At 53.4% G+C, this 57,671-nt stretch carries 55 protein-coding genes and 2 pseudogenes (2 of these 57 cut by a window edge); 25 read left to right on the top strand and 32 right to left on the bottom strand.

Annotated features, from left to right (window positions below):
• From VSQ83_RS25505 to VSQ83_RS26865, 3 genes are all read right to left on the bottom strand, one after another.
• Window positions 1-1,081, bottom strand: the 5' portion of a protein-coding gene (locus VSQ83_RS25505; RefSeq protein ID WP_326427865.1) for a methyl-accepting chemotaxis protein. It extends 509 nt beyond the left edge of the window; 1,081 of the gene's 1,590 nt are visible here — the first part of the coding sequence; it begins with the start codon at window positions 1,079-1,081; its stop codon lies off the left edge, out of view.
• A gap of 584 nt (window positions 1,082-1,665) precedes the next feature.
• Entirely contained in the window at window positions 1,666-2,319 is a 654-nt protein-coding gene (locus tag VSQ83_RS25500; RefSeq protein WP_229752097.1) for an NADPH-dependent FMN reductase, read from the bottom strand.
• A gap of 321 nt (window positions 2,320-2,640) precedes the next feature.
• Window positions 2,641-2,874: a nuclear transport factor 2 family protein gene (locus tag VSQ83_RS26865; protein ID WP_096143102.1), complete on the bottom strand. Its 234-nt coding sequence runs from the start codon at window positions 2,872-2,874 to the stop codon at window positions 2,641-2,643.
• 294 nt (window positions 2,875-3,168) lie between these two features.
• On the opposite strand from VSQ83_RS26865, the gene VSQ83_RS25495 reads away from it, so the two are divergent.
• From VSQ83_RS25495 to VSQ83_RS25460, 8 genes are all read left to right on the top strand, one after another.
• Window positions 3,169-3,774 carry a helix-turn-helix domain-containing protein gene (locus VSQ83_RS25495; protein ID WP_096143101.1) on the top strand — a complete coding sequence of 202 codons (606 nt, stop codon included), beginning with the start codon at window positions 3,169-3,171 and terminating at the stop codon, window positions 3,772-3,774.
• A gap of 327 nt (window positions 3,775-4,101) precedes the next feature.
• Window positions 4,102-4,968, top strand: coding sequence for a formyltetrahydrofolate deformylase (gene purU, locus VSQ83_RS25490; RefSeq protein WP_096143100.1), 867 nt, complete (start codon window positions 4,102-4,104; stop codon window positions 4,966-4,968).
• Window positions 4,965-5,870, top strand: a complete 906-nt coding sequence (gene folD, locus VSQ83_RS25485) for a bifunctional methylenetetrahydrofolate dehydrogenase/methenyltetrahydrofolate cyclohydrolase FolD (protein ID WP_096143099.1) — start codon at window positions 4,965-4,967, stop codon at window positions 5,868-5,870. Before purU ends, folD begins: the two co-directional genes overlap by 4 nt.
• Window positions 5,852-7,093, top strand: coding sequence for an FAD-dependent oxidoreductase (locus VSQ83_RS25480; RefSeq protein ID WP_096143098.1), 1,242 nt, complete (start codon window positions 5,852-5,854; stop codon window positions 7,091-7,093). The genes folD and VSQ83_RS25480 overlap by 19 nt, the downstream gene beginning before the upstream one ends.
• A 24-nt stretch (window positions 7,094-7,117) precedes the next feature.
• Entirely contained in the window at window positions 7,118-7,420 is a 303-nt protein-coding gene (locus VSQ83_RS25475) for a sarcosine oxidase subunit delta (RefSeq protein WP_096143097.1), read from the top strand.
• Window positions 7,417-10,314, top strand: a complete 2,898-nt coding sequence (locus tag VSQ83_RS25470; protein ID WP_096143096.1) for a 2Fe-2S iron-sulfur cluster-binding protein — start codon at window positions 7,417-7,419, stop codon at window positions 10,312-10,314. Before VSQ83_RS25475 ends, VSQ83_RS25470 begins: the two co-directional genes overlap by 4 nt.
• Before the next feature lies 1 nt (window position 10,315).
• Entirely contained in the window at window positions 10,316-10,921 is a 606-nt protein-coding gene (locus VSQ83_RS25465) for a sarcosine oxidase subunit gamma (protein ID WP_096143095.1), read from the top strand.
• A gap of 110 nt (window positions 10,922-11,031) precedes the next feature.
• Window positions 11,032-11,820, top strand: a complete 789-nt coding sequence (locus VSQ83_RS25460) for an IclR family transcriptional regulator (RefSeq protein WP_096143094.1) — start codon at window positions 11,032-11,034, stop codon at window positions 11,818-11,820.
• Here the strand turns inward: VSQ83_RS25460 and VSQ83_RS25455 are convergent.
• On the bottom strand, window positions 11,817-12,593 hold the full coding sequence (locus VSQ83_RS25455; protein ID WP_096143093.1) for an acyl-CoA thioesterase: 777 nt from the start codon (window positions 12,591-12,593) through the stop codon (window positions 11,817-11,819). The two genes, VSQ83_RS25460 and VSQ83_RS25455, sit on opposite strands and share 4 nt — an antisense overlap.
• A gap of 388 nt (window positions 12,594-12,981) precedes the next feature.
• Window positions 12,982-13,486, bottom strand: a pseudogene (locus VSQ83_RS25450) (cyclase family protein); the annotation flags it as partial.
• 53 nt (window positions 13,487-13,539) lie between these two features.
• Between VSQ83_RS25450 and VSQ83_RS26860 the strand changes: the two are divergent.
• Window positions 13,540-13,830 carry a hypothetical protein gene (locus VSQ83_RS26860; RefSeq protein ID WP_412034013.1) on the top strand — a complete coding sequence of 97 codons (291 nt, stop codon included), beginning with the start codon at window positions 13,540-13,542 and terminating at the stop codon, window positions 13,828-13,830.
• A gap of 470 nt (window positions 13,831-14,300) precedes the next feature.
• On the opposite strand, the gene VSQ83_RS25440 is transcribed toward VSQ83_RS26860, so the two are convergent.
• From VSQ83_RS25440 to VSQ83_RS25395, 10 genes are all read right to left on the bottom strand, one after another.
• On the bottom strand, window positions 14,301-14,927 hold the full coding sequence (locus VSQ83_RS25440; protein WP_254989601.1) for a DUF3313 family protein: 627 nt from the start codon (window positions 14,925-14,927) through the stop codon (window positions 14,301-14,303).
• Between the two features lie 326 nt (window positions 14,928-15,253).
• On the bottom strand, window positions 15,254-15,766 hold the full coding sequence (locus VSQ83_RS25435; RefSeq protein WP_096143091.1) for an acyloxyacyl hydrolase: 513 nt from the start codon (window positions 15,764-15,766) through the stop codon (window positions 15,254-15,256).
• A gap of 151 nt (window positions 15,767-15,917) precedes the next feature.
• A complete protein-coding gene (locus VSQ83_RS25430; protein ID WP_096143090.1) occupies window positions 15,918-16,247 on the bottom strand; it encodes a DMT family transporter in 330 nt (109 codons plus the stop codon).
• A complete protein-coding gene (locus VSQ83_RS25425) occupies window positions 16,244-16,591 on the bottom strand; it encodes a DMT family transporter (protein WP_096143089.1) in 348 nt (115 codons plus the stop codon). Before VSQ83_RS25425 ends, VSQ83_RS25430 begins: the two co-directional genes overlap by 4 nt.
• A 26-nt stretch (window positions 16,592-16,617) precedes the next feature.
• Entirely contained in the window at window positions 16,618-17,253 is a 636-nt protein-coding gene (locus VSQ83_RS25420) for a PqiC family protein (RefSeq protein ID WP_096143088.1), read from the bottom strand.
• Window positions 17,250-18,941 carry a PqiB family protein gene (locus VSQ83_RS25415; protein WP_096143124.1) on the bottom strand — a complete coding sequence of 564 codons (1,692 nt, stop codon included), beginning with the start codon at window positions 18,939-18,941 and terminating at the stop codon, window positions 17,250-17,252. The genes VSQ83_RS25420 and VSQ83_RS25415 overlap by 4 nt, the downstream gene beginning before the upstream one ends.
• On the bottom strand, window positions 18,934-19,554 hold the full coding sequence (locus VSQ83_RS25410; RefSeq protein WP_153332630.1) for a paraquat-inducible protein A: 621 nt from the start codon (window positions 19,552-19,554) through the stop codon (window positions 18,934-18,936). Before VSQ83_RS25410 ends, VSQ83_RS25415 begins: the two co-directional genes overlap by 8 nt.
• Complete coding sequence (locus tag VSQ83_RS25405; protein WP_096143087.1) at window positions 19,551-20,156, bottom strand: paraquat-inducible protein A; 606 nt, start codon at window positions 20,154-20,156, stop codon at window positions 19,551-19,553. Before VSQ83_RS25405 ends, VSQ83_RS25410 begins: the two co-directional genes overlap by 4 nt.
• 450 nt (window positions 20,157-20,606) lie before the next feature.
• Complete coding sequence (locus VSQ83_RS25400; protein ID WP_326427928.1) at window positions 20,607-21,728, bottom strand: ATP-binding protein; 1,122 nt, start codon at window positions 21,726-21,728, stop codon at window positions 20,607-20,609.
• Window positions 21,729-21,784: 56 nt separating this feature from the next.
• The gene (locus VSQ83_RS25395; RefSeq protein WP_096143085.1) at window positions 21,785-22,486 is read right to left on the bottom strand and encodes a response regulator; all 702 of its coding nucleotides are present in this window, start codon (window positions 22,484-22,486) and stop codon (window positions 21,785-21,787) included.
• Between the two features lie 84 nt (window positions 22,487-22,570).
• Here VSQ83_RS25395 and VSQ83_RS25390 point away from each other — a divergent pair, with 84 nt between their 5' ends.
• From VSQ83_RS25390 to VSQ83_RS25375, 4 genes are read left to right on the top strand one after another with little or no spacing between them, the layout of a single operon-like run.
• Complete coding sequence (locus VSQ83_RS25390) at window positions 22,571-24,079, top strand: efflux transporter outer membrane subunit (protein WP_200583633.1); 1,509 nt, start codon at window positions 22,571-22,573, stop codon at window positions 24,077-24,079.
• Complete coding sequence (locus VSQ83_RS25385; protein ID WP_096143084.1) at window positions 24,076-24,909, top strand: MipA/OmpV family protein; 834 nt, start codon at window positions 24,076-24,078, stop codon at window positions 24,907-24,909. The genes VSQ83_RS25390 and VSQ83_RS25385 overlap by 4 nt, the downstream gene beginning before the upstream one ends.
• A gap of 49 nt (window positions 24,910-24,958) precedes the next feature.
• A complete protein-coding gene (locus tag VSQ83_RS25380; RefSeq protein ID WP_143129371.1) occupies window positions 24,959-26,068 on the top strand; it encodes an efflux RND transporter periplasmic adaptor subunit in 1,110 nt (369 codons plus the stop codon).
• Complete coding sequence (locus VSQ83_RS25375) at window positions 26,065-29,151, top strand: efflux RND transporter permease subunit (RefSeq protein ID WP_096143082.1); 3,087 nt, start codon at window positions 26,065-26,067, stop codon at window positions 29,149-29,151. Before VSQ83_RS25380 ends, VSQ83_RS25375 begins: the two co-directional genes overlap by 4 nt.
• A 1,009-nt stretch (window positions 29,152-30,160) precedes the next feature.
• Here VSQ83_RS25375 and VSQ83_RS25370 read toward each other — a convergent pair.
• Window positions 30,161-30,349 carry a hypothetical protein gene (locus VSQ83_RS25370; RefSeq protein WP_096143081.1) on the bottom strand — a complete coding sequence of 63 codons (189 nt, stop codon included), beginning with the start codon at window positions 30,347-30,349 and terminating at the stop codon, window positions 30,161-30,163.
• A 1,068-nt stretch (window positions 30,350-31,417) separates the two neighbouring features.
• Here VSQ83_RS25370 and VSQ83_RS25365 point away from each other — a divergent pair.
• The 9 genes and pseudogenes from VSQ83_RS25365 (at window position 31,418) to VSQ83_RS25325 (ending at window position 37,502) form a co-directional block, all read left to right on the top strand.
• Window positions 31,418-31,696: a hypothetical protein gene (locus tag VSQ83_RS25365; protein ID WP_096143080.1), complete on the top strand. Its 279-nt coding sequence runs from the start codon at window positions 31,418-31,420 to the stop codon at window positions 31,694-31,696.
• Between the two features lie 285 nt (window positions 31,697-31,981).
• Window positions 31,982-32,737, top strand: coding sequence for a hypothetical protein (locus VSQ83_RS25360; RefSeq protein WP_169990187.1), 756 nt, complete (start codon window positions 31,982-31,984; stop codon window positions 32,735-32,737).
• A gap of 109 nt (window positions 32,738-32,846) precedes the next feature.
• Window positions 32,847-33,077 (top strand): AlpA family transcriptional regulator, encoded by a 231-nt coding sequence (locus VSQ83_RS25355; RefSeq protein WP_070411909.1) that lies wholly within the window; start codon window positions 32,847-32,849, stop codon window positions 33,075-33,077.
• Between the two features lie 4 nt (window positions 33,078-33,081).
• Entirely contained in the window at window positions 33,082-33,924 is an 843-nt protein-coding gene (locus VSQ83_RS25350; protein ID WP_096143079.1) for a ParA family protein, read from the top strand.
• Between the two features lie 70 nt (window positions 33,925-33,994).
• Window positions 33,995-34,204: a hypothetical protein gene (locus tag VSQ83_RS25345; protein WP_096143078.1), complete on the top strand. Its 210-nt coding sequence runs from the start codon at window positions 33,995-33,997 to the stop codon at window positions 34,202-34,204.
• A 14-nt stretch (window positions 34,205-34,218) separates the two neighbouring features.
• Window positions 34,219-35,055, top strand: a pseudogene (locus tag VSQ83_RS25340) (ParB family protein); the annotation flags it as partial.
• A 190-nt stretch (window positions 35,056-35,245) separates the two neighbouring features.
• Entirely contained in the window at window positions 35,246-36,220 is a 975-nt protein-coding gene (locus VSQ83_RS25335; protein WP_047303452.1) for a copper resistance protein B, read from the top strand.
• 9 nt (window positions 36,221-36,229) lie between these two features.
• A complete protein-coding gene (locus tag VSQ83_RS25330; RefSeq protein WP_080963950.1) occupies window positions 36,230-37,045 on the top strand; it encodes a c-type cytochrome in 816 nt (271 codons plus the stop codon).
• The gene (locus tag VSQ83_RS25325) at window positions 37,035-37,502 is read left to right on the top strand and encodes a DUF411 domain-containing protein (RefSeq protein WP_326427862.1); all 468 of its coding nucleotides are present in this window, start codon (window positions 37,035-37,037) and stop codon (window positions 37,500-37,502) included. The genes VSQ83_RS25330 and VSQ83_RS25325 overlap by 11 nt, the downstream gene beginning before the upstream one ends.
• A 433-nt stretch (window positions 37,503-37,935) precedes the next feature.
• Here VSQ83_RS25325 and VSQ83_RS25320 read toward each other — a convergent pair whose 3' ends face one another.
• From VSQ83_RS25320 to VSQ83_RS25310, 3 genes are all read right to left on the bottom strand, one after another.
• Window positions 37,936-39,261, bottom strand: a complete 1,326-nt coding sequence (locus VSQ83_RS25320; RefSeq protein ID WP_047303454.1) for an OprD family porin — start codon at window positions 39,259-39,261, stop codon at window positions 37,936-37,938.
• Between the two features lie 220 nt (window positions 39,262-39,481).
• On the bottom strand, window positions 39,482-39,814 hold the full coding sequence (locus VSQ83_RS25315) for a DUF2790 domain-containing protein (RefSeq protein WP_326427927.1): 333 nt from the start codon (window positions 39,812-39,814) through the stop codon (window positions 39,482-39,484).
• A 186-nt stretch (window positions 39,815-40,000) separates the two neighbouring features.
• Window positions 40,001-41,632 carry a TnsD family Tn7-like transposition protein gene (locus VSQ83_RS25310; protein WP_230679714.1) on the bottom strand — a complete coding sequence of 544 codons (1,632 nt, stop codon included), beginning with the start codon at window positions 41,630-41,632 and terminating at the stop codon, window positions 40,001-40,003.
• A gap of 203 nt (window positions 41,633-41,835) precedes the next feature.
• Between VSQ83_RS25310 and VSQ83_RS25305 the strand changes: the two genes are divergently transcribed.
• Window positions 41,836-42,816 (top strand): IS5 family transposase, encoded by a 981-nt coding sequence (locus VSQ83_RS25305; RefSeq protein WP_106117533.1) that lies wholly within the window; start codon window positions 41,836-41,838, stop codon window positions 42,814-42,816.
• A gap of 370 nt (window positions 42,817-43,186) precedes the next feature.
• On the opposite strand, the gene VSQ83_RS25300 is transcribed toward VSQ83_RS25305, so the two are convergent.
• The 13 genes from VSQ83_RS25300 to VSQ83_RS25240 all read right to left on the bottom strand — a co-directional run bounded on the left by VSQ83_RS25300 (window position 43,187) and on the right by VSQ83_RS25240 (window position 54,810).
• Window positions 43,187-44,854, bottom strand: coding sequence for a TnsD family Tn7-like transposition protein (locus tag VSQ83_RS25300; RefSeq protein WP_047303456.1), 1,668 nt, complete (start codon window positions 44,852-44,854; stop codon window positions 43,187-43,189).
• Window positions 44,855-44,870: 16 nt separating this feature from the next.
• Window positions 44,871-46,331, bottom strand: coding sequence for an ATP-binding protein (locus tag VSQ83_RS25295; protein ID WP_047303458.1), 1,461 nt, complete (start codon window positions 46,329-46,331; stop codon window positions 44,871-44,873).
• Entirely contained in the window at window positions 46,328-48,496 is a 2,169-nt protein-coding gene (locus VSQ83_RS25290) for a Mu transposase C-terminal domain-containing protein (protein ID WP_326427860.1), read from the bottom strand. The genes VSQ83_RS25295 and VSQ83_RS25290 overlap by 4 nt, the downstream gene beginning before the upstream one ends.
• Window positions 48,493-49,347 (bottom strand): TnsA endonuclease N-terminal domain-containing protein, encoded by an 855-nt coding sequence (locus VSQ83_RS25285; protein WP_326427859.1) that lies wholly within the window; start codon window positions 49,345-49,347, stop codon window positions 48,493-48,495. Before VSQ83_RS25285 ends, VSQ83_RS25290 begins: the two co-directional genes overlap by 4 nt.
• A 364-nt stretch (window positions 49,348-49,711) precedes the next feature.
• On the bottom strand, window positions 49,712-50,155 hold the full coding sequence (locus VSQ83_RS25280) for a hypothetical protein (protein WP_326427858.1): 444 nt from the start codon (window positions 50,153-50,155) through the stop codon (window positions 49,712-49,714).
• 536 nt (window positions 50,156-50,691) lie between these two features.
• Window positions 50,692-50,997 (bottom strand): hypothetical protein, encoded by a 306-nt coding sequence (locus VSQ83_RS25275; RefSeq protein WP_326427857.1) that lies wholly within the window; start codon window positions 50,995-50,997, stop codon window positions 50,692-50,694.
• Window positions 50,998-51,117: 120 nt separating this feature from the next.
• Window positions 51,118-51,384: a hypothetical protein gene (locus VSQ83_RS25270; RefSeq protein WP_326427856.1), complete on the bottom strand. Its 267-nt coding sequence runs from the start codon at window positions 51,382-51,384 to the stop codon at window positions 51,118-51,120.
• 23 nt (window positions 51,385-51,407) lie between these two features.
• Window positions 51,408-51,794 (bottom strand): hypothetical protein, encoded by a 387-nt coding sequence (locus VSQ83_RS25265; RefSeq protein ID WP_326427855.1) that lies wholly within the window; start codon window positions 51,792-51,794, stop codon window positions 51,408-51,410.
• A gap of 13 nt (window positions 51,795-51,807) precedes the next feature.
• Window positions 51,808-52,050: a hypothetical protein gene (locus tag VSQ83_RS25260; RefSeq protein WP_326427853.1), complete on the bottom strand. Its 243-nt coding sequence runs from the start codon at window positions 52,048-52,050 to the stop codon at window positions 51,808-51,810.
• Between the two features lie 34 nt (window positions 52,051-52,084).
• On the bottom strand, window positions 52,085-52,579 hold the full coding sequence (locus VSQ83_RS25255) for a hypothetical protein (protein WP_326427852.1): 495 nt from the start codon (window positions 52,577-52,579) through the stop codon (window positions 52,085-52,087).
• Window positions 52,580-52,590: 11 nt separating this feature from the next.
• Window positions 52,591-52,773, bottom strand: coding sequence for a hypothetical protein (locus VSQ83_RS25250; RefSeq protein WP_326427851.1), 183 nt, complete (start codon window positions 52,771-52,773; stop codon window positions 52,591-52,593).
• 39 nt (window positions 52,774-52,812) lie between these two features.
• Complete coding sequence (locus VSQ83_RS25245) at window positions 52,813-54,003, bottom strand: Fic family protein (protein ID WP_326427850.1); 1,191 nt, start codon at window positions 54,001-54,003, stop codon at window positions 52,813-52,815.
• 129 nt (window positions 54,004-54,132) lie between these two features.
• Window positions 54,133-54,810 carry a site-specific integrase gene (locus tag VSQ83_RS25240; protein ID WP_326427849.1) on the bottom strand — a complete coding sequence of 226 codons (678 nt, stop codon included), beginning with the start codon at window positions 54,808-54,810 and terminating at the stop codon, window positions 54,133-54,135.
• A gap of 195 nt (window positions 54,811-55,005) precedes the next feature.
• On the opposite strand from VSQ83_RS25240, the gene VSQ83_RS25235 reads away from it, so the two are divergent.
• Window positions 55,006-56,199 carry a tyrosine-type recombinase/integrase gene (locus VSQ83_RS25235; protein ID WP_077750514.1) on the top strand — a complete coding sequence of 398 codons (1,194 nt, stop codon included), beginning with the start codon at window positions 55,006-55,008 and terminating at the stop codon, window positions 56,197-56,199.
• Window positions 56,192-57,671 carry the 5' portion of a hypothetical protein gene (locus VSQ83_RS25230; RefSeq protein WP_077750515.1) on the top strand. It continues 212 nt past the right edge of the window, so only the first 1,480 of its 1,692 coding nucleotides appear in the window; its start codon is at window positions 56,192-56,194; the stop codon falls past the right edge of the window. Before VSQ83_RS25235 ends, VSQ83_RS25230 begins: the two co-directional genes overlap by 8 nt.

The raw sequence follows: 57,671 nt of genomic DNA, 5'->3' as shown, positions 1-57,671 counted from the left end.
GCTGCATCGCTTGCACCGATCCCAAAACACTACCGCCCAAGTCACTGATGCTGGAAGACAAATTATCTATATTCTGCCGTGCAGTTTCTGCTTGTTTGGAGGCAGCGGCCGCCACTTCTGAGGCTTGCTGAGAGCGGTGAGCCACTTCCTGAATGCTTTGCGTCATTGCAGAAATGTCGCGGCTGATAGAGTCGGTGTGGCCTTCTTGCGAGCGTGCGTTTTCTTCAGTGTCCTGGGTCAGGTGATACAAGTCTTTGGACATTTGCTCCAACGGACCGGCAGCATCAATGATTTGCCGCATGGTGACCTGCAACTTATCGAGGAAACTGTTGAAAAGCTTGATCATCACTCCTATTTCGTCGTGTGTTTCGACGTTGACGCGGCGAGTGAGGTCGCCGTCTCCGCTGGCAATAGATCGAAGGGATGTGATCACGCCATGAACGTTGCTCATGACTCGGTGAATCACCATTGCCGAACCAATGCTTACCAATAAAGCCAGGATTATGCTCAGACCATACCCCACTCGAGTGGTCGTAACGTTCTCGGTACGAGTTTTCGATAGGTTGGTATGGAAATCCTCATAGGCGTGGCTACGAAATAAATCCCCTGCTTTTTCCGCTTGATCCAAATCGCTTGCCATACGGTCCAGGCTTGGGCGCAGATCCTCAAAAGCTGCACCTTTTAACAATAGCTCGGTGGCCGAAAATGCATTTTCGGTATAGCGTTTTACGGCGGCAATCCATGCGATCAGTTCTTCATTTCGCGGAGGTTGCTCTTGGGTTAAATTTTGCAGTGCTCGCTGCTTAACACCAATCTCCGCCAGAACTTTTTGCGCATCGTTAAAGGTTCCCATTTCTCCAGCGGAGACCGCGTTATTAAGAAGGCCAGGCACGCGGGAAAATTGGAAAATCACCGCATCGGCATTTTCAAGAGTCGGATAGCTTCGTTCTTCCAGGGTCACGAGCCGGACATCATTATTATCAAGCTGGAGGGCCGTATAGGCTACGAACAGCAGCAAGCCAATAAGCGCCGCAGCTGGCGGCAAAGAGAGCTTAAACATTAACGATATATTTTTGAGCATTAATACAGTTCCCCTTCAGGACGCATCGCAGAGCAGAAGAACAATCAACTTATGTGATTGTTATTAACGCAAGATGGAAAATATGCACGCGTGCGCACCTACACCGCGGCAACACATGGGTGCCCCTTTATCGAGCACCAACAAATATTTTAATATCTCGCAAGCGACGCAGCGATGAGGCCCAGTATTCTGAATCAATACGCCACCGGCTACAGGCTATGGTATTTTTTATTGAGGTTATACACTCCATCCATCGTCTTGGCTCAATGGAGTACTCATCAACAAAAATAAACCCTCGACTCTTCGGCCGCTCTCAATCAAAACCAATAACACCCTTGGTAACCGAGACCAACAATATATATTTAAATGCAGGCACCGAAAACTATGCTTTTAAGCATGGCGACGCTATGTGCTTGGACATTCGGTCGCACGTAGTCATCCAAATGATGGCATACGACAAGGATTATCAGCTTTGATTGCCATCGGCAGCCATAGCTTGACATGCTCCTGTCGATAGCCCTGCATACGAATAAACGATACGGTACTCCATCGAACTATTGTGAACTTGGAAAAACGGCCACTACTTATGCTTTCTTATCAAGAAAACTGAAGCTCATTACTTGCTGCGCCACCAGTGCCAGCAAGTTGGCAGCCGAACCATCGGAACAACTCCCATCATCACTGAATCGAGACTCTAAGGTGTTAAAACCAGCGCCAAATGGTGTCGGCCAACCACGCAGAGCGTGAACGATGGTGCGCAGAGAAGCCAGGGTAGCGCCAGTTGCTTGCCAACCATACGCCGTCACAATCAGTCCTACCGGTCGGCCATGTAGATACGGACGTGTATCCTTAGACGTCTCTTCAAGCAGGTCGAGCGCGTTTTTCACCAAACCTGATACGCCGCCGTGGTAAGCAGGGCTAGCAATAATTAGTCCATCAGCACTACGTACAGCCTCGATCAACTCTCTTTCTGCGTCGCTACGTTCCGAAGCTGGGTCATACATGGAAAGGGAGGCAAGGAAAGGACCGTCAAAAAGTATCGTCCGCGCGCCCTGCTCCTCAGCTGCCTTTAATGCCATGCGCAACGCTCGCTCTGTCGACGAGCCTGGTCGGGTTGTACCGCCAATGCCAATTATCAATTGGGGCGACGCTTCACACATATAGCTATCCCCCGTCTTGGCCGCGTTAGCAGGATCCACATACAGGTTTTGTGTTGCCTCTCTAATTATTTTTTGCATTGTCATCATCCGCTTAGTTAAGATGTAGATATTTATTCAGAAATAGAATCACTCAAACCCGCTCCCCGCGTCAGGAGTAGCGTTACAAATGCTAATTTCATATGAGACAGGCCACTACAAGCAACAGCCACAAGCTCATCGACATTTCATAAGAGTCGTGAACACACGCCCGCAATTCCATTAAGCGCACTGACTGCCAATAAGCATATTTAATTCGCCTACAACAATCCCGCTCGTGACCATTGTTGCGCATACTGCTGAGGCACTTTTAAAATAAACTCAACAGCTTAGCGCTTCAGTCACTAGCAGGAAGCATTGCGATCATGTTTTCTGTTTGTAGTAGGTGTCTTTCTTGACGATAAGCCCGTCTTCAAACTCCCATAGATCGCAGCCGACTATATCGATGTTAGCGCCCCCCGGAGCAGTGCCACGAACACGCCACTCACTGAGTGCTTTGTTGCCAATAATCCAGTTTTTTCCTTCAGTCCACTGAATATCGGGAGAGTCTGCGAACCGTTTGGCGAGTGCAGCTCTGATCGTATCGCGACCACGCAAAGTCGTCCCGACATCCTATTCATTCACTCCTGGTGAAAAACTACGCATGAGAGTTCTGTTGCCTGGTGGCTATTTATTCCAAGCAGGAAACTTATTTTCTCAACAGGAATGCAAGCCTCTTGCCAACTCGGCAATGCGCGCAAAAAAAGGCTGATAAAGGGGAATTTCCGCTCTGCATATGTGAAAATCGTTTTCACTAGGGGAATAATCCTGTCGCAGATAGAGCAGCCATAAATCAAATCGCACATTCCTGGTGCGAATTTAATTTTATTGAACGGAAACCGTGCATACCCGATGAATACGCCCGTAGAACAACAACCGAAGTTGAAGCTTGAGCAATATCTGGGTATCCAAATCAAGCGTCAGCGGCAAGCGCAGGAATTGAAGCTGTCCGATGTTGCGCGCATCGCAGGAATCAGCCAGGGCATGTTGAGTAAAATCGAGAATGCTCAGGTCTCCACCAGTCTGGATAACCTGAGCCGCTTGTGCGACGTGCTTGGCATGCCCATGTCCAAGCTGTTCAGCCAGTACGACCAGCAAGGCAGTAGCGCCCTGCTTGTCAAGCATGACGAAGGACTGGAAGTAGTGCGACGCGGCACCGAGAAGGGCCACACCTACCACCTGCTCAACCACACCCGCGGGCCGAAGAAGAGTTTCGAGGCATACATGGTGACCATGGACGACGCCAGCGAAGAATTTCCGACCTTCTCTCACCCGGGCACGGAGTTCCTGCATCTGCTGGAAGGCGAACTGGTGTATCGCCACGGCAATCAGCTGTATCACATGGAAGCGGGCGACAGCCTGACCTTCGACGGCGACATCCCTCATGGGCCGGAAGAACTGGTGCAGGTGCCGATACGGTTGTTGTCGATCATGAATTACGGCGGTTCAGCGGAATAAAACCTTTCATCGCTACACACCCCATCCCCGGGCAGTCCTGCTTACCGACGATCGCGCCTTCATAATCGCTGTCGCTGGCAAGCCGGCTTGCTACAGCTCAGCGCCGCGCTCCCACAGAGCATAGCCAGTCAATAATTCCCACCAGTTAAAAATGTTTCCAGAAACCTCTGGACGGGTCATTTCCTTTCGCCTATAAAACAGTCTTTGAGAATATTTAATTCCTGATAGGAAATTTTATTCATCCACGAATTACCTGTTCACCCCTGAATTTCTCGCGCTGATCGTTAGCCATTTGCTGAACTGCCGCCATCTTCCAGAGGACATGCCATGCAACACGAAAAGAACCATTTCATTCTCAAGATCAGCTGTCCGGCGACCTCCGGCATCGTTGCGGCGGTCACCTCGTACCTGGCGGGCAACAGCTGCTACATCGGTGAAATGGCGCAGTTCGACGACGAATTCAGCGGCAAATTCTTCATGCGCGCGGTGTTCCGTTTCAACGACGGTCACGCCGGCGACATCGCCCAGCTCAAGGCCGGTTTCGAAGACGTGGCCAAGGCGTTCGATATGCAGTGGGAACTGCACGACACCCGCGCGCCCATGCGTGTGCTGCTCATGGTGAGCAAGTTCGATCACTGCCTCACCGACCTGCTCTACCGCTACCACAAGGGCGAGATGGACATGACCATCACCGCCATCGTTTCCAACCACCTCGACCTGCGCCCCATGGCCGAGCGCGAAGGCATTCGTTTCATCTACCTGCCGGTGACCAAGGACACCAAGGCCCAGCAGGAAGCAGCGCTGATGAGAGTGGTCGACGAGACCGACACCAATCTGGTGGTCCTCGCCCGCTACATGCAGATCCTCTCCGATGACCTCTGCAAGCAACTGTCAGGCCGGGCCATCAACATTCACCACTCGTTCCTCCCTGGTTTCAAAGGTGCCAAGCCTTACCACCAGGCTTACGAGCGCGGCGTGAAGCTGATCGGCGCCACCGCCCATTACGTCACCAGCGACTTGGACGAAGGCCCGATCATCGAACAGGAAGTGCAGCGCGTGGATCACGTGTATCTGCCGGATGATCTCGTCGCCACCGGTCGTGACACCGAAACCGTTGCCTTGTCGAAGGCGGTGAAATACCACCTGGAGCACCGGGTTTTCCTCAATAAGGACAGAACGGTGATCTTCCGGTGAGCACTTCCAAAATAATCGATGGCAAAGCCGCAGCCGCCCGCGTACTCGCCCACGTCAAAGCCGACGTGCAAAACCTGAAACTCGAAGGCATCGAGCCTGCGCTGGCAGTGATTCTGGTGGGTCAGGACCCGGCCAGTCAGGTCTACGTGCGCAACAAGATCCTGCGCGCTGAAGAGGCCGGGATCCGCTCGCTGGAGTACCGCCTGAGCACAGACACCTCCCAAGCGCAGCTGCTCAAGCTGATCGCCGAACTGAACGCAGACGACGGCGTCAACGGCATCCTCCTGCAGTTGCCGCTGCCTGCACACATCGAAGAAACCCGTGTCCTGCAGGCCATCGCGCCGGGCAAGGACGTCGACGGTTTTCACAGCGAAAACGTCGGCGGCCTGAGCCAGGGGCGCGATGTGCTGACGCCCTGCACGCCCAGCGGCTGCATGCGGTTGCTCGAAGACGCCTGCGGTGACCTGAGCGGCAAGCACGCAGTGGTCATCGGCCGCTCGAACATCGTCGGCAAACCCATGGCAGCCCTGCTGCTCAAGGCCCATTGCTCGGTGACCGTGGTGCATTCACGCAGTGTCGACGCCAAGGCTCTGTGTCGTCAGGCCGACATCGTCGTCGCCGCCGTCGGCCGTCCACGGATGATCGACGCCAGCTGGCTCAAGCCAGGTGCAGTGGTCATCGACGTCGGCATCAACCGTATTGAAGAAGACGGCCGCAGCCGCCTGGTGGGTGACGTCGATTTCGACAGCGCCCTGCCCCAGGTTTCGGCGATCACCCCGGTGCCGGGTGGCGTCGGGCCGATGACAATCGCCTTCCTGATGAAAAACACCGTGACCGCTGCCGTTCAGCAGTCCCAATTGCACAGCAGCCCCTTGGAGGCCGTATGCCTTTCAATCTCCTGAAATACGGGCTCAGCTCGGAATACCCGGTCGAGGTCGATCTGCCTGCGCCGAAAGAACTCAAATCCTCCTACGACGTGGTGATCATCGGTGGCGGCGGCCATGGCCTGGCCACCGCGTACTACCTGTCGAAATACCACGGCATCACCAACATCGCGGTGCTGGAAAAAGGCTATCTGGGTGGCGGCAACACGGCGCGAAACACCGCCGTGATCCGCTCCAATTACCTGACCAGCGAAGGCGTGCGTTTCTACGCCGAATCGGTGCGCATGTTCGAAGGCCTCTCCAACGAGTTCGACTTCAACATCATGTATTCGCACCGGGGCCAGCTGACCCTGGCCCACACCGACGCCACTGTGCGTTCGTTTCGTCAGCGCGCCGAGGTCAACAAACACTTCGGAGGTCGCACCGAGATGATCGACCGCCAGCAGATTCGCGAACTGGTGCCGTCGCTCAACCTTGATCCGGGGCACATCCCCGTACTTGCCGGCCTGTGGCACATCGACGGCGCCACGGCGCGGCACGATGCCGTGGCCTGGGGTTACGCCAAGCAGGCGGCCAAGCGTGGCGTGGAGATTCATCAGCTCACTGAAGTTCAGGAACTGGTCATCGAAAACGGCACCATCACGGCGGTTAAAACCAATCGCGGCACCATCAAGTGCGGCTGCGCGGTTCAGGCCGTCGCAGGCATGAGCTCGCAGCTGATGAAGAAGGCCGGGATTCGCTCGCCGATCCAGACCTTCCCGCTGCAAGCCATGGTCACCCAGCCGTTCAAGCCGTTCCTCGACCCGCTGGTGAGTTCGTCCGCCCTGCACTGCTACGTGCAACAGACCAGCCGTGGCGAAGTGGTGTTCGGCGGCGGCTCCGATCCCTACCCGCTGTTCAACACCCGCTCGACACTCGATCTGAAAGAAAGCCTGCTGGCCCACGCCATCGAAATGTTCCCGTTCCTGGCCAACGCCAAGCTGATGCGCCAGTGGGCCGGGATCACCGACATGACCCCGGATTACAGCCCGATCATGGGCCTGTCGCCGGTGAAGAATTACTACCTGGACGCTGGCTGGGGCACTTGGGGTTTCAAGGCCACGCCGATCTGCGGCAAGACTATGGCTGAGCTTGTATCCAGCGGCGGCAAGGTGCCGGAACTGATTAGACCGTTCGGTCTGGAGCGGTTTTCGACCTTCCAGCAAGTCAACGAAATGGGCGCGACAGCGGCCAGTCACTGACCGCCATTGAGTAAGGAGAGAGAGATGAAAATCATGACTTGCCCGCTCAACGGGCCGCGCAATATCAGCGAATTCACCTACGGCGGCGAGTTCAAGCAGATGCCCGATCCTCAGACCTGCAGCGACGCCGAGTGGGCCGATTACGTGTTCAACAGCGAAGACGTTCTGGGTGTGGTTCGCGAATGGTGGATTCACAACCCGTCCAGCTATTGGTTCCTGGCCGAGCGTCACACCGGCAGCGACGAAATCCTGCTCACCTTCGATCCCAAAGAGCTGTTCAGCCAGCGCGTCGAGTTCGTCGTCGCTGCCAAGGAGACCGCCCGATGAGCCGCCTTCCCGCCCCCATGGGTCTGTTAATCGACCGCAGTCAGCCGCTGGATTTCAGTTTCGATGGCAAGCCGTATCAGGGCTTTGCCGGCGACAGCATCGCCAGCGCCCTGCTTGCCAACGGCCGCTTTCTGCTGTCTCGCTCGTTCAAATACCACCGACCACGCGGCCCCCTGACCATGGCCGGGCAAGACGCCAACACGTTGGTGCAGTTGCCCAGCGAGCCCAACGTGCTGGCCGACAGTCACTTGTTGGAAAGCGGCGTGCAGGTCACCGGGCAGAACTTCAACGGCTCGCTGGACAACGACAAGGACGCTTACCTCGGCAAGTTCTCCAAGTTCATGCCGGTGGGCTTTTATTACCGCTCGTTCTACAAGCCGAAGGGCGCGTGGAAACTCTGGGAGCCGATCATTCGCAAGAAGGCCGGCCTGGGCGTGCTCGATCTGAAATTCCAGCCCGAGTATTACGACAAAGCCTATTTGTTCGCTGATCTGGCCGTGATCGGCGCAGGCCCTGCCGGTCTTCAGGCCGCACTGACTGCCGCCAACGCTGGCGCCAAAGTGCTGCTGATTGAGCAACAGCCGGTCCTCGGCGGCTCGCTGACTTACGCCCGCTTCGATCTCGAAGGCACTCGCGCCGAGACCGTGCGCCGTGAACTGGTCAGCGCCGTCGAAGGCCACGCCAACATTCGCGTGTTGAAAAAATCCACTTGCAACGCCTGGTTCACTGACAACTACCTGCCGGTGATTCAGGGCAAGCGCATGTACAAAGTGCGCGCCACGCAATGCCTGATCGCCAGTGGTTCGTTCGACCAGCCGGTGATTTTTCGTAACAACGATTTGCCTGGCGTGATGCTGACCAGTGCCGCGCAACGCCTGATGAAGCTCTACGCAGTCAAGCCGGGCAAGCGCGCTGTGGTGCTGACGGGCAACGATGACGGTTATCTGGCCGCGCTGGACCTGCACGATCAGGGCGTAGAAGTGGCTGCGCTGGTGGACATGCGCAGGAACCCCGCCGACCGCGCACTGCTGCTGGCGCTGGAAAAGCGCGGCATCACCTGCCATCTCGGCAGCACGGTTTTTGAGGCGCTGCACGAAAAAAGCATGCATCACGTCAGCGGCGCCGACATCCGCACGATCACCGGGCAAGGTCAGGTCGCCGGCAGCGGGTTGGTTGTCGATTGCGATCTGCTGTGCATGTCCGGCGGCTACATGCCGGTCTATCAGCTGCTGTGTCAGGCCGGTGGTAAGCTGGCCTACGACGACCAACTGGCGGAGTTCAACCTCAGCGGTCTGCCGAAAAACCTCAGCGTTGCGGGCTCGGCCCACGGCTATCACGCGCTGGACAACGTGCTGGCCGACGCCATTCATGCCGCTGCCGATATCGTCATGGCGCTTGATCTGGATCTGGCCGCCAAGCCGCTGGCGATGCGCCCTGAAGCGCAGGTCAACTTCCCGTGGCCGATCTTCCCGCACCCCAAAGGCAAGGATTTCGTCGATTTCGATGAAGACCTGCAAGTGCGCGACATCATCAACGCCACCAAAATCGGCTACCGCGACGTGCAACTGGTCAAGCGCTACTCCACTGTAGGAATGGGCCCATCCCAGGGGCGTCATTCGGCATTGCCGACAGCGCGACTGGTTGCTGCTTCGACCCAGCGCAGCATCAGCGAAACCGGCGTCACCACAGCTCGTCCGCCCTTTGAGGCCGAGAAGCTGGCCCACGTCGCAGGGCGTGCGTTTGACCCCTACCGGCAGACGCCAATGCACAAACGGCATGTGGAGGCTGGCGCGAAAATGATGCCCGCCGGCATCTGGCAGCGTCCGGCTTATTACGGCAAGACCACCGAGCGTGAGGCATGCATGCAGGCCGAAGCGCTGCGCGTGCGCAACAAGGTCGGCATCATCGACGTATCGACCTTGGGCGGTCTGGACGTGCGCGGTCCGGACGCCGCCGAATTGCTCAACCGCATGTATACCTTCGCCTTCCTCAAGCAGCCGATTGGTCGCTCCCGTTATGCGCTGATGACCAACGAGCACGGCGTGGTCATTGACGATGGCGTGTGCGCACGCTTCGGCGAGCACCATTTTTACGTCACCGCCACCACCAGCGGCGTTGATCGCATCTATCAGCAAATGCTCAAGTGGAACGCACAGTGGCGCCTGAATGTGGACATCGCCAACGTCACGGCGGCGATTTCGGCGGTCAACGTGGCAGGACCGGATTCACGCAAAGTGCTGGAAAAGGTCTGCCAGGATCTGGATCTTTCGGCTGAAGGTTTTCCTTATCTGGGTGTGCGTCAGGGCACTGTGGCGGGGATCAAGGCGCGCTTGCTGCGGGTCGGTTTCGTCGGCGAACTGGGCTATGAAATCCACGTTCCCGCTCGTCACGCATTGAAGCTGTGGGACGCATTGATGGAAGCCGGCAAAGCCTTCGATATCCGCCCGTTCGGCGTCGAAACCCAACGCCTGCTGCGTCTGGAGAAGGGCCACGTGATCATCAGTCAGGACACCGACGGCATGACCCATCCGGGCGAGATCGACATGGGTTGGGCGGTGAGCCGTACCAAGCCGTTCTTCGTAGGCCGCCGCTCGGTGGACATCCTCGAAGCCCAGCCGCAGAAACGCAAACTGGTGGGTTTCACGCTGCCCAAGGCCAGTCCGCAACCGCTGGAAGGCCATCTGGTGCTCAGCGGTCGGGACATCAGCGGCAACGTGACGTCCTGCGAGTACTCGCAATCCCTGGACAAGATCATCGGTCTGGCCTACGCCGCGTTCGATCAAAGCCAGCCAGGGCAGCAGATTTCGATTCGTGTCGAGGACGGCGTGATAGTCCAGGCCACCGTGGTGAAACTGCCTTTCTTCGATCCTGAAAACCAGCGCCAGGAGCTCTGACATGTCGAGCCTCAACACAGAAAGCTACATCGAACCCGCTCCACTTCAGCTCGGCGCTCTACAACAATGTGTGCTGGTCGACCTGACCGAAGTGCCGAGGGTTGGCTTTCGCGGTCAGCAGAGCGCCGATTACTTGCAGGCCCGGGGCTTCAGCCTGCCGGATGCGCCGAACCGGGCGATCACTCAGGCCGATGGCAGCTATGTGGCGCGTCTGTCACAGACTGAATACCTGATCCTCGGCAGTCTTCAGGACCGTGGCGAACGCATCGCCGATGAGGAAGCGCGCTGGGAGCTGGATCACAGCGCCAACTATCTGCTGCCCCGGGAGGACAGCCATGCCTGGCTTCACTTGAGCGGCGTGTCCATCGCCGAGGTCATGGCCAAGCTCTGCGGCGTCGACCTGCGTCCTGCCGCGTTCCCGCCAGGCGCCGTTGCGCAGACCTCTGCAGCGCGCATCAACGTGATCGTGATCAACCTTGGATCGATAGGGCAGCCGGCGTTCCAGATCCTCTTCGACCGCGCGTCGCTTGCGTACTTCAAAGGCGCTGTACTGGATGCCATGGCCGAATTCGATGGGCAGGAGCTGAAGATAGAGACACTTCAGTGAGCTCTATCCCTGCAGCAACTCCGTTTGCCGGCAGTGGCGATTTCAATGATGTGACCGCCTGCAAACCATGGAGCCACAGATAGTAGAAAGGTCGTTATCAAGGAGTATCCATGAACATAGCGGAAGTGTCCGCCAAGGAAGCCGACTACAGCGTCCCCGCCCTCGCCCGCGGGCTCAGCGTACTGGGCATGTTCAACGCCCACACACGCAACCTGAGCCTGCAGGATATCGCCGAGCGTCTGGGCGTTAGTAACTCGGCGGTTTACCGCATTCTGTTCACGTTAACCAGCATGGGTTACCTGAACAAGCAGAACACCCAGTACGAACTCGGCGCACGGGTAATAAGCGATGGCTTCAGTTATCTGGCCAGTCGCGACCTAGTCGAAGTAGCGATGCCGCACCTGAACGAACTGCGTGATCGCACCTCTTTGTCCTGCCACCTGAGCATTCGCGAGCAGACCGATAGCCTGTACCTGTATCGGGCGTTTGCCGCGCAAAGGCTTTCCGTAAACATCCCAGTGGGTACGCGCATCGCCTGTCATTGCACGGCCATGGGCCGCATGCTCCTTACCTCATTGAGTGAAATAGAGCTAGGGCAGTTATACCAGCTTGTCCGGCTGGACGATTATCCAGCACCCGCACCGCGTACGTTGCTTGAACTACAAAATTTGATTAGCGAAGACCGAGACAGGGGCTGGGTATTGCACCGATCCGATTACTCAACCGCAATTGCCGCGCCGATCAGAGATCATAACGGACACGTCGTGGCCGCCATCAATCTTTCCGGCCCTGATGCTGTGATGGATTCTGAGGACGTTAAAGAGCAATTTCGAGCATTACTACTGGCAAGCAGTGTGAGCATTAGTAACGAACTAGGTTATTCCAATCCATTGGGCTAGATGAAAATAGCTACTGTTTGGCGCCCCGTTAATACCTGCGCTCCACTCTCATCCCAGACATCTAAGCTTTGAAAAGAGTAACCGTTACCGGCTTTTAGGCTAAATGTACGTATCAAAAACCAATCACCTACAGTTGAAGGGTTTGGTAAATCGAACGCCCAAGAAACAGTGCTAAACAACGCGGGCGTATCAAAACAAGCACTAACACCCGGCGGCACGCAGTCAGCGAGTGCAATCAACGCGACAGTGGCGTCGACGCCTTCGGCGTCAACATGTCTAGCCCAGACAATTAACTCTGGTATCGCTGCACCTGAAAACGGTAACGCACCGCCTGCCGGACGAAATTCAAAATTGTGAGCGCAAGGAGGAGCATTATGGTCCAACACTAAAACTGGGTAGATATGCGGACCGCCTACATCAGGCATTCGCGTAAAATCGTGGATAATCTTACTCACTCGGGGGCGAGCAAACTGCATGACCATATGTAGAATATGTCTATCTTCAGAAACAGTGTCTGCCGCCATTGAGATCAGCGACTTCCCCTCATACAAGTGTTTCGCGCTGAACGTCTGAGATGCAGAGCAAGGACTCAAAAAGGACACATGCGCAGATACCAGTGCGGGCAGCTGCGCTGGAGCCTCTAACATCGCTATGTGCAATGAAAGCGCGGCGGACAAGCCACCATAAACCGTTCGTCCTTGAAGCCAGTCTGATGGGGGAGGAAACGGTTCGGTTGCTTTAAACTGCTGAAAAATCTGGGTTAACGAACTCATTGCATTCCCCGATCAGATATATTGGGAATTTGAAGGATTGACCTTCAAAATTTACAAAGACCATCAAGCCTAAAGCGTTAAGCTTATTAGGACTCTGAGAGATTGCTGTGGCTATGTGACCGGTTGATTACACGAGCAAACAAGAGTGCAGTTGGACGACAGGCGGTATTTACTGCGGTATGTTAGGCTTACCATCGGCGTGCAATCCACGGCGACGGAAGCTGGCCATTATGATGATCGCGATCGGATTTCAGAAAAGTACAAAAACTACCTGGCACACCTCACCGAACATAAAAGTTATCTAATTTTTTTACAATCGGCGCTGACCCAGTTCAGGCCAGCACCATACTATCTATACAATCCCCTTATTACGAGCTCCCTCGCCCCCTCACTTAATCACGACAGGGTTCACCGGAGCCCCGCTTCCGTCTACAACTTTTAAAAGTGCTGCTGTATACAAAAACGTCCATTGCACATCACGCGCATAATCTCCAGCGAATGCATCCAGCGCGATGATCTCGCTGAATGTCACGCCTAGGTTTCGCATAAGTGCATTATGCAGAGGTAATTGGACGCCGCTCACCGGATCGACAGTAACTTCGCTGGCTATTGTATCGGTTACAAGGTTAGGAATTTCCATTTCATGAAACCAATGGACCAGCTCTGGGCTGAAGCTGAGGCCAGGTTCTAAAAAATCTTCATAAAACTCTTCCGCTGAAACTTTATAAAACCTACCAATCCATCCAGTCCGGATAAGAAAAATATCGTGCTTCTGGATCTCAACCCCCTGAGCCTTGGCGGCAGCTATGAGATCAATATGGTTGAATATTTCACCTCGGTCCATATTCCTTGACGCGGAGTCTGCCCATATCGATCAAAATACCACGGCCAACATCAACTGCCGAGCGAGCGGAAATTGTTCGAACAGTTCTCCGTTTGCCGAGCTGTGGTGCGTGAAGCGCTGTCGCAACTCAAATTTGAAGACCTGATTACAATGCAACGGGGCAAAGGTGCCTTTGTCGCCAAGCGTGGAGAGCGGCACGCTTTTAGGCTGAGCGAGGTCTCGTTGGGCGAAGAAAACTCGCTCCTGCACATCTTGGAGTTTTTGATCACCCATCGACGTAGCCGCCACTCGTCTAGCGGCAACACGTCACACCGTCGAGGACCTCAAAGGATTCGCCAAGCCCTGATTGGGATGGAATATGCGATTGTCAATGATCGCCTGGGCGACGAGTAGGACTATGCGTGTCACCAGGCCATCTTTGCAGCGCCCCCCCACTTTAAAGCGCTGAATGAGTATCTGGATCATAGTGTCCGTCGTCTTATACGCGAGGCACGAAGCAACAATGCCACAAACTACCATGAGCTTGTCGAGGACGTACAAAACGAACGCCATGCAATTTTTTGGCGATTCAAGCTCGATACTCAGCGAAGGTAGGCGAGCCGGCAGAGCGGCATCTGCGTAATGCAGGTAAACGAATGAACATGTACATCGAAGAATGGCACTTGAGTCTTCTGTTCACCCCATCCTCTATCGGGCGGCTTGACACCCGAGCGCAAGACGAAGGCCAGCGCTTATAATCGAAGCAGATATACACACTGGAGCGCAACGAACGCCAACTAGGCGGCGCAAGCAGCTGATCAATACCACACCATACAGCCTCTCTCGCGCCCGTTACCTCATACCTCCGATAGAGGGCCGGGCATTTATTGCAAGGGTCTGCCCAACGGAGACAAAAACTGCGTTGCTTCTACGGAAAATCTAGCAGCAAGTGTCAACGCGTGTGAACTTCGACTGTAATTGCCGAAAAACTCTTTTATTCCACCTGAGTCTGCCCACAGCAGCATCGCCTTCTGCTGGCCGGTCACCCCATCCACTGCTTCCAACTCAACAGCTAAAGCGCCGTTGAGTAATGGACCAATAGCGAGGGAGGTGAGCGTGTTCAGCACCGGAGAGGCTTCCGTGATACGCGTAATGCGTACTTTGACATGTAGGATAGGTTCAGTAACCCCCTCCCCGCCTGACAGGTAGAACTGTTTCTGCATTTCACTATTGAGCTTGTCCTGCAACACACCGAGAACTTCTGCGCCTACGTCAGGGGAAATTTCTTCTGATACGGCTGGAGAAATCAGAACCGGCTCAATTATCGCAAACCTATATCGGCCAAAGTCCCCAGGTTGGGGAGGGATCGACATGACATTTTCCCCGCTTGACACCAACCCCTGATAGGACTGCGCCTGATCAGACCTAACTGGGGTATGCGATGCACACCCACTTATGCTGCCAATGACGACCGCTAACACAACACTAAACCGCAACTGACAGGCTGCCATCGAAGGGCGGCTTGGCGGCACAAAAATTGTCCTATTAAAAAACTTCATTCCAGACACCAGCATAATCTTCGCTTCCTTTTGCACGCATGGGAGTGCCCATGCTAGGGCTAACTTTGATTAGTCAATAACGTCAGTGACGGCCTTTCATGATGAAGTCAACTATATTAAACTCAGAAATTTTCTGAGCAGTTGAACATAGAAGAGTCATCCGACAAGAATAGTTAAATCAAGTGGACGATGACGCGGAAGAACATCAGATCAAATTACGCCCTTACTTTCCAATATCAAAAAGAAAACTCAAAAATGATTGCCGCCGATGCCTATCGCTAAAAAGCGTGACTATAAAAAAGTGAAAATGATTCAATTCCGTCATTCGGCTCTTTGATACCTGCGTTTGAGTAATGAATAACCCGGGCACCCACTCGCTGTGTGTCCCCTATCTTCAATCCTGCGCCTAACCGGTCCTCGAAATTGAAAGCGGATCCAAGCTCTCTGTCACCGGCACTGCCGCCGGAAAAAACCGCAACTCCCACGCCCAACTCTATGAAGGGCTTAACATATGAAGCGCCAAACTCGTAGACAAAAACGGGAGCAAAAGAGAGCGAATGTCGCGCGCCGGCTTTTTTGCCAGACTCCCAATAGGTATACCCGTAGTCCCAATACCCCGTCAGCTTACCCGTCGAGCTTTGGAACCACGACTTATCCCAAGCCATCCCCACGCCTGCTCGAGCGGTTAGGCCACCCTGACTGGTCGATCCAATGGCAGAAGAAAACTCAATCGCTTGAGCGCCAAAAGATAAGGGTAAGAGTGCAAGAGCACCCAAGATGATTTTTTTCATATAAATACCTGCTCGTAATCAACATTATGAGTGAGCGTTGCGAAAGGCCCAACTGTTAGAAAATAGGAATGACTCTAACAAGCGGCCTTAGGGGAGCAATCCCGCTCCATGACACTCCCCACGAGATGAACTAACAGCTTTTGCAGATCAATCAGCTGGCGTGCTGCGCTCCGAGTTCGATTAACAACACTCCGCCGACGATGAAGATAATCCCTAACCCCATTAGCTTCGTCAGTGGATCCTTGAAAAGTAGCTTTGCAACAATTGCCGTCAGCGCCACGCCGCTTGCAGACCAGACTCCGTAGGCCACCCCAATACTCACCCCCTCAGCGAGGGTTAAGCTCAGCAACGAAAAGGCAATCAGATAGGATGCCGCGACGGGCAAAATCCAGATTTTGCGGCGAAAACCATCCGAAGCACGCATGGACAGTGTTCCGCAGACTTCAAACAAAATCGCGCCGATCAAATAGACCCAACTCATCGTGTCTGCTCCATTTTCCCATGCGCCGCACCTGCGCCTATTTCGACCAACCATACGCCCGCAATGATGCAAGCGATCCCCAGGCCCATGATCCAACTCAGGGAATCATCGAAAATAACGTGTGCCATTACCGCTGTAAGCGCAACGCCACAAGCCGCCCAAATGCCGTAGGCCACTCCAATAGCCATGCCCTTACGTAGAACCATCGATAGCGATACGAAGGCGCCCACGTACCCGCAGACGACGACAACGAACCATTGAGGGTTATCCATAGCGGCTCGAAGTGAGAGCGTCGCCACGACTTCGAGCCCTATGGCTGCGAAAAGCCAAATCCACTTTTTCATTAGGTTTCCTCTTAAGTGCCTAAGTATTAGTCTGCCCCAGCCAGAGCTGCTAGAGAGGCATTGATTTGACAACCAGCATTCGAGTCCGCCATCCAATGCGTCGCCGTACCCACGATACGACTGCCGAGTTCTTTAACTATTCGTTGGTGAGCCAGCACTAAGGCCTCTATTCCAGTACCGGCGCCCCGACGAATCACCGAGCCGCAGGTCAGGCTTCGATGAGCACCATCAATGCCAGTGCGTCTTAGGCTCCAGGCGGCCTCAACCAATGAGTAACGACCCGGGACCGACTCAAAACGGCGTACGTCAACCTGGAGAGAAACATGGGGCAAGCCAGGCTCGCGCGCAAGCCCTGCCCCGTCGACGCGGCCCATTTGCAGCCTTAACTCATGACTTAACGCCACTCTCACCTCATCTGCCAAGGGCGCGGCCCAGTGCTCCGTTTCAAGTATCCGCATACTGCTCTCACCTTGACGAACAACGATCTGAGGCTGATCAACCTGAACGGGTACATTGACCGTCGTAAGTGAATATTGAAATGGCACGGCGGCGTTGGCGTTGGCGGAATCTGTAGCAGGAAGCAAGGTGTAATAGCGAGTGGGCGCAGAACTGCAAGCGGCCAATACCAGAAACGCCGCGAACCAACAGAAACGTATGTTCACTTGGAAGACTCCGCCGGTTGAGCTGATGAGGCAGACGTACTCGAACGAAAGCTATCGGGTTCGCCTTCCTTTACTCTGCCGCGAATCAGCGCTTCGGGGTGTCGGCTCAAAAGATCACTGAGTACGCGCACTGATCGAGCGGAACGCTGGACTTCATCCATGACTTGGCCAAATTGCTGGCGCTGTGGTGAGTCTTCAGCAAAACTTTCATTGACTACCGACAGTGTCTTTTGAGTCTGCCCCAAAGCATCCCGCATTTGCGGAAGGACTTGCCCGTTAACTTGCTGCAACGTCTTACGCATTTCGACCAAGTTGGCATTGAGGTTATCCGCAATACGTTCGACCGGAATTTTGCTCAATTTTTCCACAATCCGCTGCACCTGATCCTGCAACTTGTCTAAACTCCCGGGGATCGTAGGCATTTCCATAGGTCTGGCCGCAAGGTTAAAAGGTACAGGTTGGGCATGAGGGACGAAATCAAAAGAGACATAAAGCTGCCCCGTCAGCAAGTTTGCCGTTTTGACCTGAGCGCGCAGCCCCTCTTTGACAAAGATCGATATCAGCTGGGCTGATTTTTTACCATCTTCATCATGACCAGCATCATAGGCTGTCAGTATTTGTTCATAGGCCTGGCCCAAGCGCTGGGGATAAATGACCGCACCGACCACGACTGCAAAGTTATTAGTCGAACGGTTGAAGTCCAAATCGGTTGACACCACCTTGCCGATATTTACCCCTAGAAACTCCACCGGGGCATTGATCGCCAAGCCGCGCATTGACTGATCAAAATGCATACGAATGAAAAACGGTTCACCATCAGGCGGTGCCAAAGCTGTCGCCTGATCTTTAAAGAGTGGAAACGCGCCGCGCTCGTCTGCTGCCTTCGCATCATTCCCATAGGGCGGCTCCATAAACGCAATGCCGCCCGACACGATCGAGGCGACTGACTGAGTATTAACCTTCAGCCCATCCGCTCCAAAGCTGACGTCCACACCGCTGGCGTTCCAGAAACGAGTGCCTGTGGTGATAAAGGCATCATTCGGAGCAGTCACGAAAATTTCGATTTCTACGCCCTTACCGTCGGCGGATAACTGATATGAAACGACCTGTCCAACTTCGATGCGACGGTAATAGACAGGCGAACCAACATCCAATGAGCCAAGGTCATCTGCACTCAATGTATAGCGCTTGCCTTTCTGTCCATAGGTAATTGGCGGTGGACTTTCCAAACCCTTAAAAACGATTCTAGTGTCATGGGACTCGCCAGGGTCAGCTCCGATGAAGGCGCCAGACAAAAGCGTATCCACGCCTGAAATACCTTGCGCGCCGATTCGAGGGCGAACCACCCAAAAACGTGAATCCTGAGCCGTAAACGCCTTGGCGGCTTGGTCTAACTGAATAGTTGCCACCGCGTGGTCACGATCGTCGCTCAAGGTAATGTCGGAGACTTGCCCAATTACAACATTTTTGTATTTGACCTGTGTTTTTCCAGCAACCAAGCCTTCAGCACTGAGAAAGGTCACTTTTATTTCAGGCCCCTTTGACAGGATGCTGTGCGCCGCCATCGATAAGCCAATTAATGCCGCCACTATGGGTAGTAACCAAACCAACGAGACCCCCTTACTTCGATCCTTTACACCCGGCGCTTCAGGCTTTCGTTGAGTTTTGACATTAAATTGATCAGACATCTTCAACCTCAGCATCCCAGATAAGACGGGGATCGAAACTCATAGAGGCCATCATGGTGAAGACCACGACAAGGCCGAAAAAAACAATCCCAATTCGTGGCTCGATATTGCTCAGCATTTGAAACTGCACCAGTGCGGCAAGCAAAGCGACGACCAGCACGTCAAGCATCGACCAGTAGCCAATGCGCTCTACGACGCGATAGAGACGAGCGCGCTCCAAGGTGCGCCATCGGCTACGTCGTTGGGTGCTCATGAGTAACACGAACATAATCAGAAACTTCATACAGGGCACTACAACGCTGGCTATAAAAATGAGCGCCGCGATGTCCCATGCCCCGCCCTTCCAAAGTTCGAGCACACCACTCATGATCGTACTCTCGCGGCCATTACCGACAATATCGGTGCGCATCACCGGCAACAAATTGGCGGGCACATAACATAGCAAGCCCGTTATAAGAAGTGACCAGGTTCTAACAAGGCTATTGGGTTTGCGTCTATGCAATGTCGCGCCACAGCGCGAACAAATTAATGCATCACTGGAACTTGCCTTCTTACAGGTGTGACAGAGAACCAGTTGCAACTCTGAAGCAATTGGCGGACGTTGAATCGTCATACGTCCTTTGCCTCATCCCATAGCCGTTGCATACTTTTGCTGGTGACAATGATGCTCACAATACAGAGTAATACTAATGCAACCAGACCCATACCTGGGCGCACATCTAACAGCCCGCTTAGTTTAATGATGGCGACCAAAATACCGAGCAGACATACTTCCAGCATGCTCCAGGGCTTCAACTTCACTAAAAGCCGCATACACCCCTTAAACCCCGGTGCACGCCTACCCTGGTAGGCAAATCCAAGTAACCAGCACAAGAGACCAATTTGCAGCCCTGGGGCTAGTATGATGCATACACCTGCTACGAAGGCAATTGGCGTAATATCTCCTCGTGCAAGCGCCCATACGGATGACCACAATGTTGCTTGATTACCCGCACCCTGAAAACTTATATCGATTACGGGAAAAACATTAGCAAATACGAACAAAAGCGCGCTGGCTATCGAGATTGCAAACAACTGCTCAATCGTCAGCGCTGAACCTTGCTGGAGCACACCATCGCAACGCGTGCAAATGGATGTCTGACCTGGCTTCAGCGGCAAGGATTCGAAGACTGAATCGCAGTGCTCACAGATAATCCAGTCATCACACTGATGCATAAGAGTGTTCCTAAACGTTGTTCCGGCAGTCAGTTCGATTAATACGCAAGCGCAGAAAGCGGACTTAGACATGCTCACTGACTTGAATAAAAAGTGCACACCAACATAAACCACGCCGGCACACCATTAAGCATTCGGAACAAGGCTACACGCTGTTTTTCAATAAACGATTTGGAAAATATCAAGATTTGATCAAGATGCTATTCGGACGTTAATCGGATCCTGATTTCGTCGCTTCGAGTACGCTTTGCCGGCCAAGGACCGAGAATCCTGCTACCCACCTTCAGCGCTGTCAGGACGCACTCGAGAGCCGCGCTTATACTCGTCACAGCCTCAATAATTCACCGAGCAGGAAGGTTAGGCAATCTCAAGCATGCTATTGGCACATTGCTGTTGCTTGATTAATCGCTGATCCAAGCAGTGAGCAAGCGACATGCTCTTCCTCCTGAATCAGCCATAGGGAATTGACATGCGAATGGCTAGCCCACCCCCTTCACGGTTGTATGCGCTGATAGAACCGCCGTGAGCGTCACAAATAGCGGAAGCAATTGACAAGCCCAACCCAGTCCCTCCCAAAGGACGGGCGCGAGAACTTTCCGCTCGCCAGAAACGGTCGAATATACGCGTCAACTGGTCATCCTCCACCCCAGGTCCCCGATCGGCAACAATCAGGTGAAGCGCACTTTCACATTGACTGACCTTTATTTCTAAGCACTGACCCTGTGCGGCGTAGCGGATCAAATTATCGATCAAAATGGAAAGGACTTGGCCAAGCCGATCTCTGTCAGCCAGCAACATTAACTCAGGCCCAACATCGACCTGGGTGATGACATTAGCCACAGCAAGTTGAGGTGATGCCCACTCAAGTCGCTCCGACACCAGCGAACTCACCGAAAATAGACTTTTCTCCATCGCTAGCTGACCCGCGCGGGCTAGAGACAATAGATGCAGGTCACCCACCAGCCGATTCAACTGATCAAGTTGGCCCTTGACAAGCATCAACTGTTGCGGATCACTGGGAAAGACCTCATCCAGCATGCCTTGCACACGCCCTGCCGCTGCATTAAGAGGTGTCCTTAACTCGTGGGCAAGTACGGCACTGGATACCCGGATCTCACGCTCGTATTGCTCGAGCTTGGCAGTCATTCTATTGAAGTCTTTCGCCAGTTTTATAATCTCGGCAGGGGCACCTGGGACGCTCGGCGCACGTACCGAAAAATCGCCCTGCGCTACCCTTCGAGCGGCACGGGCCACATCTGAAAACTGCCGAGACAGAGGGCGAGAGACTAATAACCCGCCTAAAATAACCACGGGAATTGAGATCATGATGAATGAGGCAAGCCACAGCCAATCACGGCTCGCGATACCGGGGAGAAAGTCACGTACATCGTAATAACGTTGGAATAGCTCCCATAAGCGAGCCTCATTGTGATGCGGATCTGCGCGAAGCTCCTCGAGTTCGGGTCGTATCGTCGCGGGGATCTGCTGGGTCGTGCTGTAATCCCAAATTGCAAATCGTAGCCACATTCCAAAGGCGATACTGAAGATGACACCTAGTGCGAGCGCACTCATCCGCAAGCAGACCCAGTACCAGAGTGTCGAGCGATGTTTACGCGAAAACGGTAATTTCACTGCGCCCCCCGGAACCGGTAGCCGACGGCCCGCACGGTAACCAAAACATTGGCGACACCATTGGTCTCCAGCTTGCGACGAAGATTATGGATATGCGCGTCGATGACTCGATCTAAAGCTCCGCTCTCTGGTAAGCACGCCTCCAACAGTTCACCACGGGTAAATGCTTTGAAGGGAGCTCTCAGCAACGTCGCCAATATATTAAATTCCGTAGGCGTAAGGTCCAACACAACACTGCCCTGCTCCGGACCTTCAACATGCGCGGTAAATGTTTGAAGATCCACCAACAGCGCACCATCGCGTAGTTGATCTTTTGATATAAGACGACTGGAGTCTGTTCGGCGCAGCACAGCGACCACTCTGGCGACAACTTCTTTCGGGTTGTAAGGCTTGACTATGTAGTCATCCGCCCCATAGCGAAGTGCACCTAACTTATCAGGCTCATCACCGATTGCGGTCACCATAATGACCGGCGTGTCACCCAAACGGCGAATAGCGGAAAGAACTTCCGTGCCGCTCAACTTGGGCAGCATGACATCCAGCAACACCAGATCCGGTTTCCAGCGTGAGTGCATTTCAACACCCCGAAGACCGTCCTCAGCAATAGCCACTTCAAAACCGTCTCGGCGAAGGTAGGCCTCAAGCGTACTTGCACTCAAGGCGTCATCCTCAACCACCAGTATTCTTTTACCTACCATACGAGCCTCTTAATAAAACCTTGATAATTTCCGCAACGATTCTTGAAAGTCTGCTGCCACCATCTCACTCCAAGATAACAGCGAATGGTTGAGTTGATGGCTACTTTCTTACCAACAGAGAATCAGACCGGTTTCTTCCGACGCAGTGTGATACTGGTATTCGGGGTGCTGCTCCCTGTAGTCATCAGTCTATCTGCTTGTTCACTGGCACCAACGTACCAGCGACCTGAAGCACCGATTCCAGCACGATTTGACAGCTCGACTGTTCCCACTTCGAAGGTTCCGGAAGGACGATCGGAGCCGCTCTCTCCCCAGGAACACCTTTTTCTTACGGCGTTTTCGACAAGCGATGATCTTGTCCCGCTCGTCGAACGTGCTTTGGCTAACAATCGTGACTTTAAAGTCGCAACGCTCCAGGTCGAACAAGCACGCGCGCTAAATCGAATTGATCGTGCACAGCAGTTACCCAGCGTGAACGCCTCAGTCCAACGCTTCCGGCAGAAATTCAATGATCCCAGCCTCGACGCTCGCTACGGACAGAAATTGAGTGCTGCGACCATTGGTACATCGGATTTCGAGCTGGATTTCTTTGGCAGGGTTCGCAGTCTTTCCGACGCATCCAGGCATCGGTATCTGGCCAGTGCTCAAGGACAACGCGCGTTTCGCGGTGCTCTGATTTCAGAAGTTCTACGTGCCTATGTCATTGACCGCGCAGCAGCGGCTCAAGCGCAACAACTGCAAAACGCATATCTCGATACGCTGACCCTGCTCAATCTGGCCAAACGCCAACAAGACGTTGGGACATTATCTGAAGATGAAGTGAACCTGCAACGCAGCGACACCGAACACTCACACACAACCATGCAGCAGGCTCAAACCGACGCGGCTGCCGCACGAAATGCGCTGCAGTTGCTGACTGGCTACGCCGGCGCGTCCCCTGCGGGCAAGGTCGAAGAATTGGCCAACCCGAATGAGTCGCTCGACTGGTTGAATTCTTTGCCCTCTGAGGTACTGCTTGAACGTCCCGACATCCTTCAGGCAGAGGAGCAGCTACGGGCCTCCAATGCTGACATCGGCGCAGCCAGAGCCGCGTTCTTTCCATCAGTTACGTTGAGTACCTCATTGGGTACTGCCAGCGATGGTCTGGGAAACCTATTCGATGCAGGTGGCCGCGTTTGGACCTTCATTCCTCAAATCACGCTGCCCATTTTCAATCATGGCCGTAACAGCGCCAATCTCGATCTGGCACAGCTACGTAAACAGGCGGCTGTGGCCGACTACGAAAGAACCGTGCAATCAGCGTTCCGAGAAGTATCCGATGTGCTCACAGCCCGCAACGCGCTGATTGAACGAGTGCGCAGCGAGCGTGGACTGGGGATCATAGAGGATGAACGTGTTCGGCGAGCGACTGCGCGCTTCGACGCAGGATGGGAGGACCAACCGCGGCTGTTGTCGGCACGCCTGCGGCTCCACCGAACCCGCATCGACGGTATTTTCGCGCAACGGGACTTAGCCCTCAATCGTATCGCCCTTTTCCACGCCTTCTATGGCGTAAGCATGAACGCTCCAGCAACGTTAGGAAAAAAATCATGAAAAAACTTTCTGCATACGCATTACGACGCTCTGTTGCCCAAGTGTTCTACGGTTCGGTGATGTCCTTGCCGCTGGCTCTTCAGGCGCAGGCTGAAACAGCTGCAATCACCGACAGCATCTTTGGGGGCGAAACTCAAGCCAGCGTCGGTGTCGGTGTTGCTGGTGGGCCCCGCTACATGGGCTCAAAGGATTACCGGAGTGTACCGGTTCCGGTTCTCTCGCTAAGCCGTGGCATTTTTTTTGTTGATACCTATCGAGGGCTAGGCTTGCAATGGCAGTCGCCTTCCGGCTTCTACATCAGTCAGTCATTTTTCTACGACGCTGGCAGGGATGATCGCAATAGCGACTTCAGACCTGGGGCTAACCGACTCTCAGGCATGGGCGAGGTCGACAGCACAGCCACCAGTATTCTGTATCTAAGTCAGCAATTGACGCCGTGGCTCTCGGTCAATGGCGAAGCTGAATTTGCGCTGGATGGCGGAGAAAGGGGCACACGCTATCGCGCCGGGCTCGAAGCGACGGTATTGAACCAGTCAAGAGACATCATTGTGCTTGGGCTTGACGTCCGAGCTGCTGATCATCGCTACAACCAGGCCTACTTCGGCGTAACTGGTCAGCAATCTCAGCAATCGAGGTTTACCTCATTTACCCCTGGAGGCGGCCTGAATCAGTACTCTCTGAACGCGAACTGGACTCATAAATTTGACGAAAACTGGTCAACGTATGTGCTGGTAACCGCATCGGAATTGGGCGGAAAAGTTGAGGACAGCCCTCTGATCGAACGCAAAGGCGCACTGAGCGCCGTTACCTCCATCAGTTATACGTTCTGACCCCGCTAGACGGCGGTCGCTTAACTATCAAACATCGGGAATACATGTCGTGATCCATGCCCCTCGCGCGCCTTTTGTACCGTTACTAATGATGTTAAGTCTAATTGCGGGATGCGGCAGTTCAACGCCGCCCCCACAAACCCCACCCCGTTCGGTGAAGGTTGAAACCGTACGTGATAGCCAGGGCAATCGCCTTCCTATCACGGGCAGGATTCGGATTGAACAACGCGCTGATCTGAGCTTTGAAGGTTCAGGCCGTATAGCCTCCATTGCCGTGGATGTCGGCGATACGGTTCGGCGCGGACAAACACTTGCACGGCTTGATCCAGAGCCTGCACAACTCAAACTACAACAGGCGCGTGCGGACGTGAGCGCCGCCAACGCGCAAAAAGCCGAACGAGAGCTGAATTTCCGCCAGCAACAAGCATTGTTTGATGATCGGGTGATCTCACCCGCGACCCTCGCCGCTGCTCGCGCAGCCTACCTGAGTGCCAAAGAGCAGTTGGACAGCGCAAAGGCTACAGAAGCGCTGGCCAGTCGAGCCGTGCGCACCAGCGCCATTGTGTCGCCATTTAATGGACGCATCGTCGCTCGTTCAGTTCAACCTTTCGTAGATGTGACAGCAGGACAAAGCGTGCTTCAGATTGAGGGCGCCGAGAAGGCTGAAGTCGTCGGCATGCTTCCTGCGGCGTTGGTCACTACACTCAAGCCAGGAGATGTCGCATCGGCCTATACAAACGCAAACCCTGCGCACGCCATCTCCATCCGATTGGAAAGCCTGTCCAGCCGCCTGGAGAATGGCGCGCTGGTTCAAGCCATATTCCGTCCAGTCGAACCAAGCAGCGAACTGCGCAGCGGCGAGACGGTGCTAATTACGTTGCCAATAACGCAAGCGCGTGCGCCTTCTGTGCCGGTGACAGCACTTATCCCGCAAACAAATAGCAAACAAGCAAGTGTCTTTGTGTACGACGCAGGCACTGGCAAGGTCAGCCGTCGCGAGATCACCCCCGAAACGGTGGAAAACGGTCGAATACTCGTACATGACGGCATTGCCGTCGGCGAAACCGTCGTGGTCGCAGGCGCTGCATTCCTGGTTGATGGTCAGGCGGTACGTCTGTATCAACCCGCCACACACATTGGCCGAGACAAAGCCTTATGAACCTGACTCGAAGCGCACTCGGCGCGAGCCGGCTGACCTTATTTACCGCACTGCTAATTTTGATAGGCGGGGTATTGACGTTTCTGCGGTTTCCCTCCCAAGAAGAGCCAACGATCACCATTCGTGACGCGCTCGTTGCAATTTATTTTCCGGGTATGCCGGCAGAGCGCATAGAAAATTTGCTCGCCAGACCGACCGAAGAAAAGTTACGTGAACTGGCGGGCATCAAAAAGATCATCACAACCGTGCGCCCCGGAAGCGCGATGATTCAGATCACTGCCTACGACCAGGTCAAAGACCTTAGTGCGCTATGGCAGCGTGTACGCGCTAAGGCGAACGAGGCAGCTGCAGGGTACCCGCAGGGCAGCCTGGGGCCGTTTGTTGATGATGATTTCGGCCGCGTGGCCGTGGCGTCCGTCGCAGTTACCGCGCCCGGCTTCAGCATGAGCGAAATACGCGAGCAACTTAAAAATACTCGTGAGCAGCTCTACGCATTGCCAGGCGTTGAACGTGTCTCTATATACGGCTTGCAAGAAGAACGCATCTACCTGGAATTTGACCGCCAGCGCCTGGCTGGCCTCGGGCTGAGTCCCAATGCTGTACTGGAGCAACTGCGTACTCAAAACGTTGTGACGCCTGGAGGACTGCCCTCTGTTTCCGGATCAGCTTTCACCGTGATGACTACCGGTGAGATGCGAACTCAGGACGACCTGCGTCGCTTTCTGATCTCCGCACCGAGGGGCAATGACACAACAGTTGTGGCGTTGGGTGAATTGGCAGACGTTCGTTTGATGCCAGCCGATCCGCCGGAAACGGCGGCAATTTATGAGGGGCAACCGGCCGTCGTACTTGCCGTTTCGATGGCATCCGGCCAGAACATCGCAGCTTTCGGCCTCCAATTACGCCAACGATTGAACGAAATCGCCAAACAACTACCGGCCGGTTTTTCCCAACACGTCGTGACCTTCCAGGCCGACGTGGTTCAGCGTGAAATGGGCAAGATGAATAGCGTGATGGCCGAGACGGTCATTATCGTGATGGCTGTGGTGATGTTGTTTCTGGGCTGGCGCACCGGGCTTGTGGTGGGGGCAATCGTGCCGCTAACCATTCTCGGGTCATTAATTGTCATGAGCGCGCTGAAGGTCGAACTGCAAACGGTGTCCATCGCAGCGATCATCATCGCCCTGGGACTTCTGGTGGATAATGGCATTGTGATTGCCGAAGACATCGAACGACGTCTTCAGGCCGGAGAGGAACGTCGCTCTGCTTGCATAGAGGCAGGGCGTACGCTAGCGATTCCCCTATTGACTTCATCTTTGGTTATTGTGTTGGCGTTTTCACCTTTTTTCCTAGGGCAGACCAGCACAAATGAGTACTTGAGATCACTTCCGATAGTGCTCGCTGTAACGCTGCTGGGGTCGTGGGTATTGAGCCTGACGGTGACACCCTTGTTATGCCTTTACTTTGCCAAAGCTCACGCCCCAGCAGACAATAATCAGGCAGCCTACGATTCAAAACTGTATCGGGGCTATCGACGCGTTATCCAAGCGCTTATGCTCCATAAACTGATGTTCATTGCCGTGATGCTGGTTATGCTGACTGGAGCCGTTGCGGTACTCGCGTCCCTCCCCTACAGTTTTTTGCCTGAATCAGATCGGCTGCAATTTCAGATGCCATTGACGCTAGAACCGGGTACCGATTCTCGTCAGACACTGCAGACCGTCAAGGACATCAGCAACTGGCTAGCGAATGACCAGGAAAATCCAGAAATTGTCGACAGCATCGGCTACGTCTCAGACGGTGGCCCACGCATCGTACTGGGATTAAATCCACCGCTGCCTGCGACGAACGCCGGCTACTTCACCATCAGTGTGCGCCAAGGCAGCGACATGGATGCGGTGATCGCTCGTGTGCGCAACCATATGCTTGAGGCGTACCCGCAAGTGCGTGCTGAGCCAAAACGATTTTCGCTGGGCACCACCGAGTCTGGAAAAGCGGTCTATCGTATCAGCGGACCGGACGAGACCGTATTACGTGCAGCGGCCGACCATATAGCTAAGGCTTTGCATGGTCTGCCAGGCACGGTCAACGTGCAGGACGATTGGGATGCTCGAATCTCACGTTACGAAGTGGTGGTTGACCAGGTGCGCGCCCGACGCGCTGGCGTGACTAGCGCCGATGTCGCTCAAGCGTTACAGACTCGATACTCAGGCGCACAGGTGTCTCAGATCCATGACGATGACACGACAGTGCCTATCATGCTGCGTGGGTCGATGACTGAGCGTGACCAAGCTGAAGACGTGGGTAGCACATTGATCTACCCGCAAGCGAACGGCTCGCCGGTTCCGCTGGCGGCTGTAGCGCAGGTGACACTCAGTTCGGAGCCCTCTGCGATTCAGCGTCGGAACTTAAACCGGACCATTACCATCTCAGGCCGTAATCCCGAACTGACGGCGGCGACCCTAGTCGCGCAGATTGCACCTAAGGTGGCAGAGTTTAAACTTCCACCTGGGTATCATATGGAAATCGGCGGGGAGATGGAGGAGTCCGCTGAGGCCAATGAGTCGTTAGTGCAATATATGCCAGTTGCCGTATTGTCGATGTTGTTACTGTTCGTCTGGCAATTCAACTCGTTCCGAAAACTGCTGATCATCGTTGCCAGTATCCCATTTGTACTGATTGGCGCCGCGCTGGCATTGGTGGTGACCGGCTATCCGTTTGGATTTATGGCCACATTTGGATTGCTGTCCTTGGCAGGGATCATTGTGAATAACGCGGTGCTGCTGCTTGAGCGAATCGAGGTGGGTGTCGCCGAAGGCCAATCCCGTCACGATGCTGTCCTGACGGCAGCAGTAGAACGGCTAAGGCCTATCTTGATGACCAAACTGACCTGCATTGTCGGACTGATCCCGTTGATGATGTTTGCCGGCCCTTTGTGGACAGGCATGGCGATCACGCTAATTGGTGGTTTGGCACTCGGCACCTTAGTTACATTAGGGTTGATCCCAGTGTTGTATGACCTGCTTTTCGCGGGCGCCATCGGGGAGCGGATCACCAACAAGGAGAAAGAACAGCACGTTTAGACATGGAAGCGTCCGACTGAGGACGCCTTCCCGGCGCTGGGCGATACCGGGCGTCGGTCGCAACCATTTTTCGATGTGACCGATGTCTCGCCGACGGGCCCAGCCTTGAGCGAGAGTACGGATGATTACCATTGGAAGTAATGCTCCGACGAAACGCCGGCGCTATTGCAACCGATCGGACGCTCTTCACGCCACTTCAGCGCAGATTGAACTGCATGAGCGGCGCTAGACGAGCTTTCCCCTCTGTCGTAGCGTTGCGTTCCATTGGGCAAAGACTGTGAAGGGAGAAATCACATGAGCACCACAAGAAAATTCGTGATGGTTTTGTCTGCCGTGGGCATTTAGGGCGGATGCGCCGTAACAACTCTGACACTCTCGCTCGCAAACCCATGAGCACGCTTGAGCAGGATCGGCAATTGGTCACCATGGGGATTTTTCGGCCATCTGTTTTGGAAACTGATGCCGAATTGGAGAAGATTTCGCCTAACAGTCCTAGAGCCCTACAACCGCTGAGACAAAAGCTTGCGGCCACTCAGCTACAGCAGAATAGACTTCAAGCAGAGGAAGCCTTACACCCGCCAGCTACAGCCACTTCGCAACCGGAAGACCAACAACAGCGCATGTGTTCTTTGAATAATAGGGCCGCCGTATATTTAGTGCCTTGCTAAAGCATTCTGCGCACAGTTCCTGCGAACGCGGGTTAGAGTGACTCACGCTGGTACGCCCTGCTAAGGCCCGAAGCCTGACCAAGTAAGTGTAGAGCTTAAACAGCTACAGTGTGTCCTACAACTCCCCACATCGCTCCAGGGCTGGATCAGGCCGATGCCGATCAATTCGCGGAGTCGAGATACTGAGTGTGGATTACCCGCTGCATTCGGATCCGATGCACGTTGACTTGTCTATCTCCGACCTGATGGCGGGCCTCTGCGACAAAAAGGCCTATCCAGCGAGACCTAGGATGTTCACCTTGCTCAGAACGATGAGCTCAAAACCGGGCGCTAATCACAGATTAATCAATATCTATTGCCTTTAGGCGATCTATTACGTTGATCAACTGCTCCACCTCGACCATAAGCTTCACGGCATCATGGGGATGGCCTGAGCGTTTAAGATTGAACGCTAGCTCAGCAAGCCGCTCGGCATACAATTCAAGCTTGCTGAGGATAAGCGAGCGCTCGAACGTGGACGTTTGGGCCATCACAGCACCTTTTTTATTATCATGGCCTCTCAAATTAGGCCGAGCCCATTAATAAACGGTCGAGTTATTGTGAATTTTTCGTTAAGACGTCAATTTTTATAAAAAAAATACTGTTCTCGCCAAAAAACACTCCAACCAATTGATTCATAATGATATATCAAAAATAGACCGAAGCAGCCGTACTAATAACTGTTGCGGCGGCATGGCGAATGGCTGCGCTGGAGCAACAGCTCTCAGGCTCAGAGAGCTGTGGATAGCCTCCACGCTATTCGAATATAGATTTCGCCTAATGAGACTGGGGTACATGCTTAAGGTCCCAGTCCGTGTCAAGCAACTAAGTGCAGACATAACGGCCAGCGATCAGTAGTCCAAGTCTTATCTGCCAAAGGGTCGCATTTGAATATCACTACAGATTGATCGACCACTCATCATCTAAGTCTCTGAATATCCGGCCATTGATAAGAAATTGATAGACTCTTCATACAATCTTGATAAATAGATGACAAGCTAGAGGCACAAGTAGTAAAAAACCGTTTTAGCGGCCACTTGCCTAATAAATAGGAGTAATCCTATTTATTAGGCAAGTGGCCGTCCGCCATAGACATTTTCTCCTTTGGGGCTATGGCGTTTTTCTCCTGCAGTTGTCGCCTTAGGCCTGGGCTGCCAAGCCCTGTCGGCAACTTTAGTGCTGGATCGTAGATTTCATGACCTAGCTAGCACCTATCAGAAGAAGGATCTTCACCTAACCCCCATTGAACGCCAGTACCGTCTACGGGCCACTCACTAGCCATGCTAGGCAGTACATCAAGCGAGCGGGTTCGTTTAAGTCAGTTGTTAGCAGGAAGCGCGTATCTTCTAAAACGAATGTGAGACCTAACGATGCATACCCGTCTACCATCCAAAAAAAAGGCCTTGGGCACGGAGATAAAGCGATGTCAGAAACGCATAGTGGTGATAGTGATACGCAGCTGCAGATCACGGCTGCGCTCTAAGCTACATAGATGGCGAGGTCCGCATTATCGTCAGTTTTCCGTTCCAGGCAGGTAGCAACGGGAAGGAGGTCGATTTATGTATGAGTCCCTACAAGTCATCGCCGCCATCGCGGCCGCCAACCAGTTTTTTGATGACTTGTGCCAGTTGGTGGACGATAGAGAAGAGCTGCCCCTTTTACGACCTCAGGTCGAAGCATATCGCTGGAAGGCCCTCAATCATGCGGGAGCGGTGAACACATATCATCAAATGCGAGGGTTCCTGTGTGGTCTGATGGTCTCCGAAATATTGGACGTTGAACAAGGCCGGCACCTGCATCAGCGCCTCGAAAATAGTTATGACGGTGGATGGAGTTGATGAGGGCTCCAGCCAGCAGGAGAGACAGCTGAGAGGTAAAAATAGTTGCGATATCGTGTCCATCCTTAGTTTTGTTTTGCGATGTCCTAACCGTCCTGTGAGGGGAACGGCTCGGCATTCTTAGAATAGCCACCCCTCACATACCGCCTGAAAAAACGCATCAGGACGACAGAAATTGTGACTTATCAGGGAATATAGGACAGCAACCGCATGGAAGCCTAGATCAAATGTTGGATCTTTAGACGTTACCTAGCGGGTCTGCCCTTTGATAACAGGGCTACCTCTATGTACGATCTCAATAGCTTCCGCTCGATTGAAAAGCTGTTCTATAGTCCCATCGAAGCAGCAATACGCTGGTGCGATCTTATTGCTCATGAGGCTCAGATTCTGGAGTCAACATGGGACAGCCCAGGGCAAATTATCCACGGTTTTCCACAATGGCCATGCTTGCACATCAACACAGAAAAAATTCTGGATGCCATTCGAAACCACGAACTACCTTACGGAGCTCTGGGAACTACGGTTGCACCAGGTACTCCCGTCGATATTAAATTACTGACTGTCAGGCATTCGGATTTAAAGCGGTGGATGTTTCACTACCATCCAGATCAGCGCCCCACCTTCCTTTTCAGCCCAGTTGCCGCCGATCAGGTTGCGATCCATTACAGCACCTACTTGATATTACAAGCAGATCGGGACGCCTTACAGGTGCAGTTAAAGGCAACCGAGAAACACCTCCAAACGCTGATCGATGAGCTCAAAGCAGCTGGGCTGGAGCGCGAGAATCTGCGCGTGCTTGCCGAAAACAAAGAGCAGGTCAGTAACCAAAGCAAAGCGAGCTACCTGAATGTAATTGGAGCGCTGGTAAATACCATACTGGGATCGTCCTCAACAGGAAGAAAGCACTCTATATTCGATAGCCAGGCTTCCATCGTCGACTCCATAACCGCGTATTACGACGGAGTACCAGGGCTGAGCAAGCGATCGTTGGATGAGAAATTTGCGGCCGCAAAACGTAGTCTCGCCCAAGCCAAAAGATGAGGGTTGCACCGCAATCACCGACGTTGCATTGCAATGACCGGCAGTGTTTTTTGGTATTGAATCCAGGTCACTTCCCACCCAACGCCATCTGGCTCTAGGAGTGACCACCATGTCCCATCAATCCTCCCCCACCGTTGCTGCGACGCCAAAACAAATCGAACGTCATATCATGCGGCGCGACGAGGTAGAGCGTAAAACCGGTTTCAAGCGTGCCCACATCTACAACTTGATGAAGGAAGGTAAATTTCCTCAGGCTAGACGCATTGGCATGCGTGCGGTCGGCTGGGACTCGCTGGAGATTGAGCAGTGGGTCGTTGAACGCTTAGATAAACTGGCCTGATGCCATGCGTGTGATTTCGGTGGTCTCCACCAAAGGTGGGGTAGGCAAAACCACAATAGCCGCCAACCTTGGCGGTCTATTGGCAGATGCGGGTCTGCGTGTTCTGCTACTCGATCTGGATAGCCAACCCACCCTCTCCAGCTATTACGCCTTGAGTCAGAAGGCTGATGTGGGTGCGTACGAGTTCATCGCATTCAACTTAACAACCCCTGCGCAGTTCATTTCCAAGACAGTGATTACAGGACTTGACCTGATCCTATCCAACGATGACCAAGGCCGACTTGGCTCACTGTTAATACACGCCCCGGATGGACGGCTGCGGCTGCGCAATCTGTTAAGTATATTGCGCCCCCATTATGACCTGCTGTTGATCGACACGCAGGGTGCACGCAGCGTCCTGCTGGAGGTGGCCCTATTAGCCTCCGATCTCGCCCTTTCCCCTATCACTCCGGAAATGCTCGCGGCCCGCGAACTGCGCCGCGGTACCTTGAAGCTGCTCAGTGAGCTCGAACCGTTTAGTCACCTGGGCATTTCGCCGCCACCCTTGCGGCTATTGCTTAACCAAGTGAACGCCAATCGGGTAGACAGCCGGATGATCATCAATGGCCTGCGTGAAAGCTTCGCTAAGGTGACCAACATCTCAGTTCTAGACACCGTAGTTCCAGACCGAGTGGCTTATCTCAATGCCGCCTCCCTTGGTCTACCAGCCCACCGTATCGAGACTCGCCAGTCACGTGAACGACGCTCGTCCTCAGCATTGGAAACCATGCAAGCGCTGGCTATTGAGTTGTTTCCGGAATGGCGCGAAGCGATTTCTAGGTTGAGTAGATACGCAGAGGTTCGATAAGGCGAATTCCGAAGACGGTATTTTGTTTGTTCAACCTTGAGGCCAACAGCGTTTGGCGAGGAGTCTTTGGATGTTGGATCAGTTTCCCATCATCGTTCAGCCATCCATTCGGCAAGATCATCCACCTAGTGAAGAGTACTGCACTGTGGTCTTTCGCCTGCAGCGTGGGCGCTCGGCCATGGGTTGGTTTCTCGCGAAACTGTCTCGGTATTTCGAAGGTTCGGGAACAGCCGAGATCGTTAAGTTTGAGGTCGGTGACCATTTGCGTAACCGGCGTTAACTGAGGCTGTTCAAATGAAGAAGCTCAGTCAGGAGGAGATCACCGACAAACTGCACCAGGACCATTTTCCTCGGGGTCCAGAACTGGAGCGACTATCCGATCCAGTCATCGACACCCCTATGCTGGTCACGCTGGAGCAGTTGCGGCCCTACGAGCACAACCCACGCTTCATCCGCAATCCGCTTTATGACGATATAAAAGCCTCGATCCGTGAACGCGGGCTGGATCAACCACCGCCGATTACCCGCCGCCCGGGTGAAACCTATTTCATCATCCGCAACGGCGGTAATACGCGATTGGCGATTCTCGGCGAGCTGTGGCAGGAAACCCGCGACGAGCGCTTCTTTCGCATTCATTGCCTGTTCCGGCCCTGGAGCAATGAAGTCACCACCCTACTCGGCCATCTGGCCGAAAGCGATCTGCACGGCCAACTCACTTTCATCGAACGTGCTCTGGCAGTAGCCAAACTCAAAACCATGCTCGAATCAGATGGAGCAACGCTCTCGCAACGCGAGCTGGCGCGACGTCTTGCCGCTGGGGGCTACCCCATTTCACAGTCACACATCAGCCGGATGCTCGACACCCTCGAATACCTACTGCCCGCCATCCCACATACCCTGTATGCCGGATTGGGTAAACCCAAAATTGAACGCGTGATCGCTCTGCGTAGCCAGGCTGAACAAACCTGGAATCGTTATCCGACTGACGCCATTGCGTTCCCCGAGTTTTGGCTCGACACCCTGGGCCAATTTGATGCCGACCCCGAGTCCTTTGATCTTGAGCGAGTCCAAGATGAACTGCTCGAACGCATGAGCCGCTTACTCGGACAGTCCCTAAATCGTAAATCGCTGGTCGGTTGCCTCTTTGCCGTCGGCTTGATGGGTGGACTCTCGTCCGTGGCGCTGGCAGTCGAAGATAGTAGTGTTCATTCACCTGCTACTCCTGCGGAAGCAACGAGCAAGCCTGCAACTGCGACAAACGAATCAAAGCCCGATCACGGATCAATGGATCACAGCAAGATGAGCCATGAGTCGATGGATCATGACCAAAAAACCAAAAAGGCAGATTGAGATCATGACCAGTAAGTTTTTATGCCCAACGTTGATAGCACTGGCAGTCTCTACCAGTCCTGCTTTCTTTGTCGTGGTTCACGCCGCTGAAGAGATGGATCACTCCAAGATGGACCACGGCTCAATGGGAGCTATGGACCATAGCAAGATGGCGGCAATGGATCACAGCAAGATGAATATGGATGACGGGCAAATGGACGGAATGGAAAGTATGGATGGAGGGGCGACTGCGACCAGTCGAACCCCAGTCCCCGTACTTACCGACGCCGACCGTGCAGCCGCCTTTCCAGATGTCGCTGGTCATGGTGTCCACGACAAAAAACTCAACTCCTTCATGCTACTGGATAAATTTGAGTACCAGGATGCTGACAACGGTAGTGCATTGGCCTGGGATGCAAAAGGATGGATCGGCGGTGACGTTGATCGACTGTGGTTGCGCTCGGAAGGCGAACGTACCAATGGCGTGACGGAGAGCGCTGAATTATCCGCGCTCTGGGGGCACTCCATCGGACCATGGTGGGACGTCGTCACCGGTGTACGACAAGATTTCAAACCAGGGTCTCCTCAAACCTGGGCCGCACTTGGCATTCAGGGCATGGCCCTCTATAACTTCGAGGCCGAAGCGACTGCCTACATCGGTGAGAACGGTCAAACCGCTGCTCGATTGGAAGGCGACTATGACATTCTGCTGACCAATCGCCTGATCTTGCAGCCGACGGCCGAAGCCAATTTTTACGGAAAAAATGATCCTCAGCGCGGCATTGGGTCTGGATTGGCAAACACCGAAGTAGGGCTCCGATTGCGTTATGAGATTGTTCGCCAATTTGCCCCTTACATCGGGGTTAGCTGGAGCCGCTCCTACGGCAATACGGCAGACCTGGCCAGCGATGAAGGGGAGGATGCGAACGAGGCGCGATTTGTCGCCGGTATTCGGATGTGGTTTTAAGAGCCTGACATGAAAAGAACATTGAAAACATTGACTGCTGCCGGGGTGGTTGCCGCAATAACAGGTGCCGGCGTGGTTTATTTTGGTGTGATCAATGTTGGGGCGGATGAACCACATTCCGATCCCGTTTTAGCCCTACTTTCCACCGCTCGGGACCGCTCGATCGAAGTGCGCTCACGCGACATTAAAGTCCCCGACCTGAGCGAAGAAGCTCTCATCCGCGCAGGTGCTGGCAACTACAACTCTATGTGCATCGGTTGCCATCTGGCTCCGGGTATTGCAGGAACCGAGTTAAGCAATAGCCTTTACCCTGCACCTCCAAATCTTTCAAAACTGGGCGTTGATGGAAACCCTGCCGCAGCTTTCTGGATCATCAAGCATGGAATCAAATCCACAGGCATGCCCGCTTGGGGTAAAAGCATGGCCGATCCCTACATATGGGGAATGGTCGCTTTTCTCCAGCAATTGCCTTCATTGGATGCAGAGCAATACAAAGCTCTAGCAACCAGCAGCGGTGGTCATCAACACGGTGGCGGCGAGAGCAAAATGCATAACCATGAAGGCCAGCATGAGGGCCAAAAAGGGGCTATCGCGGGGCATCATGATGCGGGTGCAGCCGAAGAGATAGCCGAGGCAGGCGACCATCATGGCGAGAAAAACAGCGCTCATGCCCATGAGGCGGCCGCAGCGCCTTCTCAGGATGAAAGTACCGAACACGCCCATCCTCAAGCTGTGGAGGCTTCACATGACGCCCCTGCAACTCCGGCCACTCAGCCAAAAACTCATACCCACGCTGATGGGAAGGAACATACCCATGCGAAATAACTTTCTTCGTCCCGGTCGGGCACTTCGCCTCGCTGCATTTGCGGCTCTGTTTATCAGTTCAACTGGTCATGCAGCAGAGTCGTTGACGATCGACGTCCATCGTGACGCTAACTGTGGATGCTGCAAGAAGTGGATCAAGCACCTTGAAGCTAACGGCTTCACCGTCGTTGATCATGTAGAAACCAACATGAGCGCGGTCAAGCAGGATCTCGGTGTTGCTCCACGACTCTCGTCCTGCCACACAGCAATGATCAATGGAAAGTTTGTTGAAGGTCACGTGCCCGCCGAGCAAATCATTGCGATAAGCAAACGTGATGACCTGCTTGGGATTGCCGTTCCAGGCATGCCGGCCGGCTCCCCAGGAATGGAAGTGGACGGGAAACATGACGCTTATAAGGTCATCGGCTTGTCCAAAGCAGGCGCAGACCAGGTCATTGCTGAATACCCCGGAAAATAATCTAGCCCCTCAATCCTGTCCCTGCATGGTTAGCGACATAGCCATGCAGCGGGACAATACTGTCCATTTCGCGCTCAGCAACACGCCAAGACAATGAGCTACTGTTGGCCGCCTCTCCTGCTGTTCCCCTCAGCCCCACGCTATAACGCCCTCAACTAAACGATGCGCACGCAGTCGAAGTGAACATCGACGATGACTCTGCACCTTCAGTCTCAGTTATGAATGGAGTTGCCTGTCAACGGATCAAAAGATCCTAGATGGCAGGTTTAGCGGGGCGAACACAGGTACTGACAACAGAACGTCCCGCCCTTATGTCAATCCACATAAAAAAAGGCGCCACTAGGGCGCCTAAGCCGCCTCCCAAACCAAAGGAGAAACAAGGAGACGGGGTGTACCTGGTAGTCGAACAATTGGTGCCGCAGGTTATTGCTCGTTAAAGTAGTTGCAGTGGGTACTCGACAATCAGTCGGACCTCGTCCAAATCAGATTCGAAATCGGTAGCACGTGTGGTTGCTTGGCGAACACGCAGTGACATGTCCTTCAGAGAGCCTGACTGGATGATGTACTTAGCCTCAATGTCTCGCTCCCACCGCTTTTGGTCTTGCAAGGGCGCTCCATCTGCTCCGCGACGCATGTACACGCTGTTCGCGTTGGAATAATCAGCGTCCCACCCCTTCGCGTAGCGAGTCATGAAGCTTAGGCCCGGAATGCCAAAAGCTTGCATATCCAGGTCATAGCGTAGCTGCAAGGATTGCTCTTTCGGTGAGTTGAAGTCGCTGTACTGGATGGAGTTATCCAGAAAAATCGAGTCCGATTGGCGCAGGTAATCAAAGTCGTCATTGCCGTTGCTGCGCTGATAGCCAACGGTCACCGTGTGGACGCCGAATTTGACCCCGGCTTTGCCACTCCAGATATTGTTATCAAAGCTGTCTAGGAGTTTTTTACCCTCGTCGACCGCGCGGTAATAATTAAATCCACCGATCAACGCGACGCTCTCTGAGAGCGGGTAGCTCAAGGAAGTGCCTGCGTAATACTGATTCCAAACATCCTTAAATTGGCTGGCGTAAAGACTCACACCAACATGCTCATTAACGGTGTAATCGCCCCCAAGGTAAGCAATCCACGGAGCATCAACAGCACCGGCATAGAAAGTCGAAAAGCCGTCACGCATGCTGCTCGAATTGGGTTGGCTCATCGCATGCAGCCGGCCCCCCTGAATGGTCAGGTCTTTAATGCTGGTATTGGTGAACGTTGCCCCCCTAAAGCTCTCTGGCAGCAGTCGAGAATCGCCATACGCCACGACAGGTGTGGATGGAAATACGTCTCCTACTTTGACCACCGTATCCATAAAGCGAGCCTTCGCGGCTCCGCCTACTTTTGAGTAAGAGTCTTCAGGTTGGCCTTTGCTGTTGTAGGGCATGACATCCACTGAGCTTCGAGTCCCCGAGCGCCCATCACCCGAATCAAGCTTGAGTCCTACCATTGCAAATGCATCAATGCCGAATCCGACGGTGCCTTGGGTAAAGCCCGAATCAAAACGTCCAATAATCCCATGAGCCCATTCTTCAGCGTAGCCATTGCCTGTAGGACTTGACTGGCCCTTTCGATAGTCACGATTGAAATAGAGATTACGATTGAGAAGGCTAAAGGTGCTTCCCTCAATGAATCCCTCAGGTTTTGGCTCAACAGCCACTGCAACTTGCCCCATGCTCATGCCAAGGGCAATGAGAGAAAGACCATAAAAGCTTTTATTGTTCATTTAACACTCCAGGCTTTAGCTTGGCAGAGTTTCTTTATGAAATATTTTTATCATTATAAAAAGCCACCGGCACATAGGAATTCCCTCTACGTGCCGGCAGACATAATTTCATACAAAAGATAACTCCAGCGTGACCTGAAAATTACTTCTATGTCAGCGACCAGCAAGCATGCTTAAAAAGCGTAAATGAATGATCTGATGTAGACATGACCTTAAGGGGCTAACTTCCATGTGGGCAGTCGGTACCCATAATCTTGTATTCCACGGTATTAAGCTTGCCCGCCGAATCTTCATAGGTCATGCGCGAAGGCGCAACACTACAGTTTTTGTTGGCCTGTGTGACACTGACCACCTTCTGAATATCGAGGTTCATACCATATTCATAATGAACAACTTCAGGGACGGCCTTACCATTTCTTAAGGCATATTGCTCCATCGCCTGTTGGTTTTCTTGCATCATCCGACCATACACGCGGTCACCGCCTCCTTCAGCCATGGCTAATGAAGATAAGGTCAAAATCGAAGCGGCGCAAAACGCTTTCACTGCTGTCATTGCTTTCATGATTTTCTCCTAAGCTCAATTTTCTGAGTTAAAGAGTAACAAGTGAAAGCTTTCAGAAAGCTGCCGCGAAGGTTACTAATGTGAAAGGTGAACCCTACTCCGCGTTTACGCTTTCAAGCCAGATGGCATTTTTGTTATCACCAAAGGATGGCAGACGCTGACGGAACACAGATGACCTCAAAAGCTTATTGGAACCGGTGGCCCCTCCCAATTCCTCGATACGCCGGTAGATCTGAGCAAGGCCTCCGCGTCGACTCCGGTTTTTTCCAGGCTTGTCAGATCCCACTCGAAGAAACTGGAAAATACCAGGAAAACCTTGCTTGCTACCGCTGAAGTCAATCTTACCGTCGAGTAATTCACCGGGAGCTTCATCCGGATGAGTTCAGAGACAGTCCATACCAAAGTTCTTAGACGGAAATGCCATACTGACTCTTGATGAATCTTTATCTGTTGATAAGTAAGGGGGAACCTCTGCTTGCGTAGATCCAGCTCATGAGGTAACGAACCTGGGAGTAGCGATTGCAAATTCCGAATGTTCACTCTCTTCGGATCTTTCGTAACTTTATATAGCTCATCTACGCCCGCTTCGATAAGGGCCGCATACGCGCCGTCTCTTGAGTCGACAGACTTTTCGACCGTAACTGCAACTTTTTTAGGTGCACGGAGTTTTGCCATTAACCATGCGTTATCATGCTCTAGAATCCATTGCGTAGGTTTGTACGCCTTCTTCCAGAGGTACTCGACATCGGCGTCGTTACGTAGCGCTAAAAGCAACTCAATTTTTTGGCGATACCTAGTTTTTTGGCTAGGATGCGATTCTTCGACTTTGGACGCTCGCGGAGAAACAGAGGCACTCAGCAGAATAGACTCATTCTTCAGAGCCTCTTCAAAGTCATCTGCACTGGAAAACAAATGAAGAGCAATGATCAAATGTCGCGCGAGCGGCATATTTAGCTGACCTTTGTCTGATTTTAGCCGGATCCATTGCTCATGCTTACCGGTGTTATAGGCTGGATCAATCTGCGACAAAAGCTCATCGCCGTAAGCGCTTTGGATGCTGTCGAATAGTTTTGCGATACCTGCATTTTTTCCGAAAATATATCCGCGTTTCTTGCATTGGCGGACGTAGCAAGAACTTAATACCGTACTGCCTATCGGAGGAATATTGCGTTGCAAGATATCGTGTGCGAACAGGGCGACTTTCTGTTCCAATTTTGAGCCCTTGCGAGTCGCTGCGCTGTTTAAGAGGCTCCAACCGCATGCGCATGGCTCAGTCAGATTGGGAAGTAGCTTCAATTTTCGGTAGAACGGGCGAGAGCACTCGGGGCAGGCATGGATCAATGCGTCGCCATGACGCCAACAGACGGCAACACCGGGTATTTGGTGAGATCGATGCCAGTAGGCAGAACCCCGATCAATCAAATCCTCCTGAACGCAGGTAGGACAAATCTTAGCCTTGCCATGGGTGGACTCTTCTCTGCGGGGCACCCGTACCACCCCGTCATAACCCAGCGGTCCTACGTTGTTCTCCGGACCCTGCTTAACCCCAAGAAAAGGTCGGTAAGCAGGAAAAGTGGTATTGCTACTGATCAGCTCTGCGAGATTGCTCTCCGATTGCCCCGGCAGTCTGTGGGCGAGCCTCTCGATCTGATTGGGTACGATGCCACCAATGCAAAAGGGTTTCGATGCGAACAAATCGCGGTAGGTTTCTGTCGCGGTTCTGTTGCCTGACAGATAGTGATATCGGGTGAGACGAGAGTGCAGCATTTCATCCGGCATCGACACGGGGAAAAACAATAGATCAGACATCATTTACCGATTAAAGGTAGGGCTCGAAGAGAATATGCATCCGGGGGCAGTATATATGCAACCCGTCAAATTCTGTATCCGGTATCGATTTGCAAATGATACCCAGCCGCTCAACTTTTAATCGTAGTGAATTCATCTAAGGAATCTCCGAACAAGTTTTCAAATGTGCTGAAATACGCCTGACCACCTGATCCGAGCCGCCTATGAGCCAGATGAGCTTTTCCGATTTCGAATACGCCGGCAAGCGCAAGCAGACACGCCGCGAACGCTTCCTCGCCGAGATGGATCAGGTCGTGCCCTGGACGGGTCTGCTGGGCCTGATCGAGCCGTTCTACCCCAAGGCCGGTGGCGGCAGAAAACCCTATCCTCTGGAAACCATGCTGCGTATTCATCTGTTGCAGAATTGGTTTTCCCTGAGCGATCCGACCATGGAAGAAACGCTCTACGAAATCACGCCCATGCGCCAGTTTGCACGTTTGACCTTGAGCGCCCCGATACCTGAAGACACCACGATCATGAATTTCCGGCACTTATTGGAAAAGCATCAGCTTGCACCTGCAATCCTCGCGGTCATCAATGGTTATTTGCAGGGCAAAGGCATGTCTCTGCGTCAGGGCACTATCGTCGATGCCACCATTATTCATGCTCCCAGTTCGACTAAAAACGAAGAGGGAAAGCGCGACCCCGAGATGCATCAGACCAAAAAAGGTAACCAGTATTTCTTCGGAATGAAGGCCCATATTGGCGCTGATGTCGAGTCCGGCTTGGTTCATCACGTCCACGGCACCGCCGCCAACGTCGCCGATGTCACACAGGTCGCCGAGCTTTTGCATGGCGAAGAAAATGCAGTGTATGCAGACGCCGGATACACCGGCGTTGAGAAGCGTGAAGAGCATGAAAATCGTGAAGTGATCTGGCAAATCGCGGCGCGCCGCAGCACCTATTCCAAGTTGAATAAACGCAGCGTGCTCTACAAGGCCAAGCGCAAGATTGAGTACTGCAAAGCCCAGACACGGGCCAAGGTCGAACATCCGTTTCGGGTGATCAAATGCCAATTTGGGTACGTGAAAGTGCGCTTTCGTGGGCTGATGAAAAACACGGCTCAGTTGACCACATTGTTCGCCCTGTCGAACCTGTGGATGGCTCGAAAACAACTGATGGGTATGGGCGAGTTGCGCGCTTAACATGGAAAACCGGGCGAAAAACGCCCTCGATGAACACTGCATCAGGTCGTTTTGAGCAAATAGCGCTGCGTGCCGTGCAAATTACGACTTGCGGCCGCCGCGCAGCAAGTTGATCGGAGCATCCCTAAGCCCTGCCGCGATCGTACTCTTGAATACAAAACACGTATCGATAACCCGCGCAGGTCAGCCCATGGCGATTGCAAAACTATTTCTGTTGATCGCGGGTTAGTACGTTTTACTTGCTGATCGTGGTCATCCAGCGTATGCCGTAGCTATTCTGGAAGGTGCAAATTTTCATTAATAGAAAAATAATGTGTTTACGTTGAATTAAATTCAGAACTTTTTTAGATCAAGGGAATGGGTGGCTGGATTACAGCGTGGGCCGAATGCTCGCGACCCTGTAGAGCGAAGAACGTGATATAGGCTTGCTCTCCGAGAGCAATTTGCGTCTAGCCCATCGCAGACGCCTATCGTGAAAGCCTTCGATTGATTCACATACTTTGTCGAGCATTGCTGCACAGAGAGGAAGCTTGCAGAGCTGCTTTTCGAAGCGAGACAGAACATGAAGCTCCCGGCCAATTCTGGTACGCGAGATGCGGACAGGCTTACCCGCAAGAGCATAAAGCGCTTCAGCACACTGACGGACTTCGCCGGCCAGTCTCGCATCGAGGGCAGCGAACATTTCGGCGCTATTTAGACGGGGCGTACGATGGGGGCTTGGGTTTAAAGTTGACTCCGAAAGCCACTGCCTATCGTGGCGATACAGCCACGCATACCCCCTGCATGCATGTGCTTTGTAAAAGCGATAATCAGCCTCGAAAGCCGTGCGTCTTGCGCATAGCTCAATGCGAAATCGTGCCTCCCTCCAAGCACCTTGCCCGCCGGCTACATTTCGGATGTGACGATAGACATACGCCAATGAAACGCCTAGAACGGCAGCGATCTTTTTGGCATCAGCTCCCTCAAGAGCATGTTTCCACACAGCGGCTGACGAACAGTCCAGGCCTTCACCAGGCATCACCGGAGAAAGGCGCGTGTGAAGTTGAATGTGAGCTATCGGACCACACTCCACCGCCTGTTTCACCGGGCGTTGACCATGCAGCAAGCTCACCATGTCAATGCCCAGAGCACCGGCCAATAAAATGTATTTGAGCGGATGGTGGGAGGTTATTGACGTACGAAGCAGCTTCGTGACCCATGAGGCGGGTGTACCTGCACGAACTTCTCCGAGTATGGAAAATTCCCATTCTCGCGGGAGTGCGGCAAAAAAATCGGCCATGTGCTGCGCCAGCATGTGCAGGTGCAAGCGATGGTTATCAGAGGCAAGGTTAAGCTGCGTTGCCCTTTGTAAAAGCGTGTAGCGCACCGCCTCCGCTGACAAAGCACTGACTTCAGACTCGATGACCTGAAGTGAGCGCAACGCTATTTCGTGAAGCGGCGGCATGCTCAGCGACGGTGTATCGAGACGTACCGTGTGTGCTTGCACATTCTCATCACCCGGCAGATTGAGTTGTCGAGAGCTGCGGCTGGACCAGCGAGGATCAAGGACACTAAGTGACGTGCCGTGATGCGGACATACCAGCACGCCTGGAAGCATGTGGACCCTGTGCCAGTAAGCAACTCCCCGTTGGGCCTGATCTTGGGCGATACATTCTGGGCATAACCGCACTCGGGAGGCGAATCCAATACGGCTCGCGTTGACGCCCAGCTTCAACATCAAACCCTTCCCATCGGCAGTCATCAGCGTCCGAGCGTGTACTACCTGGCTCATAGTCAAAAACGGCGCATAGTAGGGAAATAGCGTGTGCCGCATGAGGACCTCGGCTATCGATAGCTCGGTACCGCTGGGTAGCGCGTCGACAAACTCCCCTAAATGACTTGGGAATGCAACATTTTGCGAAAATGCTGCCGCCGATTTCAGACCGGCAAATGCTGCTTGGCAATTACGAACACCACAAAGACGGGCATAGCGAGATATCACGCTGTGCAGCGTCTCATCGGGGAACGCCGTGGGGAAGAAATGGAGTTTAAGGTGCACTTCGCCACCCCCCGACTCACGCTTTGTGATACATCGGTGAGAACTCAAACAAGTCCTCGTTGAGCCAGCCCGCAGCTCGCAGAGCATCGAGGGGAGCGTCCTGTTCGCTTAGGGCTTTAGCCTCTGAGTTTTCCACACCAGTTGCAATCGGCGATGGGTGATCCTTCGCAAGAATGGTTGGAGATTGGTCTGCCGGCTTCTCACGGGACACAACGCTTCGAAGCAAGGCGAGGCGATCCTCTCGTGCCAAACCGTCGAAGACCATCATTTCGCTCAGCTGATGCTCAATCGGCAGCAAATCGTCGAACTGCCGCATCCGCTTCGGATCTCGGCTACGCAGAGCTGAAAGGGCTGGCTTTAGAATCTGCATTTTTGAGTTGCTTACCTTCACCAGGACCTCGGCAGTCAAACACTCCGAGCCACTCTGGACCGCATAACGCTGACTCAATACCAGCAGCTTGACCAGGAAATCTGTGACGCCTTGAGTGTGCTCATACAGCGTGTCGAAAATCTCGTCAGTCAGCTCAGCAGTCTGCTTGCACCACTGATAGCTCCAGAGATTTTCGACTAACAACCGCCACTCCTCATCCTCTTTTTCGAATCGTTTGAATTCCAGCGTACCGGCACCACAGACTCGGCGGGCAGTCCGCATGGCTTCTGAGAACAAGCTAATCGTAGAGTTCGTGCCACTGAAAACGACCGGGATACCAATGTTGTTAACCAAGTGAAGAAAGAAATTCAGCATGCTCTCCTTACCACCGGTTTTCGCCAAGTGGAGGTTTTGCAGCTCGTCGATTAACAAGGCGCCGATGAAAAACGTGCTGGCCACCTGCTCCATCTGTTGCAGCGCATCATTGATGTTTCGATGCCTGTAGCGCTTGTGATAGTCCTTGTCTCCTAGAGCGTCACCAACCGCATAAAAAAACTGCTGGCAAAATCCAGCCAGCGATCCATCCCGAGGGCAGTCAAGCTTCAGCCAAGTGATTTGGGTATGAACAAACTGCTTTCCCTCATAGCGCTCATGACGGATTGTCTGTGGATAAAGGCTCAAAATGGCGTGGAGTGCCGTCGACTTGCCAATGCCACTCAGGCCGACGACGGTAAACGTTTCGGCAGTGGACTTGAACGCATCGTGGTAACGCTGAGCCCCCGATAAAGAATGCAAATGCCGGACGGTAGCGGGCGACATCGGGTTACGCCCAACATACCCTCGACGGATGAGCAGTGAAAACAGGGCCTCCAGTTCCAGGTGTAACAAAAACGGCTGTACCACGGTTCTTAATCGGTCGATACAGTGAATTCGAGTGGATCCTTCGAGGGTCAGCTCTTTCGGATCCACCGGCTGAGGAAAATTCGAGATCAGCTCAATAGCCGCCGCCTCCGACAATATAGGAGGCAAAGCTTCGATAAGCGGATTGCCCGCATACTCACTTATGTCCTGTTTGACGTAATTGGCAAACGTCTGCGCACCTTTCATTTTGCCTGTCCTGGCCGAATTCTTTTGAGCAAATCGATAACTTGCGCAGTGCGCTCGCCGGCATATGAGTCATGCGCTTTCGGTGTCGATTCAGATTGAAGTGAAGCTGGCTCCGCCCTGACGCCTTCAGGAACAGCCGCATTTTCACGCTCACGGAGACGTTCTTCTGCGCGGTTCTCGCGGATGTTTCCAGTGGCCTCTGCCTTGGTGGGCGGAGCAGGTTCCAATTTTCGTTCTGCGAGCGCATGGCTGATGATCTGGTGGACCTGATCGCTGAGCTGCACACGGCTTTCCAGCTCGGCTCGCCGGTGAGTAGGCGGTTTTTGGCGATAGGCTTCGAGCAGATCAAAAATCTCGTCCGAGCGGTAATTCGCGTAACCGGCATCCGATCGTCGAAGATCACAGCGGATAAACTGCTTGGCCTCTCCCTGGATCCAGATGTGCGCCGCAGAGTTCGGATCGAACCAACACTCTATTGACCAAACGCCCCCTTTGCGAGCCTTGGCAAACCAATCTTTCTCTATGGCCATATCACAAACGTAGTGCATGCCGCGAAACATCACGCCGCCCTTTTGAACGGTCGCGCGCTCGCGCGGCAAGAGATGGAGGTAAACCAGCTCGTCGGGACGTTTGTTGGATTCGATCAGGTCGTTTTCGCAGGCCCAATTCCATATCCCGTTGGGCGTAGGTTCAACACCGTCATTCATCATCGCCTGAGTCAGTCGGTCAGGCTGTCGATGGTGCCGGTTATAGTGGAGCACGCAATTGATGAGGATCTGGGTGAACTCTTTGAGGTTTAGCGTGGCATCGAGCCGGTAATCTCGCTCGCCTCGCTCTTTGTCTCGCGCAGCTACCCCGCCAGGTAGCCATCTGATACCCGTCAAATCATTCAAAATGCCAAACCGACTTTCTACCATAGGCTTCCAATCAGGCCGATAAGGCGGAGCCGTGCCCATCTCAATTCCCAAGCCTGACGATAGCCCCTCTGCTGCCAGTGACAACATCTCTCCCCTGTCGGCGTAAATCTGGTGGGGCAGGTGGTGACAATTCCAATCATCTGAATTGATTTCAACGCCGTTCTGAGCGCAGAACTCGACTTTGGGGGTAAACGCGTTGAACAGCGCTTGCCTCGCCCCGTTCCAACTGGGACCTTCCAATCCTACATAGAGGCCAACAATCATTCCGGAGAAACTATCCACAACGATATAAACTACGGGCCGGCCAATGAGCATCCGTCTAGAGTAGCTATTGACCAAATAAATATCGGCAATAGTTGCGTCGATTTCGAACTGATGACACGGTCCACGCAGCCAATCGCGAACGGTACCTGAAAGCGGACGGCAGTCCTTTAACCACTTCCTCAACCCTTTACGGCCACGCTCGGTTTCAATTTCGTCGAAAAAAATCTGTCCCCAATATCTGAATTGCCTCAGGCTGGGCAGCTCTAAGCTAGGTAGCAAACGAAGCTCTTCTTCACTGTTTTTAGAGATGTCTCGAACCGAGTAGAATCTTCTCAACATTTCGTCATATGCGCTCGAAATAGAAGATTTCTTATCTTTTACATAAAGGGCATATCCAACTCGTATGCATCGTTTATCAACCGCACTGAGCATCTTTGAAGGCGCAGTGAGAACGCCTTGAAACGTAGGTTTTCGCCCCGGAGGCCTACTCGGATCATATTTTCTATCGGCAACACCTACCGCCGAGTAATTATTAAGTAATGAGTTTCGAACTTGACCATAAAACCAATATCGGTAAAGAAGCCGATAGATCGTTTTTCGCTGAATTCCGAGCTCTGACGCCCGTTTGGTAACAAGCCGGCCTAACTCTCCCCGTACAAATATTCGTCCTAGATATTCAGGATCTAGCAGAGGGGCTATGACAGCCCACTTTTCGTCCCGGCCTTGCTTGGCTCTCTCATCCAGCTGGTCCTCAAGCACAAGCATAAACTCGGGTGTGGTAATGGCTGCTGGTTTCGTGTGACCAGACGCCAACGAACGACGCAACTCTTCGAGACCAATGGCGTAGGGCTGCCGGGGTGGGTCTGTTAGGTCTATCACCACAGCCAAGTCATGCGTTTCATCTTGGTAAATGAGCCTAGCTATCGTAGCGATGACCGACAGATCGGTAACAGGCTCAAAAACCTCATTAACGAGGACAGTCATGACATTTTCTCCTTCAACGATCCTTGGACAGGGATCTGGAAAACTTCGAATTCAGGAACTAGACCAGTAAGGTGGAGAGGAGTGTTAATCAAATCTATTTTCAGTACCTTGTTCCAAACCAGATGGAAGAAAATTGCCTGAGCGTCTAGATAGGAAATGGACAGAAGGGACGCTATTTTTCTTAGACAGGTGGCCAAAGTCCACGAATATTCTCGGCTATTTGCTAGGCACTCGATAAAATTCGAATGCAAAGGGACTTTCATTAGGTCTCGAGGGAGCTTCGAGTATTTTCTGATTAGTCCAAGATTTTTTATCAAATCTCGTGTAAAAAATTCGTCTGTGACGATTTTCCAATCAACACCTTGGCTTTGCCAAAAGCGCTTTTCAATCTCAAGTTTTTCAAGCGTGCGGTTGCTTCCTTTGCCAACTAGGTCGGATCGATACTTCACCGTTCTAGCTACCGACTTAAAGTTTCCGCTCAAGTCCTTAACGGTTAACAGGAAATCTGTTGTCATTACATAGGGCAGTGTCGTTCTAGGGTATCTGGGATAACGTACATCTATTGCCGACGCTATCGCTTGCGCGCGCTCTGTGGGTAGTAACGGATATTGCTCACGGATATCCACGACGTCTTCAGAAAATTCACACACAAGGAAGTACGAACGCTCGAGGTCTGACAGTAGGTGATGAATCCTCTCGATCTTCACACCTTGGATCTTGTGCGAACGACCTATCGACGGGACATCTTGTACCCGCAGCCAAGGCACGTAGCTTGCCCCGGCGCCTTCGCCAAATCCATTTGCAATGTGCCGTTCAATGTCCTGCTGTGATGCAAACTTACGACCTCGCAACCCACGCCTCCTCAGTCGATGCGGACCGCTTCACCTCACGCCGAGAAAAGTCGTAGAAGAACACGACCGCCGTAGCGGCCATATTCAAAGCATTTTCTAGACTACACCCGCAGAGAGTTGAAGCGATGAATCCAGACCAAAGGGAAAGCCTGGAAAAGAAAAACCCCCGTAGATACGGGGGTTTGAGCCTTGTGTCAATCTATGTTCATGAGTGTCAAACTTTATTGTTTTGTGTCAATCTTTATTGTTCAAAACCACATGGATACTCCCTGTTGTTTTCACGGACGCGAAAATGGGCGTCGTTCTACGTCCTCGGCCCCGGTTTTTGGCCGGGGCTTGGTATGTTGCTGGACGCGCTTTTCCCTTACAAATCGAAGGCGGACACGATGAGGGCATCAACTTCGCAATAGTCCTCAAATGGCAGCGACTTACCTGCGTACAAACCTTGCAGGAACCCCCGCAGGCGGGGCACGTCTGAATGGCTATTGGCAGCGTCCTCTTCGTAGGCCTCAAGCGTTTCGAGAGCGAGCGGCTGATCTTTGAGGCATCGCGATACCTGGGCGAACACAGCCCGCAACGCCGCAGCTTCAGCGGCACGCTTGGCAGGAGGCTTGACCAGCAACGTGAGCAAGTCTTCATACAATTTGCCACGCTCGATGTTCACCTGCTGCATTGCAGCCTGCTGCTCTGGTGTCGTTGGCTCAGACACGCGCTCACTCGCATCAGTGACGCTGGCCAACACATCAAGCGCGGAACCAATGGCAGTAATGCGCGGGAGCAACGATTGGATATCGATAACCACAGCCATTTGCTTTGCCCTCCTGGGCGTTGTCCTGCTCGATTCGGGGCCGAAAGTGGCCTGTTTTACGTCCTCGGCCCCGGTTGGCCGGGGCTTGAGGTGCAGCTGAGCGAGTTTTCCGGGGTCAGTTGAATAACCGGTGGAGCCCCACCGTCGTTGCCACCAAGGCAACCAACGCAAGGCTCAAAACGGATGATTGGGGCCTGAAAACTGGTGACCGCATGAACAGCGATAGTTTCGCTTCGTACCCTTGATGGGGCCTGCTAACCCATTGCACTTTTTGCATGAAATCGAGTGGTCTTTGTAGCACGGGGGGTCGCTTTGTATCCCCGATGATCGCTGCTGATTCGCTTTCCCATTGAGAACGACAGCAGTAACAACGAACTTTACAACTCCATTCCAAAAACCCATTGATGTCTTCTCCGGCTTCATCAGCGCAAAATTGCGTTTCTTTTACTGGCCTAGCCCCGAGTTTTTAGGTCGGGGCTTGGGTATACCTGGTGCGTTTTCCTACTTACTTCGACGCTTGGTGTAGAGGACCGCACCTATGAAAGCTTCTCCGCTTGTTCTGCAATCACTTCAACCCACAATGCCAATTCACTAGCTGCTGCATTCTTATCGGCCAAACGTTTCTTATAGCCGTTCTTGGGGCCTCGTTGATTTTCGGGTGTTTCGAGAAACTTGTTGTAAGCCTCCCGGTACCGCCGTATGAGCCTTTGACCTTCCTCATCGAAGTTGAGAGTCAACTTGTCTGATGGTTCCATGGCCGCCGCTACGTTCGAGGATTTTGCTTGGCCACCCTGAGTCCAGGTGTTGGGTTGTTCTTTGGCGGTATCCGATTTGCTGGTCATGACGGATCATTCCTTCGATATTGTGGACGCCAGAGGGGTATCCTTCTACTGCCGCTGCCCCACTCGATGGCGGGGCTTGGGCATTACCGGTAAATTTCCGTCAGTTCGCGGCATTGGCCGTTACTGGGTGCCAGCTTTATTCAGGCGCTTCATGGCCATCAACATTGTCTCCAGCAATTGGCAACTGATGATGCCCTCGTCTTGGCGGGTGATCAGACCGGCATCTGACAGGGCTTGCACATAGCCCTTGCCCTGATGGTACTGATGGCTAACCTGCTCACCCGATTGGGCAGTCCGAAGCTGCTGCAGGCGCTCCTCACAGCTCCGTTGTATTTGGTCAGTGGGGTATTTGGCCTGTACGTCGAAAGCGGTAGCAGTATTGGTCAATGTGTCTCTCCTAATATTTCCCTTCAACTTTCGACGACTTGCAGCGCAGGGATATCTACCCAGCTTGCACGTAACACCCACTGCCTAAACTCTTCGACGGTCTGCCCGCTTTTGGCATGCAATCCTTGAAGCAAACCAGTGAAACGCTGCTCGTACACGTTTGCTTCTTCATCCTCGACCACGTAATAGTCGCTGTAGGTATCATCAGGTTGTAACACTTTGGAAATGTGCGATTTATACAGCCAGTGCAAAAAGTCGTGATCCCTCCAGCCTTTCGGAAATCGGGTGGCCAACTCGCTCCAGTCGGTAAGGCTGTAATGATCTGGATAGTTGCAATCCGCATTTGATGTGTAGACCCAGTACAGACGCCCAATCGTCGGATGAACCGCACTGACAAAGACTTCGCTCATGGTGGTCTTTTCCTTAACTCGCGGCTTGGGCCGCATTAGCCTCATCGTTCAGTTTTTTGGCCAGGGTTTCACCGGCCTCTGTCAGATCAAAATCACCATAGGAAGACTTCACTAGTCCGCGTTTGGCGAGGGCTACACAGGTCCGAATCCGAGCGGCATAGGACAGGGGACCATCCACGCCGAAATCATCCCAACCCCAACCCTTGCCGAGCTTCATCAGCACGTTTTGCATTGGCTCACTGAGCTTGGTAGGCATGCGATTTTTCCTTGAATATTCGCTCAGAGGGGCTTCAGCCTTTAAGCACCATTTTTAAAAGACCTTCTGCTTCCAAGCCCAACAAATTTTCGTAAGGCTCAGGGTGGCTCAACACATCCAACAGCCCGATGAAACACTCAGGCAACCACTCGGTTTCGTCAGGGTTTAGACGTGACAGCACGGCGTAGGCTTCGTCGAAAAGCCCGTAACGCAACTGATCCTGGGGCACTAACTCAACTGCTCGCTTTTCTGATAACGCGCAGCAATACTCAAACAGGTTTTGCACCTGGTTCAGCAACAACTGTGCATCACGCCCCTTGCTGTCGTGCAGCCACTTGATACACACCCGTTGAATGTCGTCGATCAGATGCACGAAGCGTTGCCACTCACGCCCGGTTAGTGCGCTCTGGTTATCAGGCGCTGCGCGTAGTCGCTCGCGGGCCTGGTCCCAGCTTTCACCCGGTCGGGCGCCTGATGCGACCTCGGCATCCGTAAGCGGCGCCGGCTGGTGACCCCAAAAGTCATTCATCGCGTTTTCCCTCAACTTTGGACTGTCGCTTGAGCGACCACCGCTTTGCCTTCATCGCTGTTCACCCAATAAGCCCAAGACTCGCCAGAGTTTCGGTCGCCCGAGTGGTCGCGATCTCTGAAACCTTCTTCGTAGCCTGCCTTAAAGGCTGCTTGCAGGGCACGTTCAAATGCCGCTTGATCCATGACGCTCATGATTCTTTTCCTACCATTCCAAATGGTGTTCCAGCCCCCCTACCAAAGGTAGGGGAACAGGAACTCGATTGAGTGCCGCGAAAGGTTCAGGGATACCGGCTTGCGTCCGTCGAGGCTGATCAAGCCCTCTTTTGCCATCTGGCTCAACAGGCCCCGGGTGGTGCGTTCCCCAACGCCAAGGCTGGCCTGCAGCTCGGCACGTGGCTGGTCGCCCATATGGAGCAAGGTTTTGTAAACGTCCCTGGCCTCGATCCGGAGCTCTGGCAGTGCATTGCCCTTGCCGTCTGAAAGCGCGCCACGACTGCGCATCTCGAAGTACACATCGATCCGCTCGCCTAGCTTCTCCGGATCAAGCTGAGCGCTGAAGTACTGAACCTGGTCCAGCGCGGTTTCGGTGAAGTACTGGGTCCAGCGCATCAGACCGCTATCCGACAAAATGCCGCGACCGTCCTGGTCGCCTTTCCGAGGGTGGTCGGCTGCCTTGAGCATGTCGTAATACGCGTCGGTGTTTCGGGCGAAGCCACGGCTCATCGACCACAGCCCATAGCCGCCAAAACCGGCGGCCTTTATGTACTGGTCAGTGAACAGGCGCCCTGTGCGGCCGTTTCCGTCCATGAAGGGGTGGATCCACATCAGCCTGTGGTGCGCTGCAGCGGCCGCGAGGAAGCGCGACAGCCCGTGAATTCGATCCAGTCGGTAAACGCGCTCGAATTGGCCAAGGTGGGCGTGCATCTGCTCAGCGGTCGGGGCGATGTGTTGGCCAACCTTGACGCCGTACTCGCGGAATACGCCGGGAAGCATGCGGATAACGTCGCCTTGTTCGTTAATTTGGATATCGAGCATCTCCTCCGGCACACCGACGTAGAATTCGCGGTGTAGACGCGAGATGGTGTCCCGAGTGCAGACATCGACTGGGTTGATCGGGTCGTCGGTGAGGCGGCGCTGCGCTTCAATGTGGCGCTTGATCTCCAAGAAGTCCTCGCTGGCTTTGACCTCCTGAGGCGCGTCTGCAACCTGTTCGGCGCGCAGAATGTCAGCCGGTACCGTAGAGTTACCCTCGATCTTGTTGCTGTAGTACGAGTTCACTACGCGCAATAGGTTGGTCATCGGCACGCGCAGCGGGCGCGGGATCTTGCCGTGGAGTTCCGCATCAAGGCGCATGACCTTAACGATCTGGTCCTGCAACTCCTCGGGAGCCTTGTCTTGGGGAATATACGGGGTGAATGACATTTGCCGTTTACCTACCTTACGCTATGCCTTATTAATAAAGGCCTATATAAATTTTTAGGTGATTATTTTGCCGGTTCGCTTGCCGGTAGTATACCACTGACTTCTCAAACACTAGGGACAATTAGCGGACTAAAGGGCGACCTCAAAAGCCCGCCTGATGACGTCTTGATCTACGTTCAAATAGGGCTTGCTATGGTCAAGACAGGCGTGCCCGAGGATCGTCTGTACTGTCTCTACATCCCCGGTCGCGGCCAAGACTTTTGCAGCTAGAGAGCGTCTGCCACTGTGAGACGAACCCTGTTTGATACCGGCCTGCCGGTAGAGCCTGCTGATCGTCTGTTGCAGCGAATCGCAGGCCCGATACACCTCAGGCCCACTGTCCAGCTGGCGATGTTTGAACGCGAGTTCAAAGGCTTGGCCCTTGTGTGTGGTGACCAGCTTTGAACCTGGCCGCAGGCCTCGGTATTCGTCGGTGCCGGAAAGGCCCCAGCAGCGCTGCAAGCGAACTGCGATCCAGCCATCCAGGGCGACAAGGCATCGTGGATGAGTCAGATACACATTGCGCGGACGACAGCCCTTGGTGATGTCTGCGCGTAAATACACCTCAGGCTTGATGGCTCCGCTGGGATATAGCACGTCTGCGACCTCCAGTAAGGCCAGCTCGGTTACGCGAATGCCAGTGGTGTGTGTGAGCCACAAAAGCATCACGTCGCGCTCCGGTAGACGGCCAGTCACGGATGCGACGCGGATCAGGTGCTTGAATTGTCCAGGTCGAAGGGAAGTTGCGCGGCGGATGGGTGCTGTCATGGGGCTCTCTGTCAGGATTGATGACGAATCGCGAATGATCCTGAGAGAGTGGGCAAGGGGCCTCCTGAATAGCTTACAGGCCCGCGTGCCGGGGTGTTCACGGAGGGTAACCCTATTTCTGTTACAGACAGAGCGCCCATGATTCATTAGCTTAGAGAGAAAGGATCTCTCAGTGCTCAATGAGTGGTATGAACCATGAGGCTACTGTTCACCGATGACAGTTTCGTCCTGCTAACCCAGGCTTATATTGGAATTCCTTTCCTGCTGAACGGGCAAATGGAGTTGGTTGAGCCGGCAAACGATTACCTCATGTATCTGGCGCTGGAACGAGGCAAGACGCGTAGCCCCAAGACATGGAGAAATCACGGCGAAGCACTGTATGACTATTTCTCATGGCTGGAGGCAAACGCCCTCGATTGGGCTCATGTCCCTGTCGCGGGGCACGCTCGATCCGCCGTAAGTAATCTTGCCGCGTATAGGAACTGGTCAATTTCCCTGACAAGACCATCAACGGGCCTAAGGGCCATAAAACCGAGCACTTTGAACCAGCGGCTGACATGCCTCATGGGGTTCTATCAATGGGCGCATAAACAAGGCCGCATTAGCTCAGTTCCTTGGGATGCCTCACCGAAATTTGTTGCCGGAAACAATCAGGGCTTTTTGAGGCATGCACACGCCGCCAAGATGACAGATGGCGACGACCTTCGGCTCAAGGTCTTCCGAGAGCCGCCTAAACTTCTATCGCTTGAGCAAGCCAAGCTTCTGGTTCAGGCATGCACAACCAAAACGCTTCGATTGATGACGGTGCTGATGCTTCAAACTGGCCTTCGCAATGAAGAATGCAGGACATTCCCTATTAAGTATGTTTTTGACCCGACAGGGCTCGATGTACGGAAGCGCATTCGTGTTGATCTCAGCCCATCGGACATGCTGCTGAAGAATTCAAAACCTAGGACAGTCTTCATTGGTTGGCACGTCATGCGGGAGCTTTTCGATTATCTGAGCTTTGCTGAGGGAGCATTCAGGGCCAACTTTGGTCGCAGTGCAAGCCGCTCTGGGATTCAACCCATCTTCTTAAACAGAGATGGTCACCCTTTCAGTGAAAAAGGCTTGAACAATGCGTACAGACGACTTTGGTCTGGGAAGCAACCTCGGATTATGTTCAGGGTTACTCCGCACATGCTGAGGCATACCTTTGCTACTTTTGAACTACTCCACCAGTCGAAGCGTGCGGCCATGGGGCAAGCACTTGCATGGGTTCGAGATCGCTTGGGCCACAGCAGCGTCCAAACGACTAGCATCTATCTTCATTGTCTTGATCTCATGGAAAACTCGGAACTGAATACATATCAGGAAGAGTTGGACTTGCTAGGGAATGCACATGCCTAGACCCAGAAAAAGCTATGGCATGCAGCCAGAAAACATCATCTCAATTGAAACAGCAAAAAAAACTCCTGGTGACATGTCGATTTGCGTTGGAACGAGGGTGTTCGACTTCGCGCAGTGGGCATCGGTACCGGAAGCGATTGAGCCAGCTACGAGACTATTGCTCTCACGTCAGCTACACGAGGCCGTCCAAGAAATTCAATCGTCGGGGGTCAGCCAAGCGACCGTAATGAACCTTTGTGCCTCCGGTATGCGTTATTGGTTCAAGTACCTCGACGCTGAATCGGGTAAGGGCCGCGTCATAGGGTGCCTCGCCGACATAGTCCCCCGCACAGTTGAACGCTATACGGAATGGCTGAAGCAACAGCCAGCAAGGGGTAAGGGGACAATCTCAATCACATCGGCGCGGGCCATCTACAACACAACAAAAACAGTCTTGATGAACCGTGTTCGCGCCGGGCAACTCGGGATCGGTGTGTTTCCTCAAATTCCATTTCCGAACGCCGACAGAGCGTATGTTGGTCATCAGGCATTCACGCAGGGCGAGATAGAGCGCTTGCTGATAGCGCTCCTGAAGGACTTAGACATGATCCGCTCCGGTAATTTGCCTAGTGGGAGCGAGGCCGCAGCTATGACTGTTTACCTCTTGCTGATCGCTGCCAGGAGTGGTCGCAATCTCACGCCACTACTAGAGATGAGCAGAGATGCGATCACCGATCACCCTCTCAAGCCGGATATGGGCGTGCTCCAGTTGTATAAGCGTCGAGGTTTCAAGATTCACCGCCAAGCCTTTCGTTACCACACCACTGATGATGAGTCCGCGTCGGTACCGAGCGATGTGGTCACCCTGTACCGGGAAGCGCTAGTCCGATCGTTTCCTTTGCTAGATCTAGCACCGAAGACGATGCACGATCGTGTCTGGCTTTACCGCGCCAAGGGGAATAGAGGCGTGAAGACTCTCAACGCCTCCAATATTGACCAACAAGCCACTGCACTGGTGGCCCGGCATCAAATTTTTGGCGATAGAAGGGCATCGAACGGCCTGCCAGAATTACTGAAGGTCAACGTATCGAGGCTACGAAAAACCTTTGCCACGCGAATGTGGCAACTGAGCAACGGAAACTTGTTCAAGACGGCTCAGCTCTTGGGTAATAGTACGCGGATGACTGATAGCCACTACCTCGCTGTCACGCCCGAGATGGAGCGGAATCACAAATTCGTTGGTCGTATTCTCGAAGGCGTCATGACCGGTCAGGTGAATGAGCAGAGCTTTCGCGATGACTTGTCAGCTCAACTATCCATAGAGCCCGAAAAAGTTGATCTGCTACTGAGTGGAGCACTTAATACAGGCGTTGCGCGTTGTTCAGATCCTATCAATGGCCGTTTTGCTCCAAGAAATGGCACCACCAACTGTCAGCGCTTTCTCCATTGCTTTCGTTGCCCAAATCAGGTCGTGATCGAATCAGACCTGTATC

The sequence above is a fragment of the Pseudomonas sp. DSV-1 genome, assembly GCF_035830915.1.
Classification (GTDB): domain Bacteria; phylum Pseudomonadota; class Gammaproteobacteria; order Pseudomonadales; family Pseudomonadaceae; genus Aquipseudomonas.
Note: the sequence above shows the minus strand (reverse complement) of the source record. Positions and strands in the feature narration are given on the sequence as shown.

Excerpts from the sequence above, each read along its gene's own strand:
- VSQ83_RS25385 (WP_096143084.1), top strand. The coding sequence starts at position 24,076 with ATGAAAAAACTTTCTGCATACGCATTACGACGCTCTGTTGCCCAAGTG.
- VSQ83_RS25470 (WP_096143096.1), top strand. The coding sequence starts at position 7,417 with ATGAGCCGCCTTCCCGCCCCCATGGGTCTGTTAATCGACCGCAGTCAG.
- VSQ83_RS25320 (WP_047303454.1), bottom strand. The coding sequence starts at position 39,261 with ATGAACAATAAAAGCTTTTATGGTCTTTCTCTCATTGCCCTTGGCATG.
- VSQ83_RS25495 (WP_096143101.1), top strand. The coding sequence starts at position 3,169 with ATGAATACGCCCGTAGAACAACAACCGAAGTTGAAGCTTGAGCAATAT.
- VSQ83_RS25460 (WP_096143094.1), top strand. The coding sequence starts at position 11,032 with ATGAACATAGCGGAAGTGTCCGCCAAGGAAGCCGACTACAGCGTCCCC.
- VSQ83_RS25245 (WP_326427850.1), bottom strand. The coding sequence starts at position 54,003 with ATGTCATTCACCCCGTATATTCCCCAAGACAAGGCTCCCGAGGAGTTG.
- VSQ83_RS25275 (WP_326427857.1), bottom strand. The coding sequence starts at position 50,997 with ATGACCAGCAAATCGGATACCGCCAAAGAACAACCCAACACCTGGACT.
- VSQ83_RS25455 (WP_096143093.1), bottom strand. The coding sequence starts at position 12,593 with ATGAGTTCGTTAACCCAGATTTTTCAGCAGTTTAAAGCAACCGAACCG.
- VSQ83_RS25315 (WP_326427927.1), bottom strand. The coding sequence starts at position 39,814 with ATGACAGCAGTGAAAGCGTTTTGCGCCGCTTCGATTTTGACCTTATCT.
- VSQ83_RS25435 (WP_096143091.1), bottom strand. The coding sequence starts at position 15,766 with ATGAAAAAAATCATCTTGGGTGCTCTTGCACTCTTACCCTTATCTTTT.
- VSQ83_RS25425 (WP_096143089.1), bottom strand. The coding sequence starts at position 16,591 with ATGAAAAAGTGGATTTGGCTTTTCGCAGCCATAGGGCTCGAAGTCGTG.
- purU (WP_096143100.1), top strand. The coding sequence starts at position 4,102 with ATGCAACACGAAAAGAACCATTTCATTCTCAAGATCAGCTGTCCGGCG.
- VSQ83_RS25290 (WP_326427860.1), bottom strand. The coding sequence starts at position 48,496 with ATGACTGTCCTCGTTAATGAGGTTTTTGAGCCTGTTACCGATCTGTCG.
- VSQ83_RS25440 (WP_254989601.1), bottom strand. The coding sequence starts at position 14,927 with ATGGCAGCCTGTCAGTTGCGGTTTAGTGTTGTGTTAGCGGTCGTCATT.
- VSQ83_RS25365 (WP_096143080.1), top strand. The coding sequence starts at position 31,418 with ATGTATGAGTCCCTACAAGTCATCGCCGCCATCGCGGCCGCCAACCAG.
- VSQ83_RS25465 (WP_096143095.1), top strand. The coding sequence starts at position 10,316 with ATGTCGAGCCTCAACACAGAAAGCTACATCGAACCCGCTCCACTTCAG.
- VSQ83_RS25295 (WP_047303458.1), bottom strand. The coding sequence starts at position 46,331 with ATGAAAGGTGCGCAGACGTTTGCCAATTACGTCAAACAGGACATAAGT.
- VSQ83_RS25255 (WP_326427852.1), bottom strand. The coding sequence starts at position 52,579 with ATGAATGACTTTTGGGGTCACCAGCCGGCGCCGCTTACGGATGCCGAG.
- VSQ83_RS25265 (WP_326427855.1), bottom strand. The coding sequence starts at position 51,794 with ATGAGCGAAGTCTTTGTCAGTGCGGTTCATCCGACGATTGGGCGTCTG.
- VSQ83_RS25240 (WP_326427849.1), bottom strand. The coding sequence starts at position 54,810 with ATGACAGCACCCATCCGCCGCGCAACTTCCCTTCGACCTGGACAATTC.
- VSQ83_RS25335 (WP_047303452.1), top strand. The coding sequence starts at position 35,246 with ATGACCAAAAAACCAAAAAGGCAGATTGAGATCATGACCAGTAAGTTT.
- VSQ83_RS25430 (WP_096143090.1), bottom strand. The coding sequence starts at position 16,247 with ATGAGTTGGGTCTATTTGATCGGCGCGATTTTGTTTGAAGTCTGCGGA.
- VSQ83_RS25235 (WP_077750514.1), top strand. The coding sequence starts at position 55,006 with ATGAGGCTACTGTTCACCGATGACAGTTTCGTCCTGCTAACCCAGGCT.
- VSQ83_RS25305 (WP_106117533.1), top strand. The coding sequence starts at position 41,836 with ATGAGCCAGATGAGCTTTTCCGATTTCGAATACGCCGGCAAGCGCAAG.
- VSQ83_RS25345 (WP_096143078.1), top strand. The coding sequence starts at position 33,995 with ATGTTGGATCAGTTTCCCATCATCGTTCAGCCATCCATTCGGCAAGAT.
- VSQ83_RS25350 (WP_096143079.1), top strand. The coding sequence starts at position 33,082 with ATGCGTGTGATTTCGGTGGTCTCCACCAAAGGTGGGGTAGGCAAAACC.
- VSQ83_RS25480 (WP_096143098.1), top strand. The coding sequence starts at position 5,852 with ATGCCTTTCAATCTCCTGAAATACGGGCTCAGCTCGGAATACCCGGTC.
- VSQ83_RS25330 (WP_080963950.1), top strand. The coding sequence starts at position 36,230 with ATGAAAAGAACATTGAAAACATTGACTGCTGCCGGGGTGGTTGCCGCA.
- VSQ83_RS25355 (WP_070411909.1), top strand. The coding sequence starts at position 32,847 with ATGTCCCATCAATCCTCCCCCACCGTTGCTGCGACGCCAAAACAAATC.
- VSQ83_RS25375 (WP_096143082.1), top strand. The coding sequence starts at position 26,065 with ATGAACCTGACTCGAAGCGCACTCGGCGCGAGCCGGCTGACCTTATTT.
- VSQ83_RS25360 (WP_169990187.1), top strand. The coding sequence starts at position 31,982 with ATGTACGATCTCAATAGCTTCCGCTCGATTGAAAAGCTGTTCTATAGT.
- VSQ83_RS25325 (WP_326427862.1), top strand. The coding sequence starts at position 37,035 with ATGCGAAATAACTTTCTTCGTCCCGGTCGGGCACTTCGCCTCGCTGCA.
- VSQ83_RS25250 (WP_326427851.1), bottom strand. The coding sequence starts at position 52,773 with ATGAGCGTCATGGATCAAGCGGCATTTGAACGTGCCCTGCAAGCAGCC.
- VSQ83_RS25280 (WP_326427858.1), bottom strand. The coding sequence starts at position 50,155 with ATGGCTGTGGTTATCGATATCCAATCGTTGCTCCCGCGCATTACTGCC.
- VSQ83_RS25405 (WP_096143087.1), bottom strand. The coding sequence starts at position 20,156 with ATGCATCAGTGTGATGACTGGATTATCTGTGAGCACTGCGATTCAGTC.
- VSQ83_RS25395 (WP_096143085.1), bottom strand. The coding sequence starts at position 22,486 with ATGGTAGGTAAAAGAATACTGGTGGTTGAGGATGACGCCTTGAGTGCA.
- VSQ83_RS25415 (WP_096143124.1), bottom strand. The coding sequence starts at position 18,941 with ATGTCTGATCAATTTAATGTCAAAACTCAACGAAAGCCTGAAGCGCCG.
- VSQ83_RS25370 (WP_096143081.1), bottom strand. The coding sequence starts at position 30,349 with ATGGCCCAAACGTCCACGTTCGAGCGCTCGCTTATCCTCAGCAAGCTT.
- VSQ83_RS25260 (WP_326427853.1), bottom strand. The coding sequence starts at position 52,050 with ATGCCTACCAAGCTCAGTGAGCCAATGCAAAACGTGCTGATGAAGCTC.
- VSQ83_RS25475 (WP_096143097.1), top strand. The coding sequence starts at position 7,118 with ATGAAAATCATGACTTGCCCGCTCAACGGGCCGCGCAATATCAGCGAA.
- VSQ83_RS25390 (WP_200583633.1), top strand. The coding sequence starts at position 22,571 with ATGGTTGAGTTGATGGCTACTTTCTTACCAACAGAGAATCAGACCGGT.
- VSQ83_RS25310 (WP_230679714.1), bottom strand. The coding sequence starts at position 41,632 with ATGTCTGATCTATTGTTTTTCCCCGTGTCGATGCCGGATGAAATGCTG.
- VSQ83_RS25410 (WP_153332630.1), bottom strand. The coding sequence starts at position 19,554 with ATGACGATTCAACGTCCGCCAATTGCTTCAGAGTTGCAACTGGTTCTC.
- VSQ83_RS25400 (WP_326427928.1), bottom strand. The coding sequence starts at position 21,728 with ATGAGTGCGCTCGCACTAGGTGTCATCTTCAGTATCGCCTTTGGAATG.
- VSQ83_RS25500 (WP_229752097.1), bottom strand. The coding sequence starts at position 2,319 with ATGCAAAAAATAATTAGAGAGGCAACACAAAACCTGTATGTGGATCCT.